At 63.5% G+C, this 56,544-nt stretch carries 50 protein-coding genes, 2 tRNA genes and 7 pseudogenes (1 of these 59 only partly in view); 31 read left to right on the top strand and 28 right to left on the bottom strand.

Annotated elements, in window-relative coordinates:
* Positions 1-444, bottom strand: a pseudogene (locus A7A09_RS16315) (hypothetical protein); the annotation flags it as partial.
* Positions 445-623: 179 nt separating this feature from the next.
* Between A7A09_RS16315 and pepN the strand changes: the two are divergent.
* Together pepN and A7A09_RS16325 are read left to right on the top strand one after the other, a co-directional pair.
* Positions 624-3,200 (top strand): aminopeptidase N, encoded by a 2,577-nt coding sequence (gene pepN / locus A7A09_RS16320; RefSeq protein WP_106692402.1) that lies wholly within the window; start codon positions 624-626, stop codon positions 3,198-3,200.
* A gap of 42 nt (positions 3,201-3,242) precedes the next feature.
* A complete protein-coding gene (locus A7A09_RS16325) occupies positions 3,243-4,154 on the top strand; it encodes a 1-acyl-sn-glycerol-3-phosphate acyltransferase (RefSeq protein ID WP_245999400.1) in 912 nt (303 codons plus the stop codon).
* Between the two features lie 40 nt (positions 4,155-4,194).
* Here the strand turns inward: A7A09_RS16325 and A7A09_RS16330 are convergent, their stop codons facing one another.
* Entirely contained in the window at positions 4,195-4,731 is a 537-nt protein-coding gene (locus A7A09_RS16330; RefSeq protein WP_170167142.1) for a CAP domain-containing protein, read from the bottom strand.
* A 130-nt stretch (positions 4,732-4,861) separates the two neighbouring features.
* On the opposite strand from A7A09_RS16330, the gene guaA reads away from it, so the two are divergent.
* Positions 4,862-6,421 carry a glutamine-hydrolyzing GMP synthase gene (gene guaA / locus A7A09_RS16335; protein ID WP_106692405.1) on the top strand — a complete coding sequence of 520 codons (1,560 nt, stop codon included), beginning with the start codon at positions 4,862-4,864 and terminating at the stop codon, positions 6,419-6,421.
* Positions 6,422-6,485: 64 nt separating this feature from the next.
* Here guaA and A7A09_RS16340 read toward each other — a convergent pair.
* Positions 6,486-9,589 (bottom strand): annotated as a pseudogene (locus A7A09_RS16340) (efflux RND transporter permease subunit).
* A 6-nt stretch (positions 9,590-9,595) separates the two neighbouring features.
* Positions 9,596-10,795, bottom strand: a complete 1,200-nt coding sequence (locus A7A09_RS16345; RefSeq protein ID WP_106692406.1) for an efflux RND transporter periplasmic adaptor subunit — start codon at positions 10,793-10,795, stop codon at positions 9,596-9,598.
* A 122-nt stretch (positions 10,796-10,917) separates the two neighbouring features.
* On the opposite strand from A7A09_RS16345, the gene A7A09_RS16350 reads away from it, so the two are divergent.
* Positions 10,918-11,529, top strand: a complete 612-nt coding sequence (locus tag A7A09_RS16350) for a TetR/AcrR family transcriptional regulator (RefSeq protein WP_106692407.1) — start codon at positions 10,918-10,920, stop codon at positions 11,527-11,529.
* 88 nt (positions 11,530-11,617) lie between these two features.
* On the opposite strand, the gene A7A09_RS16355 is transcribed toward A7A09_RS16350, so the two are convergent.
* Entirely contained in the window at positions 11,618-14,119 is a 2,502-nt protein-coding gene (locus A7A09_RS16355; RefSeq protein ID WP_106692408.1) for a GcvT family protein, read from the bottom strand.
* 173 nt (positions 14,120-14,292) lie between these two features.
* Between A7A09_RS16355 and panC the strand changes: the two genes are divergently transcribed.
* Positions 14,293-15,150: a pantoate--beta-alanine ligase gene (panC, locus tag A7A09_RS16360; protein WP_106692409.1), complete on the top strand. Its 858-nt coding sequence runs from the start codon at positions 14,293-14,295 to the stop codon at positions 15,148-15,150.
* 9 nt (positions 15,151-15,159) lie between these two features.
* A complete protein-coding gene (panB, locus tag A7A09_RS16365) occupies positions 15,160-15,969 on the top strand; it encodes a 3-methyl-2-oxobutanoate hydroxymethyltransferase (protein ID WP_106692410.1) in 810 nt (269 codons plus the stop codon).
* 113 nt (positions 15,970-16,082) lie between these two features.
* Here the strand turns inward: panB and A7A09_RS16370 are convergent, their stop codons facing one another.
* The 3 genes and pseudogenes from A7A09_RS16370 to A7A09_RS16380 form a co-directional block, all read right to left on the bottom strand.
* Positions 16,083-17,036 carry a helix-turn-helix domain-containing protein gene (locus A7A09_RS16370; RefSeq protein WP_106692411.1) on the bottom strand — a complete coding sequence of 318 codons (954 nt, stop codon included), beginning with the start codon at positions 17,034-17,036 and terminating at the stop codon, positions 16,083-16,085.
* Between the two features lie 229 nt (positions 17,037-17,265).
* Positions 17,266-18,450 carry an MFS transporter gene (locus tag A7A09_RS16375; RefSeq protein ID WP_106692412.1) on the bottom strand — a complete coding sequence of 395 codons (1,185 nt, stop codon included), beginning with the start codon at positions 18,448-18,450 and terminating at the stop codon, positions 17,266-17,268.
* A 21-nt stretch (positions 18,451-18,471) separates the two neighbouring features.
* Positions 18,472-19,478, bottom strand: a pseudogene (locus tag A7A09_RS16380) (2-hydroxyacid dehydrogenase).
* Between the two features lie 203 nt (positions 19,479-19,681).
* Here A7A09_RS16380 and A7A09_RS16385 point away from each other — a divergent pair.
* The 3 genes from A7A09_RS16385 to sigJ all read left to right on the top strand — a co-directional run bounded on the left by A7A09_RS16385 (position 19,682) and on the right by sigJ (position 21,737).
* On the top strand, positions 19,682-20,299 hold the full coding sequence (locus A7A09_RS16385; RefSeq protein WP_245999402.1) for an SH3 domain-containing protein: 618 nt from the start codon (positions 19,682-19,684) through the stop codon (positions 20,297-20,299).
* Between the two features lie 90 nt (positions 20,300-20,389).
* A complete protein-coding gene (locus A7A09_RS16390) occupies positions 20,390-20,854 on the top strand; it encodes a carboxymuconolactone decarboxylase family protein (protein ID WP_211341161.1) in 465 nt (154 codons plus the stop codon).
* Positions 20,844-21,737 (top strand): RNA polymerase sigma factor SigJ, encoded by an 894-nt coding sequence (gene sigJ, locus A7A09_RS16395; RefSeq protein WP_106692415.1) that lies wholly within the window; start codon positions 20,844-20,846, stop codon positions 21,735-21,737. Before A7A09_RS16390 ends, sigJ begins: the two co-directional genes overlap by 11 nt.
* Here sigJ and A7A09_RS16400 read toward each other — a convergent pair whose 3' ends face one another.
* Genes A7A09_RS16400 through A7A09_RS16415 form a run of 4 tightly spaced genes read right to left on the bottom strand, consistent with a single transcriptional unit; the run spans position 21,738 to position 25,285 of the window.
* Positions 21,738-22,187 (bottom strand): hypothetical protein, encoded by a 450-nt coding sequence (locus A7A09_RS16400; RefSeq protein ID WP_211341162.1) that lies wholly within the window; start codon positions 22,185-22,187, stop codon positions 21,738-21,740. It lies immediately after the preceding gene.
* Positions 22,153-22,500: a hypothetical protein gene (locus tag A7A09_RS16405; protein WP_148043699.1), complete on the bottom strand. Its 348-nt coding sequence runs from the start codon at positions 22,498-22,500 to the stop codon at positions 22,153-22,155. The genes A7A09_RS16400 and A7A09_RS16405 overlap by 35 nt, the downstream gene beginning before the upstream one ends.
* A gap of 28 nt (positions 22,501-22,528) precedes the next feature.
* Entirely contained in the window at positions 22,529-24,553 is a 2,025-nt protein-coding gene (locus A7A09_RS16410; protein ID WP_106692418.1) for a M3 family metallopeptidase, read from the bottom strand.
* Between the two features lie 27 nt (positions 24,554-24,580).
* Complete coding sequence (locus A7A09_RS16415) at positions 24,581-25,285, bottom strand: ArsR/SmtB family transcription factor (protein WP_106692419.1); 705 nt, start codon at positions 25,283-25,285, stop codon at positions 24,581-24,583.
* Positions 25,286-25,363: 78 nt separating this feature from the next.
* Here A7A09_RS16415 and A7A09_RS16420 point away from each other — a divergent pair.
* Positions 25,364-25,686 (top strand): annotated as a pseudogene (locus tag A7A09_RS16420) (NIPSNAP family protein).
* Positions 25,683-26,033: an antibiotic biosynthesis monooxygenase family protein gene (locus tag A7A09_RS16425; RefSeq protein ID WP_106692420.1), complete on the top strand. Its 351-nt coding sequence runs from the start codon at positions 25,683-25,685 to the stop codon at positions 26,031-26,033. Before A7A09_RS16420 ends, A7A09_RS16425 begins: the two are co-directional and overlap by 4 nt.
* On the opposite strand, the gene A7A09_RS16430 is transcribed toward A7A09_RS16425, so the two are convergent.
* From A7A09_RS16430 to infC, 3 genes are all read right to left on the bottom strand, one after another.
* A complete protein-coding gene (locus A7A09_RS16430) occupies positions 26,024-27,067 on the bottom strand; it encodes a HesA/MoeB/ThiF family protein (RefSeq protein ID WP_106692421.1) in 1,044 nt (347 codons plus the stop codon). The genes A7A09_RS16425 and A7A09_RS16430 overlap by 10 nt on opposite strands.
* Complete coding sequence (gene dut / locus A7A09_RS16435; protein ID WP_106692422.1) at positions 27,067-27,537, bottom strand: dUTP diphosphatase; 471 nt, start codon at positions 27,535-27,537, stop codon at positions 27,067-27,069. The genes A7A09_RS16430 and dut overlap by 1 nt, the downstream gene beginning before the upstream one ends.
* A 74-nt stretch (positions 27,538-27,611) precedes the next feature.
* Positions 27,612-28,082: a translation initiation factor IF-3 gene (infC, locus tag A7A09_RS16440; RefSeq protein ID WP_245999403.1), complete on the bottom strand. Its 471-nt coding sequence runs from the start codon at positions 28,080-28,082 to the stop codon at positions 27,612-27,614.
* A 272-nt stretch (positions 28,083-28,354) separates the two neighbouring features.
* On the opposite strand from infC, the gene A7A09_RS16445 reads away from it, so the two are divergent.
* The 8 genes from A7A09_RS16445 (at position 28,355) to A7A09_RS21890 (ending at position 36,359) form a co-directional block, all read left to right on the top strand.
* Positions 28,355-29,089: a translation initiation factor 3 gene (locus A7A09_RS16445; protein WP_211341163.1), complete on the top strand. Its 735-nt coding sequence runs from the start codon at positions 28,355-28,357 to the stop codon at positions 29,087-29,089.
* Positions 29,090-29,101: 12 nt separating this feature from the next.
* A complete protein-coding gene (locus A7A09_RS16450) occupies positions 29,102-29,974 on the top strand; it encodes a glycosyltransferase family 2 protein (protein WP_106692423.1) in 873 nt (290 codons plus the stop codon).
* A 142-nt stretch (positions 29,975-30,116) separates the two neighbouring features.
* Positions 30,117-30,626: a bifunctional 3-hydroxydecanoyl-ACP dehydratase/trans-2-decenoyl-ACP isomerase gene (fabA, locus tag A7A09_RS16455; protein WP_106692424.1), complete on the top strand. Its 510-nt coding sequence runs from the start codon at positions 30,117-30,119 to the stop codon at positions 30,624-30,626.
* A 22-nt stretch (positions 30,627-30,648) separates the two neighbouring features.
* Complete coding sequence (gene fabB, locus A7A09_RS16460) at positions 30,649-31,878, top strand: beta-ketoacyl-ACP synthase I (protein ID WP_106692425.1); 1,230 nt, start codon at positions 30,649-30,651, stop codon at positions 31,876-31,878.
* Positions 31,879-31,905: 27 nt separating this feature from the next.
* On the top strand, positions 31,906-32,694 hold the full coding sequence (locus tag A7A09_RS16465; RefSeq protein ID WP_106692426.1) for an enoyl-ACP reductase FabI: 789 nt from the start codon (positions 31,906-31,908) through the stop codon (positions 32,692-32,694).
* Positions 32,691-33,338 (top strand): haloacid dehalogenase type II, encoded by a 648-nt coding sequence (locus A7A09_RS16470; RefSeq protein ID WP_106692427.1) that lies wholly within the window; start codon positions 32,691-32,693, stop codon positions 33,336-33,338. Before A7A09_RS16465 ends, A7A09_RS16470 begins: the two co-directional genes overlap by 4 nt.
* Entirely contained in the window at positions 33,338-34,177 is an 840-nt protein-coding gene (locus tag A7A09_RS16475; protein WP_106692428.1) for an alpha/beta fold hydrolase, read from the top strand. The genes A7A09_RS16470 and A7A09_RS16475 overlap by 1 nt, the downstream gene beginning before the upstream one ends.
* A 172-nt stretch (positions 34,178-34,349) precedes the next feature.
* Positions 34,350-36,359, top strand: coding sequence for a calcium-binding protein (locus tag A7A09_RS21890; protein ID WP_106692429.1), 2,010 nt, complete (start codon positions 34,350-34,352; stop codon positions 36,357-36,359).
* A gap of 105 nt (positions 36,360-36,464) precedes the next feature.
* Here the strand turns inward: A7A09_RS21890 and A7A09_RS16485 are convergent.
* The 3 genes and pseudogenes from A7A09_RS16485 to A7A09_RS16495 all read right to left on the bottom strand — a co-directional run bounded on the left by A7A09_RS16485 (position 36,465) and on the right by A7A09_RS16495 (position 39,847).
* A pseudogene (locus A7A09_RS16485) lies at positions 36,465-37,936 on the bottom strand (carboxypeptidase M32).
* Positions 37,933-39,078, bottom strand: coding sequence for a heme A synthase (ctaA, locus tag A7A09_RS16490; protein WP_106692430.1), 1,146 nt, complete (start codon positions 39,076-39,078; stop codon positions 37,933-37,935). Before ctaA ends, A7A09_RS16485 begins: the two are co-directional and overlap by 4 nt.
* A 40-nt stretch (positions 39,079-39,118) precedes the next feature.
* Positions 39,119-39,847 (bottom strand): RNA methyltransferase, encoded by a 729-nt coding sequence (locus A7A09_RS16495; RefSeq protein ID WP_106692431.1) that lies wholly within the window; start codon positions 39,845-39,847, stop codon positions 39,119-39,121.
* A 235-nt stretch (positions 39,848-40,082) separates the two neighbouring features.
* Here A7A09_RS16495 and A7A09_RS16500 point away from each other — a divergent pair, with 235 nt between their 5' ends.
* Both A7A09_RS16500 and A7A09_RS16505 read left to right on the top strand, forming a co-directional pair.
* On the top strand, positions 40,083-40,685 hold the full coding sequence (locus A7A09_RS16500) for a thiamine phosphate synthase (protein WP_106692432.1): 603 nt from the start codon (positions 40,083-40,085) through the stop codon (positions 40,683-40,685).
* Between the two features lie 81 nt (positions 40,686-40,766).
* Positions 40,767-41,114 (top strand): GFA family protein, encoded by a 348-nt coding sequence (locus tag A7A09_RS16505; RefSeq protein ID WP_106692433.1) that lies wholly within the window; start codon positions 40,767-40,769, stop codon positions 41,112-41,114.
* Positions 41,115-41,129: 15 nt separating this feature from the next.
* On the opposite strand, the gene purN is transcribed toward A7A09_RS16505, so the two are convergent.
* Positions 41,130-41,717, bottom strand: coding sequence for a phosphoribosylglycinamide formyltransferase (gene purN / locus A7A09_RS16510; protein WP_106692434.1), 588 nt, complete (start codon positions 41,715-41,717; stop codon positions 41,130-41,132).
* Positions 41,714-42,754 carry a phosphoribosylformylglycinamidine cyclo-ligase gene (gene purM / locus A7A09_RS16515; RefSeq protein ID WP_106692541.1) on the bottom strand — a complete coding sequence of 347 codons (1,041 nt, stop codon included), beginning with the start codon at positions 42,752-42,754 and terminating at the stop codon, positions 41,714-41,716. Before purM ends, purN begins: the two co-directional genes overlap by 4 nt.
* Positions 42,755-42,861: 107 nt before the next feature.
* Here purM and A7A09_RS16520 point away from each other — a divergent pair.
* Together A7A09_RS16520 and A7A09_RS16525 are read left to right on the top strand one after the other, a co-directional pair.
* Positions 42,862-42,938 (top strand) — tRNA-Ile (locus A7A09_RS16520).
* A 95-nt stretch (positions 42,939-43,033) separates the two neighbouring features.
* Positions 43,034-43,357: pseudogene (locus A7A09_RS16525) on the top strand (transposase); the annotation flags it as partial.
* A 151-nt stretch (positions 43,358-43,508) separates the two neighbouring features.
* Here A7A09_RS16525 and A7A09_RS16530 read toward each other — a convergent pair.
* The 7 genes from A7A09_RS16530 to A7A09_RS16555 all read right to left on the bottom strand — a co-directional run bounded on the left by A7A09_RS16530 (position 43,509) and on the right by A7A09_RS16555 (position 48,853).
* Positions 43,509-45,062, bottom strand: coding sequence for a winged helix-turn-helix domain-containing protein (locus A7A09_RS16530; RefSeq protein WP_211341164.1), 1,554 nt, complete (start codon positions 45,060-45,062; stop codon positions 43,509-43,511).
* Positions 45,063-45,254: 192 nt separating this feature from the next.
* Positions 45,255-45,767 (bottom strand): hypothetical protein, encoded by a 513-nt coding sequence (locus A7A09_RS20590; RefSeq protein ID WP_148043701.1) that lies wholly within the window; start codon positions 45,765-45,767, stop codon positions 45,255-45,257.
* 483 nt (positions 45,768-46,250) lie between these two features.
* Positions 46,251-46,646, bottom strand: coding sequence for a hypothetical protein (locus A7A09_RS16540; protein ID WP_106692437.1), 396 nt, complete (start codon positions 46,644-46,646; stop codon positions 46,251-46,253).
* A gap of 1,157 nt (positions 46,647-47,803) precedes the next feature.
* Positions 47,804-47,879: transfer RNA gene (locus A7A09_RS16545), tRNA-Ala, on the bottom strand.
* Positions 47,880-48,074: 195 nt separating this feature from the next.
* Positions 48,075-48,347 carry a DoxX family protein gene (locus tag A7A09_RS16550; protein WP_245999405.1) on the bottom strand — a complete coding sequence of 91 codons (273 nt, stop codon included), beginning with the start codon at positions 48,345-48,347 and terminating at the stop codon, positions 48,075-48,077.
* Positions 48,344-48,466 (bottom strand): hypothetical protein, encoded by a 123-nt coding sequence (locus A7A09_RS21895; RefSeq protein ID WP_281277611.1) that lies wholly within the window; start codon positions 48,464-48,466, stop codon positions 48,344-48,346. Before A7A09_RS21895 ends, A7A09_RS16550 begins: the two co-directional genes overlap by 4 nt.
* 66 nt (positions 48,467-48,532) lie before the next feature.
* A complete protein-coding gene (locus A7A09_RS16555) occupies positions 48,533-48,853 on the bottom strand; it encodes a TIGR02300 family protein (protein WP_106692438.1) in 321 nt (106 codons plus the stop codon).
* A gap of 104 nt (positions 48,854-48,957) precedes the next feature.
* Here A7A09_RS16555 and A7A09_RS16560 point away from each other — a divergent pair, with 104 nt between their 5' ends.
* From A7A09_RS16560 to gnd, 3 genes are read left to right on the top strand one after another with little or no spacing between them, the layout of a single operon-like run.
* Positions 48,958-49,644: a M48 family metallopeptidase gene (locus A7A09_RS16560; protein ID WP_245999407.1), complete on the top strand. Its 687-nt coding sequence runs from the start codon at positions 48,958-48,960 to the stop codon at positions 49,642-49,644.
* Between the two features lie 31 nt (positions 49,645-49,675).
* Complete coding sequence (locus A7A09_RS16565) at positions 49,676-50,320, top strand: GntR family transcriptional regulator (RefSeq protein ID WP_106692440.1); 645 nt, start codon at positions 49,676-49,678, stop codon at positions 50,318-50,320.
* A 55-nt stretch (positions 50,321-50,375) separates the two neighbouring features.
* Positions 50,376-51,770 (top strand): NADP-dependent phosphogluconate dehydrogenase, encoded by a 1,395-nt coding sequence (gnd, locus tag A7A09_RS16570; protein ID WP_106692542.1) that lies wholly within the window; start codon positions 50,376-50,378, stop codon positions 51,768-51,770.
* A gap of 184 nt (positions 51,771-51,954) precedes the next feature.
* On the opposite strand, the gene A7A09_RS16575 is transcribed toward gnd, so the two are convergent.
* Positions 51,955-53,151: a multidrug effflux MFS transporter gene (locus A7A09_RS16575; RefSeq protein ID WP_106692441.1), complete on the bottom strand. Its 1,197-nt coding sequence runs from the start codon at positions 53,149-53,151 to the stop codon at positions 51,955-51,957.
* Positions 53,152-53,329: 178 nt separating this feature from the next.
* Between A7A09_RS16575 and A7A09_RS16580 the strand changes: the two genes are divergently transcribed.
* From A7A09_RS16580 to A7A09_RS16600, 5 genes and pseudogenes are all read left to right on the top strand, one after another.
* Complete coding sequence (locus A7A09_RS16580; protein WP_106692442.1) at positions 53,330-53,902, top strand: thymidine kinase; 573 nt, start codon at positions 53,330-53,332, stop codon at positions 53,900-53,902.
* 119 nt (positions 53,903-54,021) lie between these two features.
* Positions 54,022-54,639, top strand: a complete 618-nt coding sequence (locus A7A09_RS20595; RefSeq protein WP_148043702.1) for a hypothetical protein — start codon at positions 54,022-54,024, stop codon at positions 54,637-54,639.
* A gap of 146 nt (positions 54,640-54,785) precedes the next feature.
* A complete protein-coding gene (locus tag A7A09_RS16590; RefSeq protein WP_245999408.1) occupies positions 54,786-55,460 on the top strand; it encodes a DUF2270 domain-containing protein in 675 nt (224 codons plus the stop codon).
* A gap of 134 nt (positions 55,461-55,594) precedes the next feature.
* Positions 55,595-56,331 (top strand): annotated as a pseudogene (locus tag A7A09_RS16595) (cytochrome c biogenesis CcdA family protein).
* A gap of 11 nt (positions 56,332-56,342) precedes the next feature.
* A protein-coding gene (locus A7A09_RS16600; protein WP_106692444.1) for a thioredoxin family protein crosses the window boundary here: on the top strand, positions 56,343-56,544 show its 5' end (the start). The gene runs 356 nt beyond the window's last position; only the first 202 of its 558 coding nucleotides appear in the window; the start codon lies at positions 56,343-56,345; the stop codon falls past the right edge of the window.

The following is a 56,544-nucleotide window of genomic DNA, read 5'->3' on the forward strand; positions in this document are numbered from 1 at the left end:
GTCGGTTGCCTCTTCCTCGGTGCCTGCAGCCGCGTCGTCGGTTGCTTCTTCCTCGGTACCCGCAGTCGCGTCTTCCACGGCCTCTTCGGTCGCGGCTGCCGCGTCATCCGCGGTGGCCTCGGCTTCGGCGGCGGCGTTGTCGGCAGCGGCTTCCGCTTCGGCGGCGGTGTCGTCCACGGCAGCCTCGGTATCGGCAGCCGCTTCGTCCGCAGGAGCCTCCTCGGTGGTGGTCACGGTGGTCGTGTCGCCTTCGGTCGTGGCCGTGTCGTCGCCCATGAATTGCTGCAGCACGAAATAGGCCAGCGCCAGCGCCACCAGCACGCCAAGGATCAACGGCAGCGGCGACGAGCGACGCTCGACCGGCTCGACATAGGTCTCTTTCGGAGCCGCCGGATCGCTGTCGACGGGGTTGGTGCGGTTGGGATCGTTGGGATCATATGTCATTGCTGGCCTCCTTAATGACTTCTTAACACCCTCTTGGCGTCTACCTCTCGAACAGCGACGCCGATGTGTCAATCGATAACCTGCTTTGCCCGGCTTGCGGCCCGGCTCACAGGCGACTAACACATTGGTTAGTGTCCAGTTCCCTGAACCTAGACGCTTTTTTAAGGCGGAGAGTGAAAATGACCCGATCCGACAGCCCCGATAAGCGGTTTCTTGCCGATTACAGGCCCTATCCCTTCATCCTCGAACAGACGACGCTGAGCTTCGACCTGTCTCCCGATGCGACCCGGGTGAAGGCCGATCTGGCGCTCAAACCGCGCGGCGGGGCCGAGGATCTGGAACTCGACGGGGGCAAGGATCTAAGGCTGATGTCGATCCTGGTCGATGGCACCGCCCCCGATCCCGGCCATGTCCGCCGCGACGGAGAATGCCTGATCATCGCCGCCGCCGCCCTGCCCGACGGCCCGTTCACCCTCACCAGCGAGGTCGAGATCGACCCTTCCGCCAATACCGCCTTCGAGGGGCTGTATATCTCGGGCGGGATGTTCTGCACGCAATGCGAGGCCGAGGGTTTCCGCCACATCACCTTCTATCCCGACCGCCCCGACGTGATGGCACCCTTCCACGTCACCATCCGCTCGGACAAGCCGGTGATCCTGTCGAACGGCAACCCGGTCCGGCAGGAGGAAGGGCTGGCCGAATGGCATGATCCATGGCCCAAGCCCGCCTATCTCTTCGCACTGGTGGCGGGTGATCTGGTCGCCATCAGCGACAGCTTCACCACGAAATCGGGCCGCGATGCCGCGCTGAATGTCTGGGTGCGTCCGGGGGACGAGGACCGCGCCGGTTTCGCCATGGAGTCGCTGATCAAGTCGATGAAATGGGACGAGGATGTTTACGGGCGCGAATATGACCTGGACGTGTTCAACATCGTCGCCGTGGATGATTTCAACATGGGCGCGATGGAGAACAAGGGGCTGAACATCTTCAACTCCAAGCTGGTGCTTGCCTCGCCCGAAACCGCGACCGACGCCGATTACGAGCGTATCGAAGGCGTGATCGCGCATGAATATTTCCATAACTGGACCGGCAACCGCATCACCTGCCGCGACTGGTTCCAGCTTTGCCTCAAGGAGGGGCTGACGGTATTCCGCGACCAGCAGTTCACCTCGGACATGCGCAGCGCCCCGGTCAAGCGGATCGGCGATGTCCAGACCCTGCGTGCCCGGCAGTTCCGCGAGGACCAGGGACCGCTGGCCCATCCGGTGCGGCCCGAGGAATACGAGGAAATCAACAACTTCTACACCGCGACCGTCTATGAGAAGGGTGCCGAGGTGATCGGCATGCTCAAGCGCCTGGTTGGCGATGACGGCTATGCCAAGGCGCTGGATCTCTATTTCGAGCGTCATGACGGTGACGCGGCAACCATCGAGGATTGGCTGAAGGTCTTCGAGGACGCCACCGGCCGTGACCTGGCACAGTTCAAGCGTTGGTACACCGATGCCGGCACCCCGCATCTGAAGATGACCGAGGAATGGAGCGACGACGGCCGGTTGATCCTCAATTTCAGCCAGCACACGCCGCCCACCCCGGGACAGGATGAAAAGCCGCCGCGCGTCATCCCCATCGCCGTCGGGCTGATCGGCCCGAACGGAGACGAGGTCGCCGCGACCCGCATGCTGGAAATGACCGAGGCCGAGCAAAGCTTTACCTTCAATGACCTCGGCGCCCGCCCGGTCGTATCCGCGCTGCGCGGCTTTTCGGCCCCGGTGATCCTGGAACGGCAGATCGACAATGCGACCCGCGCCTTCCTGCTGGCCCATGACACCGATCCTTTTGCCAGATGGGAGGCCGGGCGCGACCTCGCCCTGTCGGCCCTGACCGCGTTGGCGCAGGGGCAGGAGGGCGGCGGCGAATATGTCGATGCCATCGGGCAACTGGCCGCCGATGCCTCTGCCGACCCGGCTTTCCGCGCGCTCTGCCTGAACCTGCCCGGCGAGGAAGAGATCGCGACCCGCCTGTCCGCTTCCGGCATCACCCCGGATCCCGACGCGATTCATATGGCGCGAAACGGACTTGCCCGGCGCGTGGCCGAAGCCCATGCCGATCTGCTATCCTCGCTTTACGACGAAATGGCGGTTTCCGGCCCCTATTCTCCCGATGCCGGTGCGGCGGCGCGGCGGGCGCTGCGCATCGCGGCACTCGGATTGCTCAACCGCATCGACCGGGGCGATCGGGCCGAGGTCCTGTTCGGCACCGCCGGCAACATGACCGAGCGGATGGCCGCGTTGACCTGCCTGATCCGCCGCGGCCGCGGGCATGCGGCGCTAGAGGCGCTGCATCAGCAATTCGGTGACAACCGGCTGGTGATGGACAAATGGTTCGCTGTCCAGCCCATGGCGGCGCCGCCGGAAGACGCCGCCGCCATCGCGCGGCGCCTGTCCGAGCGGGATGATTTCGACTGGAAGAATCCCAACCGTTTCCGGTCGCTCCTGGGCGGCCTGGCGGCAAACCATGCCGGGTTCCATGCCGAGGATGGCGCGGGCTATGACTTCACCGCCGACTGGCTGATGCGCATGGACCGGGTCAATCCGCAGATCGCGGCACGCCTGTCCACCGCCTTCGAGACATGGCCCCGCTACGATGCGGATCGCCGCTCCAGGGCCAGGGCGGCGCTGGAGCGGATGGCCGGGATGGAGGGGATCAGCCGCAATCTGCGTGAAATGGTGTCGCGGATGATTGCCGCCGGTGAATGAGCCCGCTTGTGGTCGCAGGAGGAGCGGGGCAAGATAGCTGGGATGAGTAAGCATGATCTTGACGCAAGGGCCGAGATGCAGGCCCGCCTGGACCCGCTGATTGCCGAGCGGGCGCCCTGGCTTTATTCGCCGAAAGCCCGTCACCGGCTTGCGCGCCGCTTGATGATGGGTCTTCTGCAATATCCCCGCACGATCGAGCTTGGCGCCGAGTTCCGCGACCTGCCCACCCCCGAGATCATGCGCCGGATGACGCAGCTGATCGTCCGCGATGTCCGCGTCGAGGGGATGGAGTATCTGCCCGCGACCGGCCCGGCGCTGATCGTCTCGAACCATCCGACGGGGATCGCCGACGGCATCGTCATGCATGCGCTGATGGCGCCCTTGCGCGACGACCTGTTCATCTATGCCAATCACGACATGATCAGGGTGCTGCCGCAGACCGTGGACCTGATTGCACCCGTCGAATGGCGGCAGGAAAAGCGCAGCCATGCCAAGACCAAGGCGACGATGGATTACACCCGCCAGGCATTGGAAGCCGGACGGATCGGCCTGATCTTCCCGTCGGGCCGCTTGGCCAAGCGGCGCGGAACAACGCTGCACGAGCGGCCATGGATGGCCAGCGCCGCGATGATCGCCCGCAAGTTCGGTGTGCCGGTGATCCCGCTGAATATCCGCGCGCGCAACTCGTTGCTGTTCTATCTGCTGGACGCGATCCATCCGACATTGCGCGACGTGACGCTGTTCAACGAGGTGCTGAACAAGGCCGGTCAATCCTATCGCATCTCCATCGGCCAGCCCATCGATCCGGCCAGCCTGCCCCGCAGCAGCGAAGAGGCCATCGCAGTGCTGCGCGAGGCGGCCCTGGCCCTGCCCGCGCCGGGTCCCGACGCCGCCCGGCTGACGCATGAACGCGGCCGCGGGCGTTTCATTCGGCCGCGTCAAAGCGTGGCGTAGCAGGGACCGTCTTCGGCAAGGATCGATCCGGCAAGCCGGTTCAGCGGCAATCCTTGTCGATCACCACGCTCCACCACGGGCGGCCGGCATTGTCGCGGGCCACGCCGACGCCAATCTGCCTGTTGAGCTGCGCCAGCAATTCGTCCCTATGGGCCGCGGAAGCCATCCAGCCTCCGACGATTCCCTCGGGAGTTCCCCCGACCGAAACGAGTTGCGTCACCCCGCAGGCGGGATGACCCGCCGCCCGGGCCCGGTCTACCACATTGGAGCCGTCCGACCCGGCGACCGAGGCGCGTCCCGTGGCGGCGATATCGCAGGCATGGGACTGGGCCACCCCGGACAGGGTCGTGTCGGGATCAAGCAATGTCTTGCCCTCCCCCTCCCGCGCCGCGTTGATCGCCTCTGTCATCCGCTGGCCCAGGGCCGGATCGCCGGCGCATATCGCCGCCGGCATCTCCTGACCTGTCCGTGCGGCGGGGAATCTCTCTGTGATCCGGGACAGGACCCCCTCGTTCGGCTGACAGGCCGTCAGAGCGGTCATGCACAGGGTGAGGATGAAAACGGGACGGAACTTCATGACATATCTCGGCATCGGGATTTGTTTCGACGGCAGTTTTCCAACATATGCAGAAACGGGCCGGTTCCGCCAAGGGGAAAGGCGCGGCAGACCTCTTGCGCCGTCGATGATCCGCCCTTAAAGCGCAGTCATGACCCAGCATCAGCGCCTCCTCATCATCGATTTCGGCTCTCAGGTGACGCAGTTGATCGCGCGCCGGTTGCGCGAGCTGAACATCTATTCCGAAATCCGCCCCTTCAACGGCGTGACCGCCGATACACTGCGCGAGATGGCCCCGCAGGCCGTCATCCTGTCGGGCGGCCCGTCCAGCGTCACCGAGGCGGGCAGTCCCCGCGCGCCGCAGGAACTGTTCGAGATGGGCGTGCCGATCTTTGGCATCTGCTACGGCCAGCAGGTGATGATGGAGCAGTTGGGCGGCCGCGTCGAAGCCGGGCATCACGCCGAATATGGCCGCGCCTTCATCGCTCCGGCTCAGGGACACAAGGGCGACGGCATCTTTGCCGGTCTGTTCGGGGATGGCCGCGAAGAAGTCTGGATGAGCCATGGCGACCGGGTGACAGAGCTGGCGCCGGGTTTCGAGATCATCGGCACCTCGCCCAATGCGCCCATGGCGATGATTGCCGACGAGGCGCGGCGTTTTTACGCGGTGCAGTTCCATCCCGAGGTGCATCACACGCCGCATGGCCGCAGGATGCTGGAAAACTTCGTGCGCATGGCGGGCTTTACCGGCGACTGGACGATGGCCAGCTATCGCGACGAGGCCATCGCGAAGATCCGCGAACAGGTCGGCGACCGCAAGGTGATCTGCGGCCTGTCGGGCGGCGTGGACAGTTCGGTCGCGGCGGTGCTGATCTACGAGGCGATCGGCGATCAACTGACCTGCGTTTTCGTCGATCACGGGCTGCTCCGGCTGAACGAGGCCGACGAAGTCGTCGCGATGTTCCGCGACAATTACAATATCCCGCTGATCCATGCCGATGAGAGCGAGCTGTTCCTGGGCGCGCTGGAAGGCGTCTCGGATCCCGAGGTCAAGCGCAAGACCATCGGCAAGCTGTTCATCGACGTATTCCAGAAATACGCGAATGAGATCGAGGGGGCAGAGTTTCTCGCCCAGGGGACGCTCTATCCCGACGTGATCGAAAGCGTCTCTTTCAGCGGCGGACCTTCGGTCACCATCAAGTCGCATCACAATGTCGGCGGACTGCCCGAGAAGATGGGGCTGAAGCTGGTCGAGCCCTTGCGCGAATTGTTCAAGGACGAGGTCCGCGCCCTTGGCCGCGAGTTGGGACTGCCCGACAGTTTCATCGGCCGCCACCCCTTCCCCGGCCCCGGCCTCGCCATCCGCTGCCCCGGAGAGATCACCCGCGAGAAGCTGGAGATCCTGCGCAAGGCCGATGCGGTCTTCATCGACCAGATCCGCAAGCACGGCCTTTACGACGAGATCTGGCAGGCATTCGTCGCGATCCTGCCGGTGCGCACGGTCGGCGTGATGGGCGACGGGCGGACCTATGATTATGCCTGTGCCCTGCGCGCGGTGACATCAGTCGACGGGATGACGGCGGATTACTATCCGTTCAGCCACGAGTTCCTGGGCGAAACCGCAACGCGGATCATCAACGAGGTCAAGGGCATCAATCGCTGCACCTATGACATCACCTCGAAGCCTCCCGGCACGATCGAGTGGGAGTGATCCGGGTCATCCAGGATCCACACTCTGCCCGGACAAACCGGGCAGAGCAGATCTTTCGGCCTGATCAGGCCTTCCCCTTTCTCGTGAACAGTTCCACGGCCTGCAGAACGGCGACGTAGAAGACCGGCACCAGGAAGATCCCGATTATCGCCGACGACGCCATCCCGCCCAGCACCCCGATCCCGATGGAGTTCTGCGCCCCTGCCCCGGCACCCGAGGCGATGGCCAGCGGCAATACCCCCAACATGAAGGCAAAGGTCGTCATCAGGATCGGGCGCAGCCGCATCTTGGATGCCTCGATGGCCGCCTCCAGCAGCGATTTGCCTTGCGCTACCAGAGATTGCGCGAATTCCACGATCAGGATGGCGTTGCGCGCGGCAAGCCCGATGGTGGTCAGCAGGCCGACCTTGAAATAGACATCGTTCGACTGCCCGAAGATCAGCGCCGCCGCCAATGCGCCAAGCACGCCGATCGGCACGGTCATCATCACCGCCAGCGGCACGGTCCAGCTTTCATACAGGGCCGCCAGCGCCAGGAACACGACCAGCGCCGAAAGCGCGAACAGCATCGGCGCCTGGTTGCCCGACAGCCGTTCCTGGTAGGACAGGCCGGTCCAGGCCGCGCCATAGCCGCCATCCAGATCGGCGACGAGTTCCTCCATCGCCTCCATCCCCGCACCCGAGGACAGGCCCTGTGCCGCCGCGCCGCTCAGTTCCAGCGCGCGGGTGCCGCCATAGCGGGCAAGCGCCTGCGGTTCCTGGTCCCAGACCCGGGTTACGAAGGCCGCGAACGAGACCATCTCGCCTTGCGAATTCCGCGCATACCAGCGTTCGATATCCTCGGGCTGGGAACGGGCCTCGGCCTCGCCCTGCACGATGACCGGGCGCAGCTCCGAGCCAAGGGCGAAATCGTTCACGTCCCGCCCGGCAAAGATCACCGACAGCATCGCGTTGACCTCGGAGATCGACAGCCCGAAGGCCGCCGCCTTCTGCTGGTCGATGTCCAGCCGCAAGGATGTCTCGAACGGGGCCTCGTTGCCACGCAGATTGGTGACGCGGCCATCGTCCTGGGTATCGGCCACAAGCTGGTCGGCAGCGGCGGAAAGCGCCTCCTGCCCGCGCCCGGCCTGATCGACGAGATACATCGAGAAACCCGAGGACGCGCCCATGCCCTGGATGGCGGGTGGTTGCAGCACATAGACCTGGCCCGAGCGGTTGGTCATGAAGAAATGCGCATTGGCGCGGCTGACCAGCGAGGCGACGTCATGGCCCTCGCGTTCCTCGTAATCATGCAGCTTGGCAAAGATCATCGCGCTGTTCTGCCCCGATCCGCCAAAGCTGAAGCCAAGCGCGGCAAAGACCGATTCGACCGTCTCGGATTCCTCGTTCAGCAGGTAATCCTCGACCTTCTCGACCAGCGCCTGCGTCTGCGCCGTGGTCGAGCCGTCAGGGGTTTCGACCATGACCAGCATCACCCCCTGATCCTCGTCGGGCAGGAAGGAGCCGGGCAGTTTCTGATACAGCATTGCCACCCCGGCCCCGATCGCGACCAGCACCACCAGCATGCGGAAGGGCCGTTTGACCAGTCGCGCGACCACGCTGGCATAGCCGCCGGTCGCCCGGTCGAGGTTGCGGTTGAACCAGCGTGCGGGCGCGATCCCGTCGCCATGTTTGCGCGGGCGCAGCAGGGTGGCACACATGGCGGGCGTCAGGATCACCGCGACACCGAGCGACAGGACCATGGCGGTGATGATCGTGACCGAGAATTGCCGATAGATCACCCCGGTCGCGCCGGACATGAAAGCCATCGGCAGGAACACCGCCGACAGGACCAGCACGATGCCGACCAGCGCCGAGGTGATTTCCCGCATGCTCTTCTCGGTCGCCTCGACCGGGCCGAGACCCTCTTCCTCCATCACCCGCTCGACATTCTCGACCACCACGATGGCGTCATCGACCAGCAGGCCGATGGCCAGCACCATCGCGAACATGGTCAGCGTGTTGATCGTGTATCCGGCAAAGGCAAGCACCGCGAATGTGCCGAGCAGCACCACGGGAATCGCGATCACCGGGATGATCGTCGCGCGCCAGCTTTGCAGGAAGCAAAGGATGACCAGGAAGACCAGCAAAACGGCCTCGGCGAGCGTGTGATAGACTTGGTTGATCGATTCCTCGACAAAGGGCGATGTGTCATAGGGATAGACGATATCGACGCCTTCGGGCAGCGAGGGCGCAATCCCGGCCAGCACCTCGCGCACGGCAGCGGCGGTTTCGACGGCATTCGCGCCGGTCGCCAGGTTGACCGCGAAGCCCGCCGCCGGATTGCCGTTATAGCGCGAGGCGCCGCCATAGCTTTCCTGTCCGACCTCGATCCGCGCGACATCGCCCAGGAAAACGGTCGAGCCATCCGGGTCCACGCGCAGCAGGATGCGCTCGAACTCTTCGACGCTTGAAAACTGCGATTGCGCCGAAAGCGAAACGGTCAGGCGTTGCCCCTCGGGGGCTGGCTGCGCCCCGAGACTGCGACGGTGACATTGCTGTTCTGCTCGGATACTGCCGAGGTCACATCGGCGGGCGTGACCTGGTATTGCGCCATCTTCATCGGATCGAGCCAGATCCGCATGGCATAACCCGATCCGAAGGTATTGATCGAGCCGACGCCGGGCGTGCGCTTGACCGGATCCTCGATCATCTGCGCCGTCAGATCGCCCAGTTCGACCGTCGAATAGCGCCCGTCGCTACTGGTCAGCGCCCCGACCAGCAGGATCGACGAGGTCGAACGCGACACCGACACACCGGATTGCTGCACGATGTCGGGCAGTTGCGAGGTGACAAGCTGCAACTTGTTCTGCACCTGCACCTGCGCGATATCGGCATCCACCGTGTCGTCGAAGGTCAGCGAGATCGAGGCTGATCCCGGCGTCGAGTTCGAGGTCATGTAGCTCAGCCCGTCCAGCCCGGTCATCGCGTCCTCGATGACGGTGGTGACCGAGCTTTCGACGATTTCCGCCGAGGCGCCGTTATAGCCGGCGCTGACCCGCACCGTGGTCGGGGCGATCTGGGGATATTGCTCGATCGGCAGGCTGGACAGGCCGAGCGCGCCCACCAGCATGGTCACGAAAGCGATGACCCATGCGAAGACGGGGCGGTGGATGAAGAAACGGGCCATGCGGGGTTACTCCGTCGCCGGGGCGTCATCGGTGACGGGGGTTTTGTCCGGGGCGGGGGCGCTATCGCCCTCCACCTCGCGCACCACGCCGTTCTCATCGAAGGTAACGGGGACCGTGGCGACTTCCGCGCCTTCGCTCAAGCCGGTCAACCCGTCCACCGCCAAGAGGTCGCCTTCTTGCAGGCCGTCGGTGACGATCCAGTTATGCTGCCATGTGCCTTCATCGGTCAGCTCGCGCTGCACGGCCTTGCCATCCTCGACCACCCATGCGGTCAGCTTGCCGGTGCGGTCACGCGTCGCCGCCGATTGCGACACCAGGAACGCCTGGACCGTGCCCAGCTCGACCTGCCCGCGCAGGAACATCCCCGGCAGGATCAGGTTGCGCGGGTTGTCAAAGCGAAAGCGCGTATCCACCGCCCCGGTCGAGGTCGAGACGCTGAAACCCGGTGCCACCAGCTCGCCGGCCGCCTCGTAAGTCTGGCCGGTTTCCAGCGTCAGCGTCGCCTGCAGCTTCTCGTTCATCTTCAGCCGCCCCTCGATGATGTCGCTGATGACAGACAGCATCCGGGCCGAGGGCTCATACATGTCCACTTCGATTGGATCGAGCCGCGTCACCGTGGCCATTGCCTCGGCCTGCCCGGCGGTCACCAGATCGCCCACCGACACACCGGCCACGCTGGCCATGCCGTCGATGGGGCTGGTCACGGTGGTCCAGTCCAGCTCTGCCTGTGCCACGCGCAGCGCGGCCTGCGCCGATTGCAGCGAGGCACGGGCCTGCTCCAAAGTCGCCCGCGCGGCCTCCACCTGCGCCAGCGTGGTTCCCGATCCCTGCAACCGCTCGGTCCGCCCATAGGCCGATTCCGCCTCGGTCACCGCAGCCCTGGCAGAGGCCACATCCGCCTCGGCACTGCTCAGATTGGCTTCATATGTGGTCGCGTCGATGCGGAACATCGGATCGCCCTGCTTCAACGGGCGGCCCGCGTCATAGAGGATCTCGGTAATCATGCCCCCGACACGCGGCCGGATCGCCGCCTCGGCCCCCGATACCGCCCGCCCCGGCAGGGTCACGACCCGCGGCACGGATTGCGAGGTGATCTCGACCACCCCGACCTGCTTGGGCGGCGCGCTCTCTTGCGCGGTCGCTACAGAGGCGAATGCCAGCAGCGCGACAGCCGCAAGGCGGATCCTGTGACGAATATCAGGCATCTTTGGTCATCCCGGGTAAAGAGCAGCCCATCGCGGCGAAGGGCCTGGTTAACCGGGCTCCTTGCATATATTTGCATGGCATGCAATGTTTGCTTATAGTGAAATGTCAGAAATGCCAGCCGATGCCCGCATCCTCAACGCTTCGTGATCGCCGCCGCCTGCAAACCGGGCGCGAAATTCAATCGGCCACGCTGCGGCTTGCGCTGCGCGAGGGGTTCGAGGCGATCACAACCGAGATGATCGCGGCAGAGGCCGGGGTCAGCCTGCGGACATTCTTCAACTACTATGCGAACAAGGAGGCGGCGCTGGTCGGCAGGCGGCCGGAAATCGATCCCGGAATCATCGGGTGGTTCGAAATCGCCTCGGGACCGCTCATGGATGATCTTTTCGAGGCGCTCAGCCGTCATCTTGACGACGGCCACCTGAACCGCGAGACGATCCGGCTGATCAGCACCTTGCTGGAACGGTCCCCCGAGCTGGTGCCGATCTTTCACGCCTCGCTTCAGAAACTCGCCTGTCAGATCGTCAGCCTTGTCACGTCCCGCTTGGGCGAGACGGCGCGGCCAGAGGCCGAATTGCTCGCCGAACTGCTTTCGCATGCACTGGGCCACGCCATCCGTAGCTGGTCGCAATCCGATGACATGAGCGAATCCGAAATCACCAGGCTCGCCCGGCAGCATGTCGAGAAAGTCGGAGCACTCATCGGGTATGGTGGCGAAGCGCCAAGCCGCTGATGCGGAAGGCGTCAGGCCGTCCATTCCGGGTCATTGGTGAATGGACAGGGCAGCCGCGAAACGACGCGGCCGCCCTGCCCGGCTGTTCTTATCCATCCACCCGGATACGGGCGTTCTGCGGGTCATGGGGGCTGTCCTCGGCCACTTCGGCATCCCAAAGCTCGCGGAACATCCGGACCTTCAGCCGGGTCCCCGGCTCGGCCAGATCGGGACGGACATAGCCCATGCCGATCTGCTTGCCGAAGGCCACGGAGTAACCGCCCGAGGTCAAACGCCCGACCTTTTCACCATCGGCGAACAATGCCTCGCGGCCCCAGGGATCGGCATCCTCCGGCCCGTCGATCAGCAGCGTGACGCATTTCGAACGGATGCCCAATGCCTCCATCGCGGCCTTGCCCTTGAAATCCTTGGACAGATCGACGAAGCGGTCCAACCCGGCTTCCAGCGGCGTGGCGTCACGGCCCAGTTCGGTGCCGAAGGCGCGATAGGATTTTTCCTGCCGCAGCCAGTTCTGCGCCCGTGTGCCGACCAGCTTCATTCCCAGGGACTCGCCCGCCTCCATCAGCCGGTCGAACAGGTGGTTCTGCATCTCGATCGGGTGATGCAGCTCCCACCCCAACTCGCCGGTATAGGCGACCCGGATCGCCTGAACCGGCACCATGCCCAGTTCAATCCGTTTCGAGGAGAGCCATGGAAAACGTTTGTTCGACAAGGCGGTTTCCGGATCCGCATCGCGGATCAGCTTGGCCAGCACATCGCGCGAGGACGGGCCGGCGATGGCAAACACGCCCCATTGCGAGGTCACATCCTGAATGTTGACGAACCCGCCACCCGCAGCCATGAAATCCTCGGCCGATTTCAGCAGGTTGTCCTGATCGTAATCCGCCCATGCGCCCGCCGAGACAAGGTAATAGTCATTCTCGCCGCGCCGCACGATGGTATATTCGGTGCGCGTGGTCCCCGCCTCGGTCAGCGCATAGGTCAGGTTGATGCGCCCGACCTTGGGCAGCTTGTTGCTGGTCAGCCAGTCAAGGAACGCCGTCGCCCCCGGTCCGGTCACGACATGCTTGGCGAATGCGGTCGCATCGATCAGCCCCGCCGCGTTGCGGACCGCCTCGGCCTCGGCGCGCGCATATTCCCACCAGCCGCCCCGGCGGAAGCTGCGGGCATCATGGTCAAAGCCATCGGGTGCATCGACCGGCCCGAAATAATTCGGCCGCTCCCAGCCATTCACGCAGCCGAATTGCGCGCCCCGCGCCTTCTGCCGGTCATAGGCCGGAGAACAGCGCAGGGGGCGGCATGCCGGGCGCTCTTCGTCCGGGTGATGCAGGATATAGACGTGATCATAGGCCTCTTCGTTCTTGCGCGCGGCATATTCCGTGGTCATCCAGCGGCCGAAGCGGCGCGGATCCAGCGATGCCATGTCGATCTCGGCCTCGCCCTCGGTCATCATCTGCGCCAGGTAATGGCCGGTGCCGCCCGCCGCCGTGATGCCAAAGCTGAAGCCCTCGGCCAGCCACATGTTGCGCAGCCCCGGCGCGGGGCCGACCAGCGGGTTGCCATCCGGGGTATAGCATATCGGACCGTTGAAATCGTCCTTCAGACCCACTTCTTCCGAGGTCGGGATCCGATGGATCATCGCCATGTATTCCTCTTCGATCCGGTCCAAATCCAAGGGGAACAGGTCGGCGCGGAAACTCTCGGGCACATCATAGAGGAAGCGCGCCGGGGCATTGCGCTCATATGGTCCCATGATCCAGCCGCCGCGTTCCTCGCGCACATACCATTTGGCATCGGCGTCGCGCAGGACCGGGTGTTCGGGATTGCCCTCTTCGCGCCACTTGATCAGCGCCGGATCCTTCTCGGTGACGATGAACTGATGCTCGACCGGGATGGCGGGGATCTTGATGCCCAGCAACCGCGCGGTGCGCTGCGCATGGTTGCCGGTCGCAGTCACCACATGCTCGGCCCGGATCTCGAACAGCTCGCCGGTGGGAACGAGATTGCCGCCCTTCTCGCCCATCTTCTCGCAGGTGACGATCCATTCGGAACCGGTCCATTGATAGCCGTTCACCTGGATCTTGCGCTCGATGGAGCAGCCCGCCATCCGCGCGCCCTTGGCCATGGCCTGGGTCACATCGGCGGGGTTGATATAGCCATCGGTGGGATGGAAGATCGCGCCCTTCAGATCCTCGGTCCGGACCAGCGGCCAGCGTTCCTTGATCTGGGCGGGGGTCAGGAATTCATGCTCGATCCCCACCGTCTCTGCGGTCGAGGAATAGAGCATGTATTCATCCATGCGCTCCTGCGTCTGCGCCATGCGCAGGTTGCCGCAGCGGGTGAAACCGGCATTCAGCCCCGTCTCGGCCTCCAGCCCGGCATAAAGCTTGACCGAGTAATCATGGATATGGCTGGTCGCGTAACCCATGTTGAACAGCGGCAGCAGCCCGGCCGCGTGCCATGTCGAGCCCGATGTCAGCTCGTCACGCTCGACCAGCAGCGTCTCCCACCCGGCGCGGGCCAGATGCAGGGCGATCCCGCAACCGACCGCGCCGCCCCCGACGACAAGAACCTTCACATGCGTTTTCATGGCTGGCGACTCCTCTGGCCCCGAATATTCCCCGTTAGTGCCAGAGCATAATCCGAACGGTCCCATCCGCCCGACCATTGGCGGCAAAAAACGACATGCTGCAACGCAGCACTTGTGCTAAACGCGCTCCGAAGGCTAATTTGAGCCCCAGCCTCGGGAGGAGGATCAGGAGAATGCAGATTTGCCGCAGCAAGCAGGCCATGCGCGAATGCGCGGATGCGTGGCGGGCCGAGGGGCAGCCTATCGCACTGGTGCCCACCATGGGCGCGCTGCATGACGGGCATATGACATTGGTCGCCCGCGCCCGCGACTGGCTGAAGGCGCAGGGCGGGGGGCGGTTGGTGACATCGATCTTCGTCAATCCGACGCAATTCGGCCCGAATGAAGATCTCGACAAATATCCCCGCGACGAGGAAAACGACCTGGCGCTGTTGCGAAAGGCGGGCACTGATGCGGTCTTCCTGCCCACGGTCGAGGACATCTATCCCCCGGGCACCCAGACCATCGTCGAGGCCACGGCCCTGTCGCGGATGCTGATCGGGCGGCTGCGCCCCGGCCATTTCCGCGGGGTGACCACGGTGGTGACCAAGCTGTTCAACATCACCCGCTGCGATGCGGCGGCTTTCGGTGAAAAGGATTACCAGCAGCTTACCATTATCCGGCAGATGGTCGGTGATCTGGACATGCCGGTGCGGATCATCCCCGTGCCCACGGTGCGCGAGGCGGACGGGCTTGCCATGTCCTCGCGCAATCTCCGCCTGAGCCCGCAGGACCGTGCAGCCGCCCCGGTGCTGAGTCGCGCCCTCGACCGCGCGCAGCAAATGGTGGCGGAAGGCGTCACCCTCACCGCGCTGCGCCGCGAGATTCGCGGCGTTCTGAACAATGAGCCGCGCGGCGAGACCCGCTCCATTGACATCCGTGACGCTACCGACCTGTCGCGGATCAACCATATCGACCGCCCCGTGGTGATCCTGCTGGCCGTCCGTTTCGGCGATGTGCTGCTGATAGATCAGCGCGTCACGCATCCATAAGAGGCCCCCATGTCGACACAAGCTCCTGTCAAGCGATACACAGCCCCCCAGATACAGGCCCGCAAGGGTGACACCCCCATCGTCTCGCTGACCGCCTATACCGCGCCGATGGCTGCCATGGTCGACAAGCATGCCGAGGTGATCCTCGTCGGCGACAGTCTCGGGATGGTGGTGCATGGCCTGCCCTCGACCATCGGTGTCACGCTCGAGATGATGATCCTGCACGGGCAGGCAGTCATGCGCGGCAGCGAGCGGGCGATGGTGGTGATCGACATGCCCTTCGGCAGCTACGAGGAAAGCCCCGGGCAGGCTTTCCGCAACGCCGCCCGGATCATGGCCGAGACCGGCGCGGGTGCCGTCAAGCTGGAAGGTGGCGCGCGCATGGCCGAGACCATCCGTTTCCTGACCGAACGCGGCATCCCGGTCATGGGCCATGTCGGCCTGACCCCGCAGGCGACCAACACCATGGGCGGCTTCAAGACCCAGGGCCGCGACGAATCCGACTGGCCCGCCCATATCGCCGACGCCCAGGCCGTGGCCGATGCCGGCGCCTTCAGCATCGTCGTCGAGGGCGTCATGGAGGCGCTGGCCGAGCGCATCACCGAAGCCGTCCCTGTCCCGACCATCGGCATTGGCGCCTCGAACCGCTGCGACGGGCAGATCCTGGTGCTGGACGACATGCTGGGCCTGTCCGGCCGCGTGCCGCGTTTCGTCCGCAAATTCGGCGATCTCGGTCCCCGGACCGACGCTGCCATCGCGGCCTATGCCGAAGCCGTCCGTGACCGCAGTTTTCCGGGGGATGGGCAGGTTTATCGGTAGATCCCGCCGGAGCGTGGCAGAGGACAACATCTGTCTTCCCCGCAAAGGGAAGGCGATGCGCGGCCCAGGGGTAAGATGATCATCTGTCTTCGGTTCCGGAACAGGTGCACCCGCTATCCGAGCCCTGCCCGGGCCATCCGCCGATACATCGTCGTTCGCCCGATTCCCAAGAGGCGCGCCGCCGCCGAGACATTGCCTCCGGCCCGGGCCAGTGCCCGGGTCAGGACCACGCGCTCCGCGCTGTAGAAGCCCTGCTCGGCCAGGTCCGCATCGGATTCCAGCAGGTCGGCGGCCGGGACATGGGTGATGTCTCCTTCCCGCTCCAGTCCAAGGGCGCGGCGGGCCGTGAGAGTGGCGCCGATGACAAGATCGTCCCGGTCCACGGCCAGCAGCATGGCGGGATCGCTGCCGTCCTTCGAGGCGAAAATGATCCGGGCATCCGGATAGCAGGCCCGGAAATTCATCGCCTCGATCGTTCTGGCCACATTCGCGACGTGGGACAGGATCAGGCTGTTGCTATGCTCGTCCTGATCGTCGCGCGCCGAGGTCACGTCCAGCGCCGCCAGCAACCGCCCGTCAGGACCCCAGATCGGAGCAACCATGCAGGACATGTCGATATTGCGGGTCCGGAAATGTTCCTCTCTGTGGATGCAGATCTGCCGCCCTTCAACCAGGCAGGTACCGATCCCGTTGGTTCCCTGCACCGCTTCGGACCAATTCGCCCCGGGCCACAGGTCCCATTCCTGGAATTGCCGGGTATCTGCGGTGTGGATACGCTGATCCACCACCACGCCATCGGCATCGCTCAACAGGACGTTGCGCCCGGGCAATCCCACCAGCTTGAAAACCTGATCGAGTTGCGGGGTTGCGAGATGCAGGAATTTCCCGATCGCATCCCGGCGTAGCGATAATTCGGCCTCGGTCAGTCGTTCGGGGCGGTAATCCTCCGCCGGATCGAGCTCGAATTTCAAGGCCGAGCGGCGCCATGATGTTACTAGCGCAGAACCCGTTGATTTTGAATGTGATTTCTTGATAACTTCGGCAGAATGCCTTTGATATTTCCGCATATTACGTTGTAAAACCGACACCTTGGAAAAACAGGGAACCGACCCTTGACGTGATATGATAACATGACTGGAAATGGGTAATAAGTCAGAACTGAATAATTGGTTAACGGGCGGGAATGATCCTTCATCCGGGTCACTGCCGGACCCGCCCGCCCTTGGTTTCCAATATTTAGCTTGGCCTCGTCAGACTTATTCCGCGCCACCCGTAACTTCGCGGCGAACCCCGTCCTCAGGCTGCCGAGGCGATCTCGTCCTCATCCGTGAATTCCGCCGTCCGTGCCAGCGGCGACAGCAACAATGGCACGATCAGCAACCCGGCGAGGCCAAGATAGATGGTGGAAAAGCTCACCCGCTCGGCCAGGAAGCCGATACTTCCGGGCGCCAGCAGGATACCGGAATAGCCCATCATCGTCACCACGGCAAGGCCCACCCCGGGCGCCAGCATCGGCAGGTTCCCGGCGGCGGAAAAGGCGATGGGCACCAGGTTGGCGATGCCCAGCCCCGCAAAACCGAAACCGATGATCGCCATCACCGGCCCGGTCGCCATTCCGGCGATCCCCAGGCCCGCGATGGCCACTACCGCGCTAATCCGCAACATGCTGACAGCCCCCAGTTTCTGCCGCAGGAAGTCGCCCAGGAACCGCATCGCGGCCATGGTCGCGGCACAGGCGGCGAATCCCCAGCCCGCCAGTGACAGCGGTGCCTCCATCTCGCGTTGCAGATAAACCGCCGCCCAATCGAGAATCGCGCCTTCCGGCACCATGGAGCACAGCGCCATGAAACCGATGATGTAGGGTAAGGGCTGGCGCGGCAGCCGCAGCGGCGCCCGGGCCTCGCGCGCATCGGGCGTGTCATGCAGCATCCTCGGCAGCGCAAAGCCCAGCATGGCGGCAAAGATCAGCGTTGCCAGAATCGCGTGACCCATCTCTCCCAGGTGGGACAGCGCCATGCCTCCCAGTCCTGCGCCGACCACGCCGCCAAGGCTCCAGAATCCGTGGCAGGAAGACATGATCGCACGGCGGCGGGTGCGCTCGACAGCGACGGCATTGGCATTCATCGCCACATCCATGCCGCCCAGAAACCCTCCGAACAGCAAGACCGCAGCGGCCACCAGCAGCAGGTTCGGCGCCAGCGACATCAGCAAGAGCGTCGGCAGCGCAAGAAACGCCGACAGCCGCACGGCCCGGGCCGAGCCATGCCGCGCCGTCATCGCACCGAAGACCGGCATCACCAGAATCGAGCCCACGCCCAGCATCAGCACCACAAGCCCGGCGGTGGCCTCGCTGATGTCAAGCCGTGCCATCAATGCCGGCAGCTTGGGTGCCCAGCTGCCGATCATCAGCCCGTTGGCAAAGAACAATGCCGATACGGCCAAGCGGAAGGAACCCGCTGGCGGGGCGACGCGGCCAGTCATGACGTGTCTCCGTTCGGACGCCTACAGCATGCTTGGCACGACCAGGTCGGGCGGCCGGTGCCCGTCGGCATATGTCTTGACATTGATGATGACCTTCTCGCCCATCTCGTTGCGGCCCTCGACCGTGGCCGAGCCCATATGCGGCAGCAGGACCACATTTGGCAATTCACGTAGACGCGGGTTGATCTCGTGTCCATGCTCGAACACGTCGAGACCCGCTCCGGCGATCTCTCCGGCGCGCAGCATCCGGGTCAGGGCGTTCTCGTCGATCACCTCCCCGCGCGAGGTGTTCACGACCACGGCGGTCGGTTTCATCAGCTTGAGCCGCCTTGCGTTCAGCAGGTGGAAGGTCGAGGGCGTATGCGGCGCGTTCACGCTGACGATATCCATCCGCGCCAGCATCTGGTCCAGGCTTTCCCAGTAGGTGGCCTGCAATTCATCCTCGATCTCGGGGCGCAGGCGCTTGCGGTTGTGGTAATGCACCTGCATCCCGAAGACATTGGCCCGCCGCGCCACCGCCTGCCCGATCCGGCCCATGCCAAGGATGCCAAGGCGGCGCCCGCCGACGCGCCCGCCCAGATGCGCGGTCGGAGCCCATCCGCCCCACGTCCGGCCTGCATCTCGGCCAGGCCCTCGGGGATGCGGCGGGTCACGGCAAGGATCAGTGCCATGGCCATGTCGGCGGTATCCTCGGTCACGACACCGGGGGTGTTCGACACCAGCACGCCGCGCTGCCGGGCCGACATGACATCGATATGGTCCACCCCGGCGCCGTAATTCGCGATCAGCTTCAGGCGTTCTCCGGCCTGTGCCAGCATATTGGCGTCGATCTGGTCGGTGACCGTGGGCACCAGGACATCGCTGTCCTTCATCGCCGCGACCAGTTCCTCCCGGCTCATCTTGTGGTCGTCCTCGCGCAGGACGACATCGAAAAGCTCCTTCATCCGGGTCTCGATGGGTTCGGGCAGGCGGCGGGTGACGGTGACCCGCAGCTTGGGACGCGACGAGGTCGGGCTGGTTACGTGCATGATTGCCTCACTTTCTCGAAACCGTGTCGGTGGCGCACTTCCAATGCCGGGCGGCTTTTGGCAAACTGCCCGCGTTGAGGGGCAGGCACAAGACCCCTGAGAGGTCGCGCCCCGTCGCAAGCCGCCGAAACCGGTGGCGATACGGGATGATCGGCCCATAACCACGAAGGCCGGGCAGCCGGTCAGGCAGGAACGGAAAACGGATGACGAAGCGGGCAGTTTTCGGAAAAGGCACAGTAATCGGTCTGGCGCTGGCAGCAATGATGACGGGCCAGATGGCCCTTGGGGGAAGTGCCGGGCAAACTGGCGGCCGTCACATGCAGGATCCCAACGTCATCCTGGTGCAGAACAGCCTCTCGGCGGATGCGCAGATCAGCCGCAACACGACGCAGCAGCGCGGCCCGGTCACCAACCTGCCGATCCCCCGCTATGTCAGTCTCAAGGGCAGCGAGGGCAATGCGCGCCGTGGTCCCAGCCTTTCGCATCGCATCGATTGGGTCTTCCGTCATGCCGGGATGCCCCTGCGGGTGGTCGCTGAATTCGGCCATTGGCGCCGGGTCGAGGACAAGGACGGCGCCGGTGGCTGGGTGCATTACGCGCTCTTGTCGGGCGTCCGCACCGCCATCGTCATCCAGGACATGGCCGAGCTGCGCACCCGCCCGGATGCCGAGGCCGACATTGTTGCGCGGGCGGAATCGGGCGCGATCGTCCGCTTGGGTGAATGCAACCCCGGCTGGTGCAAGATCTCGGGTGGCGGAGAGCGGGGCTGGGTGCCCAAGACCTCGATCTGGGGCGTGGATCCCGACGAAATCCGCGAGTGATCCCGTATTTCGACATTTCCGGAACCGGGATTGTCACAAAGCGCGGGCCTGCCTCGTCTTCTTCATGTAGGCAGAACATGAGGAAGAGAGATGACCACGACACGAATGGAATATTTCAAGGCGGCCCCCGAAGCGATGAAACCGCTGGTCGCCCTTGAAAATTCGACCAGGGATTTGTCGATCCCCGCCCGGCTGCGCTGGCTGATGAAGATGCGGGCCTCCCAGATCAATGGCTGTGCCTTCTGCCTCGACATGCATGCATCCGAGGCCCGCGAGGCAGGTGTTACGCAGCAACAACTGGATGTTCTGGCCGCATGGCGCGAAAGCCCGGCCTTCGACGCCCGGGAACGTGCGGCGCTTGGCTGGTGCGATGCGCTGACCCGGATCGAGGCGACAGGCGCGCCCGATGCCGATTACGATGCGCTCGCCGCCGTCTTCAGCGAACGCGAGCGCACGGAACTGACCCTGATCATCACCACGATCAACGCCTGGAACCGCTTTGCGGTGGGATTCAGATCCGCCCATCCGATCCGGGAAGAGGCCGATGGGCACTGACCCGCATCTGGCCATATTCCAGGGGGAGCGCCGCCGTCTGGCGGGGCTCGCCTATCGCATGACCGGATCGGTGAGTGAAAGCGAGGATATCCTGCAACAGGCATGGATCATCTGGTCGCGGCAGGATCCCGATATCATCGATAACCCCGGCAAATGGCTGGGAACCTTGGTAACGCGGCTCTGCCTCGACTTCCTGAAATCGGCATATCGGCACCGCGAAACATATGTTGGCGCATGGCTGCCCGAGCCATTGCTGCAAGCCGAGGTGACAGATGCCGAACAGGACTGGATCGTGACCGAGGATGTCTCGATCGCGCTGATCCTGACGCTCGACAAATTGACACCCGAGATGCGCGCCGCCTTCATCCTGCGCGATGCCTTCGATTTCTCCTTTGACGAGATCGCCTCGGTCGTGGGCCGCACGCCCGAGAATTGCCGGCAACTGGTCTCGCGCGCGCGGCGGCGGATCGCGGGGGCGGATATTCCCGCGCGGATCCCGACGCAGGAGGCGCGGCAGATCACACAAGCATTCTGGCAGGCGAGCAGGCATGGCGACATGCAGGCCCTGCTGGATCTTTTCGCCGAGGAGATCGAGATCCATACCGATGGCGGCGGCAAGGTTCCGGCCGCGATGAACGCGCTGAAAGGCAAGGATCGGGCGGCCCGGTTCTTCGCCGGGCTGGCGCGCAAGGGCCTGGTCAAACCCCAGCCCTGCCCTCCCTTGCGCCGCATCAATGGCGCGCCCGGGATCGTCTCGACCGAGGCGGGCGATATCGTCCAGACGACCACGCTCGGCATACGGAACGGCCGGATCGCCGCCATCTGGATCACGCGCAATCCCGACAAGCTGCACCATTTGCGGCAGGATCCGGCGATGTCCTGATCAAGTGCCGGATTGCCCGCCACCCCCGTCCTTGTGGAAGAAATGCAAAAGGCGATGCAGGATCGGAGCGATCACGATCCCTGACATGGCCACGAAGACAAAGCCGGAATAGAGCGCGAACAGGCTGGCAAAGAGTTTCGCCCCGGGAGTCTGCGGCATCTCGGCCACGCCAAGGCCGCTGATCAATGTCGTGGCGTTCAGGGTCCCGCGCGGCCAGTCCATTCCCTCGAACAGGACAAACCCCGCAGCCCCGACCAGCACCGAGCCAATAAACAGGCAAAGCGCCGCCAGCACATGGATGAAAACCCGCAGGCGGAACCTGCTGGCCGAGATCGGCGGCTCGTTTCGACGTTCATACATAAGGGACAGTTTCGCCAGTTCGGCCTTGAAGGCAATGCCGGGATCGAGGGAAATCTTACACCGGGCAGCGGTGATAGCGCCGCGTCTCACCGTTTTCCGTCATGTCCAGCAGATCGCCATGGCTGCGCAGGCTCACCTGCCGCTCAAAGCTCTCGCCCTCGCCGGTGCAGATCAGCCTTGCCTGCAGGCCATCGGCGCCCGGCCGGGCAGGCTCCATGCGGCAAACCGACTCGTAAAAGCGGAACTGGTCGCCGGAAACGGTCAGCCGGGTCAGCGACAGATCCTGCCCGCAACCGTCCGGGTTCAGGTCATATATTCCGCTCGCCACCTCTGCTGGTGGCGGGTTTTCCTCGACACAGCCGGTCAGCAGCACCGCCCCGAAACCTATCATTATCCAGCGCATGAGCATCTGCCATCCTCCGGGGACCGTCTCAATCCAGATCGCGCCCCTTCAGCAACGCATCGATCCCCGGCATCCGTTCCCTGAAGGCGAGCCACAATTTTTCGGCAGGCGCAGAACCGCCGCGCGACAGGATGGTTTCCTCCAGCCGCCGCGCCACGCCCGGATCAAAGATGTCGCCCGTCTCCTCGAACGCGGCGAAGGCATCGGCATCCATGACCTCGGACCACATGTAGCTGTAATAGCCGCTGGCATAGCTGTTGCCCGAGAAGACATGCGCGAAATGCGGGGTGGCATGGCGCATCGGAATCGCGCGCGGGGCCTCCAGCCCGGCCAGGACCCCGCCCTGCCGCGCCATCGGATCGGCGGGCGGCGCGCCGCGATGAAAGGCCAGATCGACCAGGGCGCTTTCCAGGTATTCCACCGTCGCGAAACCGGCATCCGCCTTGCCCGCCGCCACGACCCGGTCGCGCAGATCGGCGGGCATCGGCACTCCGCTCTGGTAGTGCCGTGCATGGGCGTCCAGCACCTGCGGCTGTTCCAGCCAGTGTTCGTATAGCTGGCTGGGCAGTTCGACGAAATCCTGCGCGACCGAGGTGCCGGAAATCGAGGGCCAATGCACATCCGACAGGATATGATGGGTCGCATGGCCGAATTCGTGGAACAGCGTCAAGGCGTCATCCCATGACAGGAAGGCCGGTTCGCCGGGCGCATCCGGGGCGGTGAAATTGCACACATTCACCACGATGGGCCGCTGTCCCTCGCCGATCTTGTGCTGATCCTGCAGCGCCGAGCACCATGCGCCCGAACGTTTCCCGGGCCGGGCAAAGTAATCGCCCAGGAAGATCGCCATCAATTCGCCCTCCCGCGTCACTCGCCATGCCTTGACATCCGGCGACCAGAGCGGCGCGTCGATCGGCTGGAACTCCAACCGATACAAGCGATTCGCCACGTCGAACACCGCACCCAGCATCGCGTCCAGCGTCAGGTAGGGCTTGACCTCGGCCGGATCGACATCGTGGCGCATGCGCCGCAGCCGCTCGGCATAGAGCCGCCAATCCCATGGCTCCAGGGCGGTATTCACGCCATCCTCCCGCGCCAGACGCGACAGTTCGGCCTCGTCTTCCTGGGCGCGCTTGCGGGCGGCTTTCCAGACCTGCCCCAGCAGGGCCTCGACCCTACCGGCATTGCCCGCCATCTCGGGCTCCAGCTTGTAGGCGGCGAAATCCTCGTAGCCCAGCAAGCGCGCCAATTCGTGCCGCAACGCCAGGATCTCGGTCACGATGGGCAGGTTATCACTCGCCTCGCCGCCCGCGCCCTGCCCCGATCCGCGCGCCGCCCATGCGTTGAATGCGACTTCGCGCAGAGCCCGATCCTGCGCATGCTCCAGGAACGGCACGATCAGCGAACGGTTCAGCGTCACGATCTGCCCGGGCAGATCACGCTCTTTCGCTGCCGCCCGCATCGCGCGGACCAGCCAATCGGGCAGCCCTTCCAGGCGGTCATCGTCAACCGGCAGGACATAGTCGCGTTCATCGGCCAGCACATTCTGCGCGAATTGCGTGGTCAGCACCGCCATGCGCGCGCGAATCTCTGCCATCCGCTCACGTGCCACACCTTCCAGCCCGGCCCCGGCGCGGGTCAGGTCGCGCAGCGCCAGCTCGGCGATCCGCCGATCCTCGGGCGCGAGCGTTTCCACCTTTTCCGCCACCTCCTTGACCCGCGCATAAAGCCGCGGATCCATGCTGGTCCTGCTGTTATATGCCGCCAATTTCGGAGCAAAATCGCGCTGCAACGCCTCTCGCGCCGGGTTCGAATCTACGCCTGCCAATGTATAGAAGACGGCCAGCACGCGGCTCAGCCCCTCCTCGGCGGTTTCCAGCGCGGCAATTGTGTTGCTGAAATCCGCCGGTTCGGGATTGGCGGCGATCTTTTCCATCGCGGCTTCGGCGCGGGTCAATTCGGCCTCGAATGCCGGGGCGAAATCCTCGTCGTTGATCAGGTCGAAACGGGGCAGGCCCTCGGGGCCGGTCCAGCGGGTCAGTTCCGGGTTCATGCGGATCTCCTGTCTGCGCAGCGCAGCCTAATCCGAGCCGGAGGCGGTTTCCAGAGCAGTCGGAAAACGCTCCGCAAAGGCGCGCTCGCCATCGCGCGAAAACTCGACGATCCGGCTGTCCGGCCGCAGGCGTGCCCAGCCCAGGGCCTCGATCCGTCCCAGCAAGGCGCGGCCCAGGCTGCCCGCCAGATGCTTGCGCCGCTCGCTCCAGTCCAGGCAGTCGCGGCACAGCGGCGCACGCCCTTGGCGCAGAGCGTCGAGATCGATCCCGAAATCGCGCATGAAGCCCTGCCCGGCAGATGTCAGCCGAGGTCCATCCCCGATGTCGAGAAATCCCCGCGCCTGCAGGCTGTCGTAAAGCTGCGTCCCCATCTCTCCCGCCAGGTGGCGATAGCAGATCCGCGCCTTGCGCAGTGCCGCGTCGCGTGGACCGATCCGGCTGCGCAGATGGCCGGACCCGGCAGCCACCCCCATCAGCGTTTCCAGCAGATGCCCGACATCATCGCTCGCCAGCGCTAGATATTTGTGCCGCCCCTGCTTTGCCTGTCGCAAGAGTCCGCCTTCGGTCAGCCGGGCCAGATGCGTGCTGGCGGTCTGCTGGGTCACGCCAGCCTCATGCGCCAGTTCGGTGGCGGTCAGGGCGCGCCCGCTCATCAACGCGACCAGCATGTTGGCGCGGGCGGGATCGCCGATCAGCGCGGCGATTCGGGCAATGTCGGGTCCGTCTTTCATAGTTCGATGCTAACCGAAGCATTTCCGCCCGCCAAGATGCTAATCTGCCCGCATCACCTGTCACCAGAGGATAACAATATGCTCACCTGCATCATCCGATACGAGATCGACCCGACACGCCCCGAGATGTTCGCCGAATATGCCCGCAACTGGGGTCAGGCGATCCCGCGCTGCGGTGCCGATCTGATCGGGTATTTCGCCCCGCATGAGGCTCGGCCACGCTGGCCTATGGCATCTACAATATCCCGAGCCTCACTGAGTATGAAGCCTATCGCGCAAGGCTGTCGGCCGATCCGCTTGGCCGGCGCAATTACGACTTCGCGCGCAGCGAGGGTTTCATCCGCCGCGAGGACCGCACATTCCTGAAACTGGCCTCGGCCCCGCATGGAGATGCCGCATGATCGCCGTGATCTTCGAAGTCAGGCCCGCAGGCGCCAAGGCCCGCGAGGACTACATGGCCATCGCCGCCTCGCTGCGTCCGCTGCTGGAACAGGTCGACGGCTTCATCTCGATCGAACGCTTCCAGAGCCTGAACGATCCCGACCGCATCCTGTCACTGTCCTTCTTTCGCGACGAGGAGGCCGTGCGGCAATGGCGCAATCTCAGCCAGCATCGCGAGGCGCAGCGGCAGGGGCGTGGCGGGGTCTTTGCCGATTACCGGCTGCGCGTGGCCCATGTGATCCGCGATTACGGCATGGAGCGGCGCGAGGAAGCCCCCACCGACAGCCGCGAAACCCATCAGGCGTGACGATGCCCCCGGCAAACCGGGCAGTCCTCGCGCGCGGGGGTCGCGATCATCCGGGTTTCACCGTAAAGCCCGTCGAAGATCAGCATCCGCCCGCGCAGCCCTTCGCCCGCGCCGGTCAGGTGCTTGATCGCCTCCAGCGCCATGATGCTGCCGATCACGCCCGGCAGGGCGCCGACCACCCCGGCCTCGGCGCAGGCGGGGGCAAGGCCCGGCGCGGGCGCTTCGGGGAACAGGCAGGCCATGCAGGGTCCGCTTTGGGCCGGGTCGTAAAGTGTCACCTGCCCCTCCCATTGCGCGATGGCGCCGGCAAGCAGCGGCACGCCCGCTGCCACGCAGGCACGGTTTATCTCGTCGCGCGCGGCAAAACTGTCGGTTCCGTCGATGACCAGATCATGCTCCGCGACAAGATCGGTATCGGCCCCCGTGATGCGGCGATGCAGCGGTGTCACCTCGATATGCGGGTTCAGTTCGGCCATATTGGCGGCGGCGGCATCGGTCTTCATTTCGCCGCACTGGCTGCTTCGAAAGATCACTTGCCGCTGCAGGTTCGACAGGCTGACCGTATCGTCATCGGCCAGCGTGATCCGCCCGACACCGGCCGCGGCAAGGTAGAGGCAGACCGGGGCACCCAGCCCCCCTGCCCCGACGACAAGCACTCTAGCCCCGCGCAGCCGCATCTGGCCGGGCCCGCCGATCTCGCGCAGGACGAGATGGCGGGCATAGCGGTCAATCTCGGCATCCGACATTTGCCCATCATCGGCCGGTGGCATGCCAGCATCGGCTTCCGGAGCCAGCGCGCGCAAGCGGCGCAACACCATGCGATAGGTCAGAACCAGCACGGCGAAACCGCCCCCCACGAGCCATCCCGTCAGGGAAGCGCCGATGGAGCGGGCAAGCCCGCTCTCGGGTGCCGTGCCCAGCAGCAGGGCTATTGCCAGCCACAATCCTCCGGTCATCGCCAAAGCCACCCGTCCGGGAAGTCGCAACACCAACGCCAGAGCGACCAATGCGGCAATCGACAGCAACCCCGGCATCAGACCGCCCCGGTCGAGCCGAACCCGCCCGCGCCACGAGCCGTTGCAACGACATTCCGGACCTCGGTGAACCTGGCCTGCGGGGCGGGTGCGATGACGATCTGCGCGATACGGTCGCCATGGCTGACGCGATACGGCGCTTCGCCCAGGTTGATCAGGATCACGCCGAGCGGGCCGCGATAGTCGCTATCGATCGTGCCCGGAGCATTGACCAGGGACACCCCGTGTTTCAGCGCCAATCCCGAACGCGGCCTGACCTGCACCTCCCATCCCGCCGGGATCTCGAGGATCAACCCGGTCGGGATCAGCGCACGCTGGCCGGGAGCCAGTTCCATCCCGTCCCGCGCGCCTTGGGGGAAATTCGCGCGCAGATCCGCCCCTGCGGCACCTGCGGTCTCATAGGCGGGCAAGGGCAGTGCGCTGTCCGCGCCCTCCAGCCTCTTGATCCTGATTTCCGGCGCGTCTGACATATTTGCCCCCCGGCATGCAAAGGCCGCGCGGCGATGCCTGCGCGGCCCGGATTTCGCGGTCTCGCGTGACGCGGTCAGCGCGGCGAGATCATCATCACCATCTGCCGGCCTTCCATCTTCGGCATGGCGTCGATCTTTCCGGCCTCGCCGACATCGTCCTTGACGCGGTTCAGCAATTCCAGCCCCAGATCCTGATGCGCCATCTCGCGGCCGCGGAAGCGCAAGGTGATCTTGACCTTGTCACCCGATTCGAGAAACTTCATGACGTTGCGCATCTTGACATCATAGTCATGGGTATCGGTTCCCGGCCGGAACTTGACCTCCTTGATGTCGATGACCTTCTGCTTCTTGCGCGCCTCGGCCTCGCGTTTCTGCTGTTCGTACTTGAACTTGCCAAGGTCCATCACCTTGCAGACCGGAGGGGTCGCGTTCGGCGAGATCTCGACCAGATCGAGCCCGGCCTCCTGTGCCATCTGCAGCCCGACCGAGGGCGACACGACGCCGACATTCTCTCCATCAGCGCCAATCAGGCGAATTTCGGCCACGCGAATGCGGTCATTGACGCGGGGACTGTGTCACGGGTGGGCGGTGCGTTATGCGGTCTGCGGGCTATGGTATTGCTCCTTTTATAACCATGGCGTGAATGTCGGGAAAATAAGCGCGGCGCGGCGGCGATTCAACCGAATTCACCGGTTCGAGATGTGCAAAACACCGCTTTTTTCACGCTTTTGTCGCAATGCGGGGATCGTTGGTGCCTTTTCGCGACGCGCGGCCTGTGCGATAGACGAACCACCGGGACCGAGCCGAAGGACAAGTCATGCGCAAGTTACTACTCCCGATCCTGATTCTTGCCGCCGCCGCCGCTGCGTGGTGGTGGTATCAGCAGCAGGCACCCGAAACCGGGACTGCCGATCCCGAAGCGGCCGGAACCGCGCCAGAGACATCTTCGCAGAATGCGGCCGACATCGCCGAAGAGACTGCCGGAGACACGGCGGAAGCCGCAGAAGATGCTGCCGGGGAAACCCCGGCAGAGCAGCCTGCCGAAGCCGATCTGGAGGAGACGACAGAGGCGGCCAATGAAGCGGCGGATGCTGCGGCGGATGCCGCTGCCGTTGCCGCCGATGCCGCGGCGGAGGCGGTGCAGGCCTCCGAGCAAACCGGCGTCACGGCCACGGATGCAGCAGCCGAGGAGGCCGAGGCCGCAGCCGAAGCTGCGCTGGATGCAGCCGGTCGCGCCGCCGATGCCGCAGCCAATGCAAACAGCCAGGACGCTCCCGCCGCCGTCGAGGACTCCGCCGATGCCGCCGCCAGCGCCGCCGCAGAGGCCGCATCCGCCACGGGTGAGGCTGCCGATGCCGCCTCTGTGGCTGCCGGGATCGAGGCGGCCCTTACTCCCGAAGGTTTCGATGCAGGAAAGGTCGAGGAGCTGATCGAATCCGCCTCGATCTCCGATGCGCAGAAAGCGACGCTCAAGCGCCTGGTCGAAAGCGCCAGCAGCAATCCCGACCTGCTGCGCGCAGCCCTGGATCAAGTCAAATCCGTGATGAAATAAGCAAGTATTACAATGGTATCCGAGTTTCCGAACCTTCTTGACTATCTACGCCAAAAACCCAAGACCCTGGCCAAGGGGCCCTTGGCGATTCTGCTGATCGAAGACGATGCCGCGGTGAACGAGACATTGCAGCATCATCTGAAGCTGGGCTTCCGCCATCTTCTGGTCCTGTCGCCCGAACCGGTTGCCCTGCCGGAAAGCGGCTCGGCCCGGATGACCAATCTGCATTGGCAGACCCGCCGGCCCGCCGCGCATGTCGACGCGATCAACGCGGTGAATGACGCGGTGCCCGAGGGAACCTGGCTTTATTACTGTTTCAACGCCGAGTTCCTGTTCTATCCCTTTTCCGAGACCCGCAGCATCGGCGAGATGCTGGCCTTCCATGTCGAGGAGCGTCGCTCGGCGATGCTGACCTATGCCATCGATCTCTACGCTCCCGATCTGGATTGCTCCCCCAACGCCGTCGATCTTGAGCAGACCATGTTCGATCGCACCGGCTATTACGCATTGGCGCGAACCAATCGCGAGGATCACCCGATAGAACGGCAGCTGGATTTTTTCGGCGGCCTGCGCTGGCGTTTCGAAGAGCATCTGCCCAGGGACCGGCGGCGGATCGACCGAATCTCGTTGTTCCGGGCCGCCAAGGATCTGCGGATCACAGCGGACCATCGTTTCAACATCGAGGAATACAACACTTATTCCTGCCCGTGGCACCACAACATGACAGCGGCGATCGGCTCGTTCCGTGTTGCCAAGGCGCTGCGGACCAATCCCGGATCGCGCGACAGTGTCGGCAGTTTCGTCTGGCGCAATTCGCTCCCTTTCGAGTGGAAGGCGCAACAATTGATGGATTTCGGCCTGATGGAGCCCGGCCAGTGGTTCTGATCGGCCCGGGCTCTGGCAAAATGTGCAATAATCCAGACAGGGCCTTGCGCTTGCACGGACTTGGCTGCGAATGATAGACGGAACGTCAACTTGAACACCGAGCGGTCGGCAGGACCGCGCATGACAGGGAAGGCAGGACTGAATGGCGATGACGCAAACGAGCTTTGACCGCGACGAGCTGCTCGCCTGCGCGCGGGGTGAGCTGTTCGGCCCCGGAAATGCCCAATTGCCGGAACCGCCGATGCTGATGATGGACCGCATCACCGAAGTGTCGGAGGATGCCGGAGCGCATGGCAAGGGCCATATCGTCGCCGAGTTCGACATCCATCCCGACCTTTGGTTCTTTCCCTGCCATTTTCCCGGCAACCCGATCATGCCCGGCTGCCTCGGCCTCGACGGGCTGTGGCAGCTGACCGGCTTCAACCTTGGCTGGCGCGGCTGGCAGGGGCGCGGCTATGCGCTTGGGGTGGGCGAGGTCAAGCTGACCGGCATGGTCCGTCCCGACCGCAAGATGCTGCGCTATTTCGTCGATTTCACCAAGGCCGTGCAGACCCGCCGCCTGACCATGGGCGTGGCGGATGGCCGCGTCGAAGCGGATGGCGAGGTGATCTATCAGGTCAAGGACATGAAGGTCGCCCTTTCGGCGAGTTAACCCAACATTCAAGGAGGCCCCCATGCGACGCGTCGTGATCACCGGGCTCGGAATCGTTTCTCCCATCGGCAATAATGCCGGGGAAGTCACCGAAAGCCTGCGGCAGGGGCGTTCCGGCATCGTCTTTGCCCCGGAATATGCCGAGCATGGCTTTCGCAGCCAGGTTCACGGCATGCCGCAGATCGACCTGACGGAACATGTCGACAAGCGCAACCTGCGCTTCATGGGCCCCGGCGCGGCCTATAACTTCATCGCGATGGAGCAGGCCATCGCCGATAGCGGGCTGGAGGAAAGCGATGTTTCCAACCCGCGCACCGGCTTGATCATGGGTTCGGGCGGGCCGTCGACCTCGAATTTCTTCGACGCGCACCGGATCGTCATCGAGAAGGGCGCGCCGAAGCGCATGGGGCCGTTCATGGTGACGCGCTGCATGTCCTCGACCAACTCGGCCTGCCTTGCGACGCCGTTCAAGATCAAGGGTGTGAATTATTCGATCACATCGGCCTGCTCGACCAGTGCGCATTGCATCGGCAACGGGGTCGAGCAGATCCAGATGGGCAAGCAGGATATCGTCTTTGCTGGTGGTGGCGAGGAACTGGACTGGACGCTGTCCTGCCTGTTCGACGCGATGGGGGCGATGTCGTCCAAATATAACGACACGCCCGAGACCGCCTCGCGCCCCTATGACGAGACCCGCGACGGTTTCGTGATCGCGGGTGGCGGCGGAGTCCTCGTGCTGGAGGAGCTGGAACACGCCAAGGCCCGCGGCGCAAAGATATATGCCGAGGTCACCGGCTACGGCGCCACCTCGGACGGTTACGACATGGTCGCCCCGTCTGGCGAAGGTGGCGAGCGGTCCATGCGGCTGGCGGTCGAGACCCTGCCCGAAGGGCGCAAGGTCTCTTACGTGAACGCGCATGGCACCTCGACCCCCGTGGGCGATGTCGGCGAGATCAAGGCGCTGCGCCGGGTCTTTGGCGAGGGCAGCACGCCTCCGGTCAGTTCGACCAAGTCGCTGACTGGCCACAGCCTTGGCGCGACCGGCGTGCATGAGGCGATCTATTGCCTGCTGATGTTGCAAAATGACTTCATCGCGGCATCGGCGAATGTCCAGGCACTGGACCCCGAGATTCAGCCGGGTGAAATTGCGACCAGCCGGGTGGATGATGCCAATCTGGATTCGGTTCTGTCGAACAGCTTTGGATTCGGCGGCACAAACGCCTCGCTGCTGATGTCGAAATATTTGGAATAAAACAAGAAACAATATCGAGGACGGAATATGGGCGATCTTCTTGAAGGCAAGCGAGGGCTTGTGATGGGGGTCGCGAATGAGCGCTCCATCGCTTGGGGTATTGCCCGCGCCGCCGCGGCCGAAGGGGCCGAACTGGCATTCAGCTATCAGGGCGAGGCATTCGGCAAACGGGTGGCGCCCCTGGCTGAATCGGTCGGATCGGATTTCCTGCTGGATGTCGATGTGACCGATGACGACAGCCTGGACGCGGCCTTTTCGGACATTTCCAACCGTTGGGGGCGGCTGGATTTCCTGATCCATGCCATCGCCTATTCCAACAAGGACGAACTGACCGGACGCTTCGTCGATACCAGCCGGGCGAATTTCAAGCATTCGCTGGATATCTCCTGCTATTCGCTGATCGAGATCGCCCGCCGCGCCATGCCGCTGATGGCCCCGGGATCGACGATCCTGACCATGACCTATGCCGGTTCCAACCGGGTAACGCCATTCTACAACGTCATGGGCGTGGCCAAGGCGGCGCTGGAATCCAGCGTCCGTTACCTTGCCAATGACCTCGGCCCCGACGGCATCCGCGTGAACGCCATCTCTCCCGGTCCGATGAAGACGCTGGCCGGGGCGGCTATCGGCGGCGCGCGCAAGACCTTCCGCCATACCGAGGCGAACGCGCCGCTGCGCGCCAATGCCACGCTGGAGGCGATCGGCGGCACAGCCGTCTGGCTGATCTCGGACTGGGGCGCCTGCACGACCGGCGAGATCGTGAAGGTCGATGGCGGTTACCACGTTCTCGGCATGCCGCAGAGCGAAAACCTGTGATCTGGGTCTTCGACGCCTACGGGACGCTGTTCGACGTGGACGGCGCGGCCCGCCAGGCAGCGCAAGACGATCCGTCTCTTGCGGATGTCTGGGCGGATCTGTCCGCGGATTGGCGGCGAAAGCAGCTTGAATATTCCTGGATGCGGGCAATCACCGGTGATCACGCCGATTTCTGGCAGGTCACCGCCGAAGCGCTGGACTGGGCTGCCGAGCGCCATGGCGCCACGGCAGATCAATCCGCCCGCCTGCTGGAACTTTACCGTCGGCTGCCCGCCTATCCCGAGGTGCCGCAAACCCTTGACCGGCTGCGCGCGGATGGCGCGCAAACCGCGATCTTCTCGAACGGCAGCCCCCGGATGCTGGCCGAAGCGGCCGCCTCGGCCGGGCTGGAGAATCGGCTGGACGCGCTGCTTTCGGTCGAAACCGCCGGGCGTTTCAAGCCTTCGGCCGAATCCTATCGCATCGTGACCGAGCATTTCGGCTGCAAGCCGGACGACATCACCTTCGTGTCCTCGAATGGCTGGGATATCTATGGTGCCGCCCGTTTCGGTTTTTCGACTGTCTGGGCCAATCGCGCGGGGTTGCCGGTCGACCGCCTGCCCTGCCGGCCCGGACGCATCCTGTCCGATCTCGGGGGGCTCTGATGACCGCATTCTTCACCGCCCCTGACGGCGCCCGCCTCGCCTACCGGGATGAAGGCGAAGGGTTGCCGATCCTGTGCCTTGCTGGGCTGACCCGTAATATGGCCGATTTCGACTATGTCGCCCCACATCTGCCGGATGCCCGGCTGATCCGGATGGATTACCGCGGGCGCGGACAGTCCGACCGGACCGGCGCCGAAACCTATACCGTGCCGCAGGAAGGCAAGGACGCGCTGGCGCTGCTGGATCACCTGGGAATCGGCAAGGTGGCAGTCCTGGGCACCTCGCGGGGCGGATTGATCGGGCTGGTCCTGGCCGCGACCGCCCGTGACCGGCTGCTTGGTCTTTGCCTCAACGATGTCGGCCCCGAGATCGAACGCCCGGGGCTGGAACGTATCTTCGACTATGTGGGCCGCAACCCGTCGGCAAAAACCCATGCGGCGCTGGCCGAACGCCTGCCGGCGGCCATGCCCGGCTTTGCCGATGTGCCCGAGGGCCGCTGGCTTGCCGATGCGCGGAAACATTACGAGGAAACCCCCGAGGGGCTGCGGATCAGATATGACCCGGCGCTGCGCGAGGCATTCCTCGCCGCTTTCGAGGGTGATTCCCCCGATCTGTGGCCGCTATGGGACGCGACGGCCGGTCTTCCCGTCGCCTTGATTCGCGGCGCGAATTCCGATCTGCTCTCTGCTGCTGTGGCGCAAGAGATGAAACGCCGCCGCCCGGACATGATCTTTGGCGAAGTGCCGGGCAGAGCGCATGTGCCATGGTTGGACGAAGCCGTATCTGTGCGGGTGTTGGCCGACTGGTTCAGCATGATGCAGGGGGACCCTAGACGCTAGGACTCCCATGACATATGGATCCCGTAAATTAGTGCTTTTTAAGGGGCTCGGCTGCTTGAATCGTCCGATGTCGGGGATCTCCATTTCCTGATGACAGTTGTGCCGCGCGCGATCTGACCGTTCAGGATGGGAATTGGGACTCGGGCGGCAGCCTTTACCCAAGGTGGTGCAAATGGATTGTCCCGATCTCCAGTTTCATTCGCAGATGGCGGATTGGAATGTAGTTTCCTATGCCACCTATTACGAATCGGTGGTTGCCGAACCCGAAAAGGTCGTCACGCGTGACGGTATCGGGATCCCCGAAGATATGCGTGGCGCGGTCTTCACCAAGATCAACGGCAAGACGCGCTATCTGCTCGACCCGGCGGATCGTGACCTCCTGTCCGGGTTGCGCGAGGGCAAGCGTGTCGCGGTGCTGGTCGATCCGGAAAGTGGCGAGGCCGGGCGTGACGAGTCCGGCAGGCTGATCCTGCTGGACGCGCCCCGTGACAAGAAGAAGCCTGCGGGCTTTGACCGGATGGTGGGATGGCGCACCCCCAGTGGCGTTACGCTGCAGCATGGCGGCAGTATTCCCCGGATGCTAGATGCGCTACAGGGCATCTTTCCCGAGGTGAATGTCATCCGGCTGGATTTCAACGCCGCGACCGTGATGAATGAAAAACGGGCAGAGAACTGGGCGCAATTCGCCGATCAGGCCGCCGCCCGTGGCTATCGCCTCATCATCCAGAATTCCGATGGCGAATTGGCCGGCGGCTTCGTCAAGGGCGGCAGGTCCGGCAAGGAGGTCGTCCCGCGCACACAACTGGGGCCGGTGGATGCGCTGGACGATCCGGACGGCGACTGGAAGATCAACGATGTCAGGGATGACTGGGAAACCATGCTGCAATGGTTCCGCGATCCCGCACATGAGCGGATCTTCTCGGCGGTGGCTGGCTGGGAACTGATCAACGAGCCGATGGCCTATGGGAACAAGCCCAAGGAGGCCGCGCTTTATAGCAGGCACATCGCCGATCTGATTTATTCGCTCGATTGGGGTGACAAGCGCCTGTTCGTCGGTGGGATGCGCGCCTCGGCACAATTCGCGGATCTCGACCACGATCTGATCCGGCAAGCCGCAGGCGACAAGCTGGTCTGGTCGGCGCATATGTATCCGGGCTGGGTGACGGCGGCTTATCCGCAAAGCAGCGGCGAAACCTTCACGAAGCAAATCTGCGGCCGTATCGGAACGCTGGATCAACCCGGCGATGACATTATCGTCACCGAGTCCCAGCTATACAGCTCGGCCGGTTCCCTTGACCCGGCCACCTCCGGGAAACGCGCTCATACCAGCTTCAACATGGCCCGAAAACTGCCATGGTTCGCGGATCAGGGGATCGGCTGGACATGGTGGCCACCGACAGGCCGGAACAGCGATTTGCTGAAATGGCAAGGCGCGAGGAAGGGCTGGCATGTGCAGATCGAATCCGCCGCTTTCGCGCATTGGGGCTGGACCCGGGACAACAGCACGCCACCAGAGGAAGGCGAGCATTGGGGCAGCGGCGAGGCCGACAGGATGGTCGTCGATCCGCGGGCCAGCGCCTCTGTCGACGGGCTGGTTGGTGGGGTCAACAACCCGCATGGGCTGGCCTATGGGCTTGGGGGCGATGACGATCTGCAAGGACATGACGGCATCGATATGCTTTATGGCGGGGCCGGAAATGATACGCTGAATGGCGGACCGGGCGATGACTGGCTTTTCGGGGGACGCGGCGATGATGGGCTGGATGGCGGCGATGGCAATGACGTGCTCATCGACCCTGAGGGCGGCAACCATCTGACCGGCGGGACCGGAGACGACCATCTGGAAGGAAGCGGCACCCTGGAAGGCGGGCCTGGCGCGGATGTCCTGATCGCATCCTATGATGGCGAGGATCTGCTTGTGGGCGGCGACGGTTCCGACCGTTTCCTGCCCGATATGCGCGGACAGGTCACGATCCGGGATTTCATCCCGGGAGAGGACAGGCTGGATCTGTCGATGATCTCCGGCACGAAACCCTGCAAGATAGGGCTCCGGCTCATCGCAGGTGGCGAAGATGCCGAATTGTCATGGGACGGAGCAACGATTCATTTGCCCGGAGCAGGACAGTTGACGCGTCGCGACCTGGCACAGGCCGGCGCTTGCCGGCTGCAGATCAGGAACTGAGCCCCCGCATCGGGCCATGCGCGGCCCTCGATGCATGGCAGGGCCACTTTCCCTTCTGGGAAAGACCCTGCCCTTCTTCTTCATGAAAATATCCGAATCCAGCGGCTACAACGCATAGATCCGCCTGAATTTTTCTTCCAGGTAATCCAGTAGCGGCTCCGGCCCGACCTTGGCGCCGGTCGCCTCTTCGATCAGGCGGCGCGGCGGCATCAATCCCCCGTGCCGTTGCAGGTTCTCGCGCAGCCATTCCACGCCCGGCCCGGCATCGCCCTGCGCAAGATGCTCGTCCAGATCGGGCACCGCCTTGCGCATCGCGGCATTCAGGCAACCGGCATAGACATTGCCCAGGGCATAGGTCGGGAAATAGCCGAACAGGCCCACGGACCAATGCACATCCTGCAAAAGGCCATTTGAAGGCCGGTCCACCACAACTCCGAAATCCTTGAGGAAGCGCGCGTTCCAGGCCTCCACCAGGTCCCCGGCATCAAGCTCCCGGCGATCAGGTCGCGCTCAAGATCGAAGCGCAGCATGATATGCAGGTTATATTGCACCTCGTCGGCCTCGGTGCGGATATAGCCTGGCGTGACCCGGTTCACCGTCGCATAGAAGGCATCCGCGTCATCGATGTTCAACCCGTCGAAAGCATCCGACATGCGGTGAAACAGCCAACCGGCAAAGGCGCGTCCCCGGCCCATCTGGTTCTCGTAGATACGGCTCTGGCTTTCATGAACGCCCATCGACACGCCGCGCCCCAATGGGGTAAAGGCGTAATCGTCGTCGATCCCCTGCTCATAGCTGGAATGGCCGACCTCGTGGATGGTCGAGTAAAGGCAGTTGAACGGATCGGTCTCGACCACGCGCGTGGTGATGCGGCTATCCTGCCAGCGCCCGCTGCTGAAAGGATGCACGGCCAGGTCAAGCCGCCCCCGCGTCCAGTCATAGCCGAAACCCGAGGCGCAGACGCGGGCCAGCCGAAGCTGGGTCTCCTGCGGGAAATGCCCGTCCAGTTTTCCGGGTTGACGCTCCGCCCCCAGCACATCCTCGCGCAGAGTTACCAGGCGTGGGCGCATGGCGTCGAACAGCGTGGCGATTTCCGCAGCCGTGGTCTCGGGCTCGTAATCCTCAAGCAGCGCATCGTAGAGATCGCCGCCATCGGCCAGCGCCGCCGCCTCTTCGCGCTTCAGCGACAGCACCTTGTCCAGCACCGGCAGGAAATCCTCCGGCGCCTCGTTGGCGCGCGCCTCGGCCCAGATTCCCTGCGCCAGAGAGGTGGTCCTGGCGATCTCGGTGGCCAGACGGGCGGGCACCCGGCTGGCACGGGTGAAATCGCGCTCGATCAGCTCGACGATCCGCCTTTCGGCCTCGGTCGAGGGATTTGCGGCGGCCAGCCATTCGCCGATACGCGGATCGGTGCGGCGCTCATGCAGCACCTCTTCCATCGCCGCCATTTCCTCGGAACGCTGCTCGGTCGCACCGCGCGGCATCACCGTTTCCTGGTCCCAGCCCAACCGCTCGGCGACAGAGGACAGCGCCTCGGTCTGACGCTGGAAAGCGAGAAGATCGTCCATGGCACTCATTTGCTGGTCCCCCTGACCGAGGTTTCATATGGGTAACGGGCGTGATGGCGGGCGCGGATGATCAGCGTGAACAATGCCACCGCGCCAAGCTGATGGGTCAGCGCAAGCGGCAAGGGCGAGGCGTGAAGCACATTCATGATCCCCAGCCCCACCTGCATGGCGACCATGACGATCATGGCCGTAAACGCCCCCCGTGTCACCGGATGCGGAGACCGGCGGGCGCGCAGCCAGACCACCACCGCGAATATCGCCAGCAGATAACCCGTCATGCGGTGGATGAACTGCACCAATGCCGGGTTCTCGAAGAAGTTCCGCCAGCCGAGCGCCGGATCCCAGATTGCCGCAGGGATCCATTCGCCGCCCATGGTCGGCCAGCCGGTATATTGCCGCCCGGCATCGATCCCGGCGACCAGTGCGCCCAAAAGGATCTGCAGGAAGGCCAGATGCATCAGCCCGGTGGACATGGAGAACAGCTTCGCTTCGCCTGCCCTGCGCGCCCGCAGCAATTCCGCCTCGCTGCGGGACAGGAGCGTGACATACCACGCGATCAGCCCGAGGATCAGGAAGGCCAGCCCCAGATGGATCGCCAGCCGGTAAGATGCCACGCGGGTCATCCCCTCGACCAACCCGGAGCTGACCATCCACCAGCCGATCGCGCCCTGCAACCCGCCAAGCGCGCCAAGCGTCAGCAACCGGGGCGTCCAGCCCACCGGGATGCGCCTTGCCGCAAGAAAGCCGATAAAGCCCACGGCCCAGATCAGCCCGACCAGCCGTCCCAGCAACCTGTGCGACCATTCCCACCAGTAGATCCGCTTGAAACCGGCCAGATCCATGTCCGAGTTGACCTCGGTAAATTGCGGGATCTGCTTGTAAGCCTCGAATTCCGCTTGCCAATCCGCCTCGGATCCCGGTGGAAGCGCCCCCGTCACCGGCGCCCATTCGGTGATCGACAGGCCCGATCCGGTCAACCGCGTCGCACCCCCAAGGGCGATCATCGTGGCGACCAGGACGAAAAGGACCATCAGCCATAGCCGGATGGCCCTGCGCGCGCCCTTCGGGGCGGCGTCGATCAGGCCGGTCGGGGCCATGGGGCGGCTGGCGGTGTCATCCGAGACTTCCTCGAAAACGGGGCGCTTGGCCATCGCTTGCTCCTCTTGGGGTCGGGCGGACAGTAGGTCGGGCCTAGCGGCGGGTCAATTGCCGCAGCATCCCGTGCAGGATGCGGACATCGCCCCGGGTCAGCACCAGCCGCGACCACATGTTACGCAGGTTCAGCCGCATATTGGCGGCCTTGGATTCGGGAAAGAAGAAACCCGCCTCGGTCAGCTTTTCCTCGTAATGATCGCCGAGCCGTTCGATCTCGACCCGGTCGGCCAGCATCTCGCCCACCGGGCGGCGGCCATGCGGGGCGGGTTCGGGCGGCATCTCGACGCGGCCCCATTCGTAACCCATCAACAGCACCGCCTGCGCCAGGTTGAGCGAGGGGAAATCGGGATTCACCGGCACCGTCACGATGGCATTGGCGCGGGCGACATCGTCATTTTCCAGCCCTGCCCGCTCGGGACCGAAGATGATCGCGACGCGGCCCTGATGGCTGCGCGCCACCTCCATCGCCGATTGCGGGCTATGGACGGGTTTGGACAGTTCCCGCCCCCGCGCGGTGGTGGCGAATGCGAATTCCACGCCCTCCATCGCCTCGGCCAATGTCGGATAGACCCGTACATGGTCCAGCACCCGGCCCGCCGCGCCCGAGGCCATCGCCACCGCCTTCGGATTGGGCCAGCCATCGCGCGGCGCGACCAGCCGCATCTCGGTCAACCCGAAATTCAGCATGGCGCGGGCCGCGGCGCCGATATTCTCGCCCATCTGCGGGCGGACAAGGATGATGACGGGTCGGTGATCGCTTTGCATGACCTGCGCAATAGTCCGTCTGGCGGCGGCGGGCAAGCTGCGCTATCTGCGGCAATGCGAAGCGGTCCGGATCCGAAGTTCGAGATTTCCGGGAACGGCCTGCGTCCCGCGACGGCCGGGGGCTCTGCCCCCGGACCCCCGGGGATATTTGGATGAAGAAGAACAGGGGACGCGCGGGCGGCAGTCCGGTTAAGCGCTTGCAGTCGCCCTGCCGGAATGTGAAAGAATATAAGATATGACAGAGGCACCGCAGCTTTACCTGATGACTCCCGCCGGCGCGCAGGCCTCGGCGCTCGGCCCCCTGCTGGCCGAGGTGATGGACCGGTTCCCCGTCGCCTGCCTGCGCATCCGTGGCGGCGCGGAAGAGGATGACCTTGGCCGGCTTGCCGACCTGGCGCGCGAGATCGCCCATGCCCGCGACGTGGCGGTGGTCATCGACGACCACCTGCGGCTGGCACAGCGGCACGGGCTGGACGGGGTGCATCTGACCGATGGCGCGCGCGGCGTGCGCGCGGCGCGCAAGGAACTGGGCCCGGATGCCATCATCGGCGCCTACTGCGGCGCGTCCCGCCATGACGGCATGAGCGCGGGAGAGGCCGGGGCGGATTACATCAGTTTCGGTCCGGTCGGCGAAACCGCCCTGGGGCGCGGCGCCCCTGCCCCGTTCGAGCTGTTCGAATGGTGGTCCGAGATGATCGAGATCCCGATCGTGGCCGAAGGAGCGCTTTCTCGCGAACTGATCCAGGATATCTCGGCCGCCTGCGATTTCATCGCCATCGGTCCCGAGATCTGGAGCGAGGACGATCCGGTCGCGGCGCTATCCGCGATATGGGGCTGATCGCGGCCAAGGCATCGATCCAACCGTTCCCTTGCCGCCAGCCGCAGCCTTGCTACACTGCCCCGGAACGGAGGAATGAAAATGACCTATCAAGGTTCCTGTCATTGCGGAGCGGTCGAATTTTCGGTCGAGGGCGATTTGCCTTCGGAGGTCATGGAGTGCAATTGCTCGCATTGCCGCCGCAAGGGTTTTCTCCTGACATTCGTTCCGGCCGGGCAATTCACGCTGATCAGCGGCGCCGAGAAACTGTCCGGCTATCGCTTCAACGCCCATGTCATCGAGCATCGCTTCTGCGCGGTTTGCGGAACGCAGCCCTTCGCCGAGGGCGAGCAGAACGGCCAGCCCGTGCGGGCGATCAATATCCGCTGCGTCGCTGAGGCCGATCTCGACCGGATCAAGCGGATGCCCGTGGACGGGGCGTCTTTCTAGCGCCCCGCGAAGACGTCAGAGAATCAGCGGGGTCCGATTCCCGGCGGCAAAGCGGCGCAGCACCGCCGGATACAGACGATGTTCCTGCTCCAGCACCCGGGCGGCCAGCGCTTGCGGCGTATCTCCGGGCAGCACCGGCACCCGCACCTGCCCCAGGATCGGGCCGGAATCGAGTTCGGGCGTAACCTCGTGAACGGTCGCCCCGGCCTCGGCATCGCCAGCGGCAAGCGCCCGGGCATGGGTATCGAGCCCCTGGTATTTCGGCAAAAGAGACGGGTGGATGTTCAGCATCCGTCCCGAGAACCGGGTCACGAATCCCGGTGTCAGGATCCGCATGAACCCCGCCAGGCAGATGATATCGGGTTCCGCGGCCAGCAACGGCTTCAGCAGGGCCGCCTCGAATCCCGCCCGGTCACGCGGAAATTCGCGGTGATCCACGGCGGCGGTGGCGATCCCCTTTGCCGCCGCCTTGTCCAGCCCGCCCGCAGCCGGATCGTTCGAGGCCACCAGGACCGGCCGCGCCGGGTGATCCCCGGTCATGTCCTCGACCAGCCGCAACATGTTCGAACCACCGCCCGAAATCAGGATCGCAACCCGTTTCACGCAAGCGTTCCGCCATATGTGACACCTTCACAGGAAACGACCTTCCCGATGGGATACACGCGCTCTCCGGCGTCGCCCAGCAGATCGGCCAGCGCCTTCGCCCGGTCCTCTGCCACGGCAAGGATCATTCCGATCCCGCTGTTGAAGGTCTTCAGAATCTCGTCCTGACCGATGCCGCCGGCCTCCGCCAGCCACTTGAAAACAGGCGGCAAGGACCAGGAGTCCAGGTCGATCTCGGCGCCCAGCCCCCTGGGCAGGACCCGCGGCAGGTTCTCGGTCACGCCGCCGCCGGTGACATGCGCCAGCGCATGCACCCCGCCTGCCCGGATCGCCGCCAGCGCCGGACGCACATAGAGCCGCGTCGGCATCAGCAGCGCCTGCCCCAGTGAGGCATCGGCGAAAGGCGCGGCGTCCTCCCATCCCAGCCCCGCATGCTCCGCCACCTTGCGCACCAGGGAATAGCCGTTGGAATGCACGCCATCCGAGCCCAGCCCGAGCAGCACATCGCCTGCGGCCACATTCGCAGGCAGGGCCGTGCCGCGCTGCATCGCACCGACGGCGAAACCGGCCAGGTCGAAATCGCCGTCGTGATACATGCCGGGCATCTCGGCCGTCTCGCCGCCGATCAGCGCACAGCCTGCCTCCTTGCAGCCCCGAGCGATGCTTTCGACGACCCGGGTCCCCTCATCGACCGACAGCTTGCCGGTTGCGAAATAGTCGAGGAAGAACAGCGGCTCGGCACCCTGGCACACGAGATCATTGACGCACATGGCCACCAGGTCCTGGCCGATGCCGTCCAGATGCCCGGTATCGATGGCGATCCTCAGCTTGGTGCCGACTCCATCGGTCGCGGCAACCAGCACCGGATCGTCATAACCGGCTGCCTTCGGATCGAACAGCGCGCCGAAACCGCCAAGCGCATCCATGACGCCGGATCTCGCGGTCGCGGCGGCGGCCGGCTTGATCCGTTCCACCAGCGCATTCCCCGCGTCGATATCGACACCCGCGTCGCGATAGCTGATCCCGTTCTTTGTCATGGCGGCCCCCGGCTCTATGTCGCGCCCCCGATAGCCCAAGGCGAGCATTGGAGCAACGAGAATGCTTGACCAAATCCCAAGCTGCGACTAGGCAGATGCCGCTGCAGGGGCCTGTAGCTCAATTGGTTAGAGCAGGGCGCTCATAACGCCTTGGTTGGGGGTTCGAGTCCCTCCGGGCCTACCAGCGAAGGATTTATCCGTTTAGCATCAATACACTACGCAAAAGCGCCTCCAGGTGGAGAATCATTTGGGGCAGCTCACTCGGTGTCATTGGTCAGTAAGCGACGTGGTTCACCGACAATCTGGTTTGATCCGGCGATTGTCTGGTCACCCTCCCCCGAGCGGCAGACGGGTCCGCCATCAAGTTCACAGCGATGCGGCCATCCAAGTCTGCCTGATTCTGAACGTGCTGTCGGCATGCCGTTTCGGCAAAGGACGGGCCTTGTCGAAAGTCTGCGCGGTCTGCAAGGCCGAACCGGACGGTTTCGTGTTACGGCACGTTATGCCGCCGTCAAAACACTCTGACGGTGGATATTCCCTACCGGGGCGGCAACAATCCGTTGCATTTGCCGATCGACAGCACCGGCATAAAGGCGAAGGGTGACCGCCTTCGGGTCGGGAGACATGTGCAAGATAGAACGGAAATCACCGCGAAACTGTCTATCGCACCGAGGAAACAGGCGCTGATTGCACATTGCTACGGCACGACCTGCTTCAGCCGCACCAAATCTCCCAACCAGGCTACGATGCCTCATTACAGTCGAGATCTTCCGGATGATAGGTAAACAAAACTGCTCAGTTCATTAGCGGGATGATTATTGGCCTGAGCCCCGGTCACTGACGCCATGAGATTCGGGAAACGCTTCGCGACATCCAGGTCGATCGAGGTGCTGCCGTGATGTCTCTGGAGATGACACGTGAATCCTTTCAGAACATTCTGCTGATGCTCGTATTTCTGGAACTGCCTCGCCCAGGCATTAAACATGTAACCGGAGAGATGCCGGCCATCCTCCTGTGACATCGCCGCTAACATGCGTTCGGCATCAGAGCAAAGCTGCCTGGTTTTTGGAGGAACGAACAGCAGTCCAAAGGGGGCTTTGTTCACCGGGACGATGCTATGCAGATCTACAATTGCATTATATGCGGCGGCACGGTTGTCTTCAGCCATCAGGGAGAAAATCTTCAAGATCAGGAGATGGGCATGAAATCTCGAATTCGGTTCGATCATTCTGATCGCTTTGTCATAGAGGGCCACCGCCGCACCGATCTTGCCACTGCTGGCCTGGATCTGCCCCTTCATGGCATAGACCTCAGCGAACGACGTGCTGCATCCGAGGGCTTCATCCGTCAGCCTCGCCGCGAGTTCCAGATAGCCCCGATTAATGAAGCGTAGGAGCTTGGCGATCGCCAGGAGCAGTTGCGGGTTGTCATGCGCGTCAGGCAGAGCTCTGAGTGCCAGGTCCTCGATTTCCGCTTCCAGAGTCCCCCATGCGGCACGAGTCATCGGCGCATTGTAGATGCTTCGGATGAGTTTCTCATAGTTGTTGAGCGCCAGCATTACCGGAATCTCTGGTCCGGCAGGCCCATTCTCGCGCTCGAGGTGCAAGTATGCCACGGCCTCAGGCCACCTGGCGCCGACATCGAGCGACATCAAGTCAACCTCGGATCCAGTGTCTGTCAAAGACGCGTGACGCCAAAGGGCGCATGCAATCTCATGTGACAAGTCGTCGATGGGATCATAATCGCCATCTTGCAGCCATGTTCGCCGGAATGTTCCAATGATCCGGCGCGATCGACCTTCCCGTAGCGCCAACGCCAGATGGACGTGATCAGTTTCGATGTGCGTGCTGATATCGAGCGTGAAATCAAGATCGTCATGTCCCTGCGGATCGGGATTCCAATCGGGACAGGGAATAACGGTTTGCTGTCCACCAGCCGCGGCTGCAATAGCCGATGCGAGCTGACCTGGGAAATCCCCCATGGCATCCTGGTCATCGCTCGAACCGTAGACCGGGCCGACGAGCAGGAAGGCCGAGATCGGTTTTGACTTGACCGGATCGGCGACCCAGACATAGCCATCGCCATACCGGGTTGCGATGAAGCGAGAGTCCCTGGCGGTATCGCCGAGACGCTTGCGAAGCCGATTGACGAGATAATCGATATTTCGCTCGGACAGCTTGCCACTCTTACCGCCCAGGGCCTCAAGTAATTCCGAGCGGGTAATCAGGGTGTGCGGATGACGGATGAACTGCAACAGGAGCGCGTGTTCCTGTCGGGAAAAGTGAATTGTCGTGCCGTCCTTACGCATCGCTGTGAGCATATCTGGCTGAAATATGAGATCGTGATAGCAAGCCAAACCGCCCCCTTAGTCTTGACTTTTCAAGATTTCCTCGTCCCGGGTCCGAAAGCAAATCGACGAATGACGGCACACAGACTCGTCTTTCAGCCGGGGGTAAAGACCTGCCGCAAGGACTATCTTACGGCAGGTCGGCCAATTTTCCTACTGTCCGCGGCAGAATTGCGCAATCTGTTCGTCGCTGAACGGAGCCCCTCTGCGCTTTCGCGCGACGAGCTGACCTTTGTCATTGCGCGAGCAGGTGACATGATCCGATATGGATGCAGTCGGCTTCTGATCTGCGAAATTCAATGCGATCAGATCGATCTGTCCACGGCAGTGTTGCGAGATCTGCGCATTGCTGAACGGGGCATCACCGCGCTTCCTGGCAACAATTTGCCCGCTGTCATTCCGCGAGCATGTCACGTAATCGGCGATGGAGCCCATCGATCCCGCGGCCACCGGCTCAGTGGAAGCAAAGCTCGGTGCAGTCCTCTGCCCGCGACCCGCACGTCCAGCGGTCCGGCGCTCTGATGAAGAACAGATGCTGCTGGCAGGTATGCTCCCGACCTGGCGGAGGGCCGCACAGGCGCCCGGATCCCTTGAGGCGATCATGATCAGCGCAGCCTGACCCTGACCCATCTGGGCCAGCAGGCAAGCCTCGTCGACCTGGGTCACCCCCCCGGAGGCTCCGCCACCTATGATAGAGATGCCGATGCTTCCTGCCAGCCCGCAGGGATGCCCCGACCCCATCGATGGCGGCTGAACCGAGGGGGCTGACCGCACCTCGTAGGACCCGCTATAGTCATGCTGGGTCCTGGTCGTGGATCGGCCGCGCTGATCGAGATAGATCTGGGCATTGGATGTACCGCCGGATGCCGAGGCAGCCGCAGAGCTTTCGACATGCGCTGAACTCGATGAACTGGAATTCGCGTCACTGCTGGTCGTCTGGGCCCCAGCCTGGGGGACCCAGATGGCCGACGCGGTGAGGATTGATATCACGGCGACAGCAGCAGGAACGATACGTCTATTATTGCTATACATTGTATTTTCCTCCCCTCCGAACGCAGAGGTGGTGTTGAAGGCCGGAGCCGGCACGTTCGGACACCCACCCCGGCCAACTTAGGCCGCTTATGCAGGCCTAAGCCGTTGCACCAACAATCACGGGAAAGTGGTGCCGAACCCGCCGAAAGCACCCGCAGAGCTTCCGTTCGTACCGGCATATCCGCCAGAGGCGAGACCGCCGCCGAAGCCGATAGAGGTCGTCGTTGATGTGTTGTTCACAGCACCGCTGGCCGTGGTAACAGAACCGGATCCGGAAGCTGCACCACCAAAACCGATGGTCGTGAATCCACCGGCAGCGCCGGTAGAGGTCAGCCCCATGCTGGTTGAGTTGGACGCCGTCGAAACTCCACCAAACGTGCCTGCCCCGGATTCACCGCCAAATTCGGCACCGCTAGTGGAATCGGACCAGGAACCGGTACCAAGAACCGTATCAGCCGATGCTGCGCCCACGGTAAAAAACACCGCTGAAGCGGCAATAAACAACTTTTTCATTTTGATATCTCCCTTGCTGGAAACGACTCCCTGCCGTTTCGAAAAATACAATTAGCAATAATCCGCTTATTAATCAATTATATTTCGCAAATAACCGCCGATAGTAAAAATACAATATATATCATGATATTGCCCATTATACATGATAAAAAATGACAAAAATAATCAAATTTATAAATAAACCTTATTGATTTACTTTATATTATAATCGCATGATCTTGGGCTGGTATAATTTGCATGTATTTTTGGATTATTCAACCTGAGGATGAGCGAAACATTCAAAATCAGATGATATATGTCGATCTATACATGTTTAATAAAATTTATAACGCGATATTTCGGCAATTAACTGCAACATGGAGCGCAATAAACGACAAATCCAAACACTTTGAGTGCATTTACCTTCACTTATTGCGATTTTATTTTAAGATTGCAACAAATCAAATAATTCACGCGCAATTCTCACTGTTTCCTGCACAAATTATTTTCCGGCGTCAAAGTCAAATAATTCACGCAAGAATCCTCCGAAAAACACGTTCCGCTCATTTAGCCATGCGATACGCCGTGACGCGAATCAGCGGCTCTTCCCGACTTCATTGCGTCGAACGGGGCGCTGTTGCAGAATTGACGTTTGAGACGTGACTTTCCCTTACCCCGCAATCCTCATGCCACGCGGACGATCTCGGCCGTGTCGAGTGCGCTGAACCAGTTCAAGAGAGCGATGCGGATACCCCGGCTTTGATCGCACTCATGGCGAAGCCCCCGAGAACTTGGTGTCTCCTAATTTTTCCGCGCTGGATGAACCGAATCTAGGTTTGCTGAACATCGTGCCAAGATTGTCCCCGAGATAGCTTTGTCGCTGGTTAGCTCCAGAACAGCGTGTTCGCCAGCTTGAGGTCTTCGAGAACCTTCGGCCATGATTGCCAGATGGTCGTGGGTTTCCACCATGATCGTTGCTGGGTGGCAAGATACTTGCGGCAAGCGGCAGGCAACTCTTGATTATTGCACACTTCGGCGAGGAGGCTGATAGTTCACTCCGTCCGCACTGTGAACACTCGGTCATGCGCAGCAAAAGGTTGCTTTCGACGCCGATCCCAAAGGCAGAAGCAATTTCTGACAATGAAGGCAGAACTTTATGATGCTTTTCATGAGTGATTTGGTGGAGCCAAGGGGAGTCGAACCCCTGACCTCTTGAATGCCATTCAAGCGCTCTACCAACTGAGCTATGGCCCCACCGGAGGTCTCGCAAGATGTCTCAACCATCTCGCGTGGAGCGTCGTATAGGGGGCGGTTGCCCGGGGTGCAAGCGGAAAATTCGCGATAACCGGACGATTTTTCCCGACCGCAAGCAAGCCCGGCCCGGCCCTGCGCGCCATATGAAAACGGGGCCGAATGGCCCCGCTCAACTCTTCTTCCGGATGTTTCTTTTCAGGCCCGGCCGGTTCTGGCATCAAGGCTGATCGGGCCGGGGCCGGCAAAGAACAGGTAGAGAAAGACAAAGCAATAGAGAATCGCCGCGTCGCCGCCATTCAGTGCCGGGAACGGACCCTGCGGCGCATGTGCCATCCAGTAGGCGACGGCCATCTGCCCCGACAGCAGGAACGCAACCGGGCGGGTGAAAAGGCCCAAGATCAGCAGGGCGCCGCCAACCAGTTCCATGATTCCGGCGATCCACGGCAGGGACATCACCCCCGGGTTCATGTCACTGGCCGGAAAGCGAGGATCTTCTGCGTGCCATGCGCCATGAAGATCAGTGCCGAGACGATCCGCAGCACGCTGAGCATATAGGGCGAATAACGCGAAAGGAATTTGAGAGACATCGTTCGTTTTCCTTGGATCAAATAGGGGCGCCCCAGAGCTCCGCGATCACGGTCTCCGGGTTGGACCTAGTCATCGTCCTCATCATCGGCGACATCGGCAATGTCGTCCAGGGACACGTCGCCGTCGTCGTCATCGTCTTCCAGCAGGTCATCATCCAGATCCCCGCCTTCGGTATCCAGCTCCTCGCTGTCATCGACCAGATCGGCCTTCTGCTCGCGCGATGACGTCTTTTCGCTGACCAGCGACTTGGTGCGCCCTTCGCTCAGGCTCTCCACGGTCATCTCGCTGCCGCAGGCCGGACAGGTCATCGGATCGTTGTTCAGGTCATAGAACCGGGTCGCACAATGCGGGCACAGACGTTTCGTGCCCCATTCCTCTTTGGGCATGGTATTCTCCTTCCGCCGCGATTAGGGAATTTCGCGATCCCCTGCCACATGGTCCCGGGGGTGTCAAAGGCTTTCTTCCCGACCGCATGAATGAGGCAAAAGCGGTGACCGAGACGATCACGACCTCCAGCGGCTTCCGGATCGCGCTGCGCCGCTCTGCGCGGGCAAGGCGGATGACGCTGCGCGTGCCCCGGGCTGGCGGAGATCCGGTGCTGACCCTGCCGCCCCGGGTCAGCCTGAGCGAAGGCCGCGCATTCGCCGAGGCGCAGGCCGAATGGCTGCGCCGGGCCACCTCGCGCCAGGTCGTGGCGCAGCCGGTCGAAAGCGGGGCACTGCTTCCGGTCGGGGGGCGCCTGCTGCGGGTCACGCCCTTCCCGATCCGCAATGCCCGTATCGAGGGCGAGGCGCTGCTGATCCCGCGCAACCGGCCCGCCGCGCCCGTGATCCAGGCATTCCTGAAGCATCTGGCGCAGCAGCGCCTGCACGCCGCCTGCGACGGCTTTGCGACGGCTCTGGGGCGCGATTACCGCAGCATCGTGCTGCGCGATACCAGATCGCGATGGGGAAGCTGTTCCTCCGACGGGCGGCTGATGTTCTCCTGGCGGCTGGCGATGGCACCGCCTGCAGTGCTGAATTACGTCGCCGCCCACGAGGTCGCGCATCTGGCCCACATGGATCACTCGCCGCGCTTCTGGGCGCAGGTCGAAACGCTGATGCCCGGCCACAAGCCATATCGCGACTGGCTGCGCCTGCACGGCAACGAATTGCTGGCATGGCAATTCCGCGATTGACGGCGCGGGCGCTTGTGATCACATATCGGCCATGAATTCTACCCGCCCCGCCGATCCCGCCGCGCATGAACGGCTTTACCGCAGCCTTCGCAGCCGCATCATGCTGGGCGAGTTGCCGCCCGGCCATGCCATGACCCTGCGCGGGCTGGCGCGAGAATATCACATGTCGATGACCCCCGCGCGCGAGGCGGTGCGGCGACTGGTGGCCGAGGGGGCGCTGACCCTGTCGGGCTCGGGCCGGATCTCGACGCCCGAGCTGTCGGATGAGCGGATCGAGGAATTGGCCGCCATGCGCGCCCTGATCGAGCCGGAGCTGGCTGCCCGCGCCCTGCCCCGCGCCCATTTCGCGCTCATTGACCGGCTTGCCACCGTGAATGCACAGATCGGCGACGCGGTCGAGCGTCACGATGCGGTCGGCTATATCCGCTGCAACCTGGATTTTCACCGGATGCTTTACCTGCGGGCGCAGGCGCCGCTGATGCTGGCCATGCTGGAGACGATCTGGCTGCAGCTTGGCCCGACGATGCGGCAGCTTTACGGCCGCGTCCGCCGCAACGAGCCGCCCCGCCATCACCGGATGATCCTGGCCGCGCTGCGCGCCGGGGACGAGCCCGCCCTGCGCCTTGCCATCCGCGCCGATGTGACCCATGGATTGCGGCACCTGACGGCGGCATGAGCAGGCGGGCGAGGCCGCCGGGGATACAGACATCACGATGAAAGGCGAAAACATCATGGCAGAGGCGGATATCGGGCTGATCGGGCTTGGAACCATGGGATCGGCGCTGGCGCTGAATATTGCGGAGAAGGGCTTTCCCATCGCGGTCTACAACCGCACCGCGCAGGTGACGCGCAATTTCCATGCCGGGGCGGGCGAACTCGCCCCCCGCGTGATCCCGACGGAAAGCCTCGCAGAACTGGTCGCCGCGATCAAACCTCCCCGCGCGATCATCCTGATGGTGCCCGCGGGCAGCCCGGTGGATCAGCAGATCGAGGCGCTGGCGCCGCTGCTGGACCCGCAGGACATGGTGATCGATGCCGGCAACGCGAATTTCCACGACACCAACCGCCGCGCCGAGGCGGACCTGCCGATGCGCTTTCTGGGCATGGGCGTCTCGGGCGGCGAGGACGGCGCGCGGCACGGCCCCTCGATCATGGGCGGCGGCGCAGGGCAGGACTGGGACCGTATCGCCCCGATCCTGACCGCCATCGCTGCCAGGGCCGAGGACGGCACCCCCTGCGCCACCCGGATGGGCGAGGCCGGGGCCGGGCATTTCGTCAAGGCCGTCCATAACGGCATCGAATATGCCGATATGCAGATGATCGCCGAGATCTACGGCCTCATGCGCGACGGCATGGACCTGCCCGCCGACCGCATCGCCGCGACCTTCGAGAGCTGGAATGACGGCCCGCTGCAATCCTACCTGGTCGAGATCTCGGGCAAGGTGGCGCGCGCACCGGATCCGCATTCCGGCAAGCCGATGCTCGACGTGATCCTTGATCGCGCCGGGCAGAAGGGCACCGGCCGCTGGACCGCCATCGAGGCGCAGCACCTTGCCGCCCCCATCCCGGTGATCGAGGCGGCGGTGATGGCGCGCAATGTCTCGGCCCGGCTGGAGGAGCGGAAGGTGGCCGAAGAGCGTTTCGGCCCCGCCCCCCAGCCTTGCGATCTTGACGAGGGCTTGCTGGAACGCGCCCTGATCGCGGGCAAGATCCTGTGCTATGCGCAGGGCTTCGCGATGATCTCGGCGGCGTCCGACGCGTTCGGCTGGTCCCTGCCCCTGCCCGATATCGCCCGCGTCTGGCGTGCAGGCTGCATCATCCGTTCGACGATGCTCAACGACATGGCCGAGGCGCTGACCGAAAATCCCGGGCGCAACCTGATCATGGCGCCCGGCTTTGCCTCGCGCATCGAAGAGGCCCTGCCCGCCCTGCGCCGGGTCGTGTCCGAGGGTCTGGCCAAGGGCCATCCCCTGCCCGCGCTGGCACAGGGCCTGACATGGTTCGACATGATGCGCACCGGGCGCGGCACCGCGAACATGATCCAGGCGCAGCGCGATTTCTTTGGCGCGCATGGGTTCGAGCGCCTTGACGGGCGCGACGATCCGCATGGGCCTTGGGGGGCATAGCGGCGCGATCCGGGGGACCTTTTTCCCGCCTCTGGCTTGCGTCCCGCGATGGCCGGGGGGTTCACACCCCCCGGAACCCCCGTGGGATATTTCCATGAAGAAGAAGTTGTAGGCGCCCTGTGCAGGTGACGGTAACCGAAGGCCCGGCCGCGATTCGTGTTGCAGCCGGGCTCATCGTTTGGGCTCAGACCATGCGGCCAAGGCGCAGCCGGGGCAGCGAGGCCGCCGCAGCGCACCATGCCAGCAGGGCGCAAAGCGTGATCCCGGCAACCATGGTCGCGGATGTGTTATCCATGAACGGCCCCGTGACCGCGATCATCAGTCCCCCGGTCAGCATCTGGATCGTGCCGCCAAGCGACGAGGCGAGCCCCGCGATATCGGGATGCGGGTCCAGCGCCATCACCATCGTGGTCGGAATGACCAGCCCGAGGCAGGCATTTGCCGCGAGCAGCCCGGCCACCACCAGTGGCAGTGCATCCGCCCCCGACCAGACCAGCGCCGTCAGCATCAGCGTCAACCCGGCGAACCCGGTGATCGCCAGCGAGATGACCCGCTCCATCCCGAATTGCTCGGCCAGGCGTCCCGCGAATTGCGAGGCGCTGAAGAAGCCGATGGCATTGATCGCGAAGGCGATCGAGAAGCCGGTCGGACTCAGCCCGTATTGATGCTTGTAGACGAAGCTCGCCGTGGACAGGAAGACGAAGAAGCTGGCCATGCCGAAACCGCCGATCATGGTCAGTCCCATGAAGCGCTTGTCGGTCAGAAGCCGCCGCGCCCCCGCCATCATCTGCCCGATCCGGACCGGCTGCCGGTTCCGCGGCTCCGAGGTCTCGGGCAGCACGACAAGGATCAGGAACAGGCTCAGCAACGCCGCCGCCCCCAGCACTCCGAAAATCTCGCGCCAGCTGCCCCAGGCCATGACCAGCGAGCCGGTCAGCGGTGCCAGCATGGGCGAGATCGAGATGACGATCATGATCGCCGCCATCATCCTGGCCGCAGCCGGTCCGGTGGCGACATCGCGGATCACCGCGCGCGGCACCACCATCAGCGTCGCCGCGCCGAAGCCCTGCACCGCCCGGGCCAGGATCAGCCAGCCGATCGTGGGCGCCAGCGCCGCCGCGACGGTCGCGACCAGGAAGATCGCCACCCCCAGGACCATCGGCTTCTTGCGCCCGATCGCATCGGCCATCGGGCCATAGATCATCTGCGCGATCCCGAAGGCGATGAAATAGGAGGTCAGCGTCAATGCCGCACCGGCCTCGGTCGTATCGAGATCGGCGGCGACCTGCGGCATCGCGGGTAAATACATGTCGATCGCGAAGGGACCGACGGCGGATAATAACCCCAGAACAAGGGCCATGCGGAACAATGGGTCACGCATCGTAATCAACCTATGATGTAGATATGAAAGGACGGCGCACAGAATCGCGCCATGGATTTCGCCGCCGCCGTATCCGATATTTGCCACCGGCTCACGAATTTGGCAACCCCCCGCGCCACCGGAATGCGGAACTTCGCCGTCTTGATGGCTGCCTCGGGTGGCGCTATCTGCTGCCGCCATGGCCAAGCTCTATTTCCATTACTCGACGATGAATGCCGGCAAGAGCACGCTCCTGCTGCAAGCCTCCTACAATTATCGCGAACGGGGGATGCAGACGCTTCTGCTGACCGCCGCGCTGGACGACCGGGCCGGAAGGGGCCGCATCGCCAGCCGGATCGGCATCGCCGATGACGCGCTGACCTTCGACAGCCGAAGCGACCTCTTCGCGCTTATCGAAGAGCATGGCAAGACATCTGCCTGCATCTTCATCGACGAGGCGCAGTTCCTGACCCGCGAACAGGTCTGGCAACTGGCCCGCGTGGCCGACGACCTGAAGATCCCCGTCATGTGCTATGGCCTGCGCGTCGATTTCCGGGGCGAGCTGTTCCCCGGCTCTGCCGCCCTGCTGGCACTGGCCGATGACATGCGCGAGGTCCGCACCATCTGCCATTGCGGCAGGAAAGCCACCATGGTGATCCGCCGCGATGCCGGGGGCCGCGCCATCACCGAAGGCGCGCAGGTGCAGGTCGGCGGCAACGAGACCTATGTCTCGCTCTGCCGCCGCCATTGGCGCGAGGCGGTGGGGCGGTGATGTCCACGTCCTTGACATGCGGATAAGGCCGAAACAAGCTGCATGTCTGTGCTCGGGGATTGCTCGCCCCCCAAGTTTTCCATAGAAGTTTACCTGTAATCAGTAAAAGGGTATGTGCGATGTATAATAAGCAGGACTTCCAAAAAATTTATTCTAATCTGGAAGCATTATTGAAAACGGAATCCGGAGATCCGCTTATTTGCAGTCTTTACGAATGTAAAAATGCTCCGGGCGCCACCACATTTGTCTGTACGGATGGCAGCACCGAACTCCACGTGGCCGAAGCATGTAATATTGCGTCGGTCGTCAAGTCTTTGGAATTAATACTATCACTACCTCAAACAGATGATGACTGCGAGGATTTTTCTGAAATAATGTTGCTGCGTTTGGATGTTCTCAGGGAGTATATCCGCGATCTGTTAGGCGACACATATACTCAAGAACAGGACGCAGAGAGACTGGTCCGAAACTGGGCAGGCTTTCTGAAGCATCCCCGTGGATTTGCCTTGGCTCATCGCTGCGACTTTGAATGGGAGGACGCGGAAGGCATCCTGCGACTGGACAACGAGGCAGTGAAGGAATTTGGCCGGATACGGCAGAATGATGATAAGGATCGTGCCAAGGAAAAATACCGAAACAACCCGGTCGAGGTTATCCTTCCAACGGTTGACGAAATCGAGAGCTTTTTCAAGGTGTGCCAAAACCGTATGCAAGCGGCCATTGAAAAGTATAGATAACGTCCAGTCCGTTGCATCTGTATCGTCGCCATCAGGAAGTGAGATCCTAACTCCTAGAGAGTGATTTCTCCGCTGCCATGCGGACCCATCCCGGGCCCTTGCCGAAATCTTTCCACGCTGCCAATCTGTTAGGCAGGGAGAGAGTGATGATGGACAATCTGACGCCGCGCGAGGGACTCGATTCAGCCGAGATGGGGGTGATCGCCCATCTCTACCGGGGCGAGATCTATCGCTCGACCCTGTGGCGAACGCGGCTGGACACGACGACCAACTGGTCGGTGGTAACCCTGGGCGTGGCGCTGTCGATCGCCTATTCCTCGCCACAGGCCTCGCCCCTGCCTCTGGTGCTGGTCGGGATCCTGATCGTCTTCTTCCTGATGCTCGAGGCGCGGCGCTATCGCTATTTCAATGTCTGGCGGGCGCGCTGCCGCTGGATCGAGCTGCATTTCATGGTGCCGATGCTGACCGAGGGCGATCTGCACATGGAAGAGCGCTGGCAGGAGCGGCTGGCCGAGGATTACCGCCGCCCTTCCTATCATGTCAGCATGTGGACGGCGGTCGGGCGGCGGATCCGGCGCAATTATTTCTGGATCCTGCTGATCCAGACCATCGCCTATCTGGGCAAGCTGATCGTCCATCCCGGTCCGCTGCAATCTCCCGGTGAACTCCTCGAACGTGCCTCCATCGGGCCCTTTCCCGGCTGGCTGGTGCTGGGGTTCGGCGCATTCTATTGTTCGAGCTGGGGCGCGATCGCGCTCTGGAGTGCGCGCAGCGACGCCGAGCGCGCCCGGCATCGCAACGATCCCCTTGGCATGGGTTGAACCGCGATCACGACGATCCGCCATGCAGAGCATGCGGATATTGTGCTGCCCCCGGGCGATTGACATAAGCACATATTCGTATTCTTGATTGCCACAGAGGGCGCCTCGGGCGATCGACATGGAAGGGGCGGCATATGCTGGAGATCGGCTATTGGGGCGCGGCATTGGCGGGTATCCTGTCCTTCCTGTCGCCCTGCGTCCTGCCGATGGTGCCCTTCTACCTGTCCTACATGGCCGGGCTCTCGATTTCCGAGTTGCGCGGCGAGGACCGGATCGCCGCCGGGGCCACCGGCCGCCTTGTCACCTCATCCATCGGCTTCGCGCTCGGCGTGACCACGATCTTTGTGCTTCTGGGCCTGGGCGCGACAGCGCTTGGACAGCTATTTGCCCAATGGAAACAACCGCTTTCCTATGCCGCCGCGGCGGTGTTGGCACTGTTCGGGCTGCATTTCCTCGGCATCATCCGCATCCCTTTTCTCTATCGCGAGGCAAGACTGGACGGCCCCGCCAAACCCGCCGGCATCGCGGGAGCCTATGTCATGGGCCTCGCCTTCGGCTTTGGCTGGACACCCTGCGTCGGCCCCGCCCTTTCCGCGATCCTGCTGATCGCTCGGGCAGCGGCGATCTGTGGCGCGGCGGCACGCTGCTGCTGGTCTTCGGGCTTGGCATGACCTTGCCCTTCGTGCTGGCGGCGGGCTTTGCCCGGCCCTTCCTTGCCTGGGCGGGACGCAAGCGCAAATATCTGGGATATGTAGAGAAATCGATGGGGGTCATGCTGATCCTCTTCGCGATCCTGATTGCGACGAATACGGTGAACCTGATCGCTGCCTGGATGATCAGGCATTTCGACTGGTCCGCGACACTCATCTGAGGGAGGATGACATGGGTTTTCTTCGCGCCACCCTGCTGACACTGGCCCTCGCCCTGCCCGCCGATGCGGTCACGCTTGGCGATGACGGGCTGTATGACGAGCCCTGGATCCGCGAAACCTTCATGGATCTGCGCGAGGATCTTGCCGAAGCGAATGCCGAGGGCAAGCGTCTTCTCATCCTGATCGAGCAGCGCGGCTGCATCTATTGCACAA

Origin of the sequence: Paracoccus methylarcula (assembly GCF_003007735.2) — a bacterium.
Classification (GTDB): domain Bacteria; phylum Pseudomonadota; class Alphaproteobacteria; order Rhodobacterales; family Rhodobacteraceae; genus Paracoccus; species Paracoccus methylarcula.

Coding starts and splice junctions, on each gene's coding strand:
- guaA (WP_106692405.1), top strand. CDS start 4,862: ATGACCCAGCATCAGCGCCTCCTCATCATCGATTTCGGCTCTCAGGTG.
- A7A09_RS16355 (WP_106692408.1), bottom strand. CDS start 14,119: ATGAAAACGCATGTGAAGGTTCTTGTCGTCGGGGGCGGCGCGGTCGGT.
- A7A09_RS16375 (WP_106692412.1), bottom strand. CDS start 18,450: ATGACTGGCCGCGTCGCCCCGCCAGCGGGTTCCTTCCGCTTGGCCGTA.
- A7A09_RS16580 (WP_106692442.1), top strand. CDS start 53,330: ATGGCCAAGCTCTATTTCCATTACTCGACGATGAATGCCGGCAAGAGC.
- A7A09_RS16430 (WP_106692421.1), bottom strand. CDS start 27,067: ATGCCGGGGTTGCTGTCGATTGCCGCATTGGTCGCTCTGGCGTTGGTG.
- A7A09_RS21890 (WP_106692429.1), top strand. CDS start 34,350: ATGGATTGTCCCGATCTCCAGTTTCATTCGCAGATGGCGGATTGGAAT.
- panC (WP_106692409.1), top strand. CDS start 14,293: ATGCAGATTTGCCGCAGCAAGCAGGCCATGCGCGAATGCGCGGATGCG.
- A7A09_RS16465 (WP_106692426.1), top strand. CDS start 31,906: ATGGGCGATCTTCTTGAAGGCAAGCGAGGGCTTGTGATGGGGGTCGCG.
- A7A09_RS16450 (WP_106692423.1), top strand. CDS start 29,102: ATGGTATCCGAGTTTCCGAACCTTCTTGACTATCTACGCCAAAAACCC.
- A7A09_RS16445 (WP_211341163.1), top strand. CDS start 28,355: ATGCGCAAGTTACTACTCCCGATCCTGATTCTTGCCGCCGCCGCCGCT.
- A7A09_RS16345 (WP_106692406.1), bottom strand. CDS start 10,795: ATGCCTGATATTCGTCACAGGATCCGCCTTGCGGCTGTCGCGCTGCTG.
- A7A09_RS16505 (WP_106692433.1), top strand. CDS start 40,767: ATGACCTATCAAGGTTCCTGTCATTGCGGAGCGGTCGAATTTTCGGTC.
- A7A09_RS16550 (WP_245999405.1), bottom strand. CDS start 48,347: ATGAACCCGGGGGTGATGTCCCTGCCGTGGATCGCCGGAATCATGGAA.
- A7A09_RS21895 (WP_281277611.1), bottom strand. CDS start 48,466: ATGTCTCTCAAATTCCTTTCGCGTTATTCGCCCTATATGCTCAGCGTG.
- A7A09_RS16575 (WP_106692441.1), bottom strand. CDS start 53,151: ATGCGTGACCCATTGTTCCGCATGGCCCTTGTTCTGGGGTTATTATCC.
- A7A09_RS16555 (WP_106692438.1), bottom strand. CDS start 48,853: ATGCCCAAAGAGGAATGGGGCACGAAACGTCTGTGCCCGCATTGTGCG.
- A7A09_RS16500 (WP_106692432.1), top strand. CDS start 40,083: ATGACAGAGGCACCGCAGCTTTACCTGATGACTCCCGCCGGCGCGCAG.
- A7A09_RS16370 (WP_106692411.1), bottom strand. CDS start 17,036: ATGCGGAAATATCAAAGGCATTCTGCCGAAGTTATCAAGAAATCACAT.
- A7A09_RS20595 (WP_148043702.1), top strand. CDS start 54,022: ATGTATAATAAGCAGGACTTCCAAAAAATTTATTCTAATCTGGAAGCA.
- purM (WP_106692541.1), bottom strand. CDS start 42,754: ATGACAAAGAACGGGATCAGCTATCGCGACGCGGGTGTCGATATCGAC.
- A7A09_RS16390 (WP_211341161.1), top strand. CDS start 20,390: ATGACCACGACACGAATGGAATATTTCAAGGCGGCCCCCGAAGCGATG.
- A7A09_RS16405 (WP_148043699.1), bottom strand. CDS start 22,500: ATGCGCTGGATAATGATAGGTTTCGGGGCGGTGCTGCTGACCGGCTGT.
- A7A09_RS16565 (WP_106692440.1), top strand. CDS start 49,676: ATGAATTCTACCCGCCCCGCCGATCCCGCCGCGCATGAACGGCTTTAC.
- pepN (WP_106692402.1), top strand. CDS start 624: ATGACCCGATCCGACAGCCCCGATAAGCGGTTTCTTGCCGATTACAGG.
- A7A09_RS16475 (WP_106692428.1), top strand. CDS start 33,338: ATGACCGCATTCTTCACCGCCCCTGACGGCGCCCGCCTCGCCTACCGG.
- A7A09_RS16540 (WP_106692437.1), bottom strand. CDS start 46,646: ATGAAAAAGTTGTTTATTGCCGCTTCAGCGGTGTTTTTTACCGTGGGC.
- A7A09_RS16350 (WP_106692407.1), top strand. CDS start 10,918: ATGCCCGCATCCTCAACGCTTCGTGATCGCCGCCGCCTGCAAACCGGG.
- A7A09_RS16330 (WP_170167142.1), bottom strand. CDS start 4,731: ATGAAGTTCCGTCCCGTTTTCATCCTCACCCTGTGCATGACCGCTCTG.
- panB (WP_106692410.1), top strand. CDS start 15,160: ATGTCGACACAAGCTCCTGTCAAGCGATACACAGCCCCCCAGATACAG.
- A7A09_RS16590 (WP_245999408.1), top strand. CDS start 54,786: ATGATGGACAATCTGACGCCGCGCGAGGGACTCGATTCAGCCGAGATG.
- A7A09_RS16530 (WP_211341164.1), bottom strand. CDS start 45,062: ATGCGTAAGGACGGCACGACAATTCACTTTTCCCGACAGGAACACGCG.
- A7A09_RS16495 (WP_106692431.1), bottom strand. CDS start 39,847: ATGCAAAGCGATCACCGACCCGTCATCATCCTTGTCCGCCCGCAGATG.
- dut (WP_106692422.1), bottom strand. CDS start 27,537: ATGTCAGACGCGCCGGAAATCAGGATCAAGAGGCTGGAGGGCGCGGAC.
- A7A09_RS16325 (WP_245999400.1), top strand. CDS start 3,243: ATGAGTAAGCATGATCTTGACGCAAGGGCCGAGATGCAGGCCCGCCTG.
- gnd (WP_106692542.1), top strand. CDS start 50,376: ATGGCAGAGGCGGATATCGGGCTGATCGGGCTTGGAACCATGGGATCG.
- A7A09_RS16385 (WP_245999402.1), top strand. CDS start 19,682: ATGACGAAGCGGGCAGTTTTCGGAAAAGGCACAGTAATCGGTCTGGCG.
- A7A09_RS16410 (WP_106692418.1), bottom strand. CDS start 24,553: ATGAACCCGGAACTGACCCGCTGGACCGGCCCCGAGGGCCTGCCCCGT.
- fabA (WP_106692424.1), top strand. CDS start 30,117: ATGGCGATGACGCAAACGAGCTTTGACCGCGACGAGCTGCTCGCCTGC.
- A7A09_RS16425 (WP_106692420.1), top strand. CDS start 25,683: ATGATCGCCGTGATCTTCGAAGTCAGGCCCGCAGGCGCCAAGGCCCGC.
- fabB (WP_106692425.1), top strand. CDS start 30,649: ATGCGACGCGTCGTGATCACCGGGCTCGGAATCGTTTCTCCCATCGGC.
- ctaA (WP_106692430.1), bottom strand. CDS start 39,078: ATGGCCAAGCGCCCCGTTTTCGAGGAAGTCTCGGATGACACCGCCAGC.
- sigJ (WP_106692415.1), top strand. CDS start 20,844: ATGGGCACTGACCCGCATCTGGCCATATTCCAGGGGGAGCGCCGCCGT.
- A7A09_RS16415 (WP_106692419.1), bottom strand. CDS start 25,285: ATGAAAGACGGACCCGACATTGCCCGAATCGCCGCGCTGATCGGCGAT.